The sequence below is a fragment of the Rathayibacter sp. PhB152 genome, assembly GCF_003751395.1.
Taxonomy (GTDB): domain Bacteria; phylum Actinomycetota; class Actinomycetes; order Actinomycetales; family Microbacteriaceae; genus Rathayibacter; species Rathayibacter festucae.
Map to the genome: position 1 here is coordinate 170,198 of NZ_RJUT01000001.1, position 57,671 is coordinate 227,868.

A 57,671-nucleotide genomic window follows, 5' to 3' on the forward strand; every position below is an offset into this window, starting at 1 on the left:
CCGGTGCGGGGTGGGAGAGGGGGCGCGGGGTGCTCGGTGGCGGCGTCCGCGTCGGTGTGCTGATGATGATGGCGGGGTGCGGCGGGCGGGCGCGACGGCGGCCGACGCTCGCCGTAACAGAAGGCGCGCGCGGCGCCCGATCGGCGCCGATCCGCGGCTCTTCACCGACGGGTGTCGGCGAACGAGGGGGCGGAGCGGGGCGGACTCGCGCACAACATCAGCTGAGAGCGGGTCTCATCGCTGCTCGGCGATGAGCGGGTCTCTCAGCTGATGTTGTGCACGGTGCTTCGGCCGGACGATCGCCGGTCGCGCTTGCACTCGGAGACCGCTGGAAGCGGGCGGTGGGCGGTCGCCCCGCCGTGATGGCGGCGAGAGTCGCGCACAACATCAGCTGAGAAGGGGAGGCCTCCTCTGTGGGGCGAGGCCCACCCGTCTCAGCTGATGTTGTGCGGCGGCGGCGAGTGGACGGGCTCGCCGAGGGCGCCGGTCAGCGCAGTGCGTCGAGGACGTCCCGCTCGTCCCGAGGCTCCAGACCGGACCGGCGGGGCCGGTCCAGCCCGCGGGCGCGCTCGTCGTCGAGGACGCGGCGCAGGGTCTCCACGGGCGGACGGTGGTGGCCGCCGGCGCGGAGGTACGAGGCGGTGCTGCGCCGGCTGAAGCCGACCGCCGCGGCGGGCAGCCACAGCGGGAGCGAGCGCGGGCCGGCCCAGTAGCCGACGCCGTGCGCGAGCAGGGTCTCGTCGTCGGCGCGCACGACGTCGCCGCGGAAGCCTGCGAGCTCGGCGGCGGCGGCGAGGAGGTCGCCCAGGGGCACGGCCGGGCCGACGGCGTCGACGGCTCCGGTCGCTCCCGCCGAGCCCGCCGCGTGCAGCCGGTCGGCGAGGTCGTCGACGTCGATCGCCTGCGCGAACCGGCCGTCCGTCTCGGGCGCCAGGACCGTCCCGCCGCGGGCGAAGCGGGCCGGCCAGTAGCCCAGCCGGTCGCTCGGGTCGCCGGGCCCGGCGATCAGGCCGGGGCGCGCGATCAGCAGCCGGCCGCCGAGGGCGTCGGCGGCGGCGCGCTCGGCCAGGACCTTCGCGTCGGCGTACTGCCCGGGGTCGGCCGGCTCGACCAGGGCGGCGGTCTCGTCGGCGTCGGGCTGCTCGACATCGGCGTACACGGAGACGGAGGAGACCAGCGTCCAGTGCGCGGCGGCCGGCGCGAGACGCCCGAGGGCCGGCCCGACGAGCTCGGGTGCGTGCGCGAGCTCGACGACCTCGTCCCACTCGCCGCGCAGACCGTCGTAGGCGCCCGGATCGCGCCGGTCGACGCGCAGATGCCGCGCGCCGTCCGGAACCGCCCCCGCCTCGCCGCGGGCCACGCAGGTGACCTCGTCCCCCGCCGCGACCGCCCGCTCCGCGAGACGGCGCCCCAGCCACCCGCTGCCACCCAGGATCAGGACTCTGCGCATGCCCCCACTGAACCGGATCACCGCTCCGCTCCGCAGCGCTGTCCGCCGCGAGCGCAACGATCGTCACACCGGGGTCGGCACGGGACGGGCGACGTCCCGCGCCAGGGGAGCGGGTGCCTCCTCCTCGTGTGATCGGCTCGTCTGCCGTCACGAGAACGAGGAGGACGTCCGGCATGCCCGAGGAGACGATCACGGCCCACGCGCACCGCGAGGGCCGCTGGTGGGTGTTCACCATTCCCGCGTTCACGAGCGCCGGGCCGACCGGAGCGGAGATCGTCGCGACGAGCCAGTCGCGCTCCCTCAGTGATCTCGACGGGGACGTGCGCGACGTGACCGCGCTCTGGCTCGGAGTCGAGAGCTGGAAAGGCGCGGTCGAGATCGAGATCGATCGATTCGGCGCGCAGCGGGAGGCGACGCACGAGTCGGAGGACTGACGTCCGTCGCCCCGACGCTCAGCGCGCGAGCAGCTCGCCGTGGGGCATCGAGAGCCAGCCGTCCTCGTCGGCGGCCCAGGCGCGCCAGGCGGCGCTGATCGCCTCGAGCTCGGCCTGGGTGGCGAGGCCGCGCTCGAGGGCGACGGTGGCGAAGGAGGAGGAGACCGCGCGGTCCGCCCACATCCCGCCCCACCAGGCGCGGTCCTCGGCGTTCTCGAACACCCAGAGCGAGGCGGTGACCTCGACGCTCGCGAAGCCGGCCTCCCGCGCCCAGGCCTTCAGCCGCCGGCCCGCGTCGGGCTCGCCCGCGGAGGCGCGGTGCACCCTCTGGTAGAGCGCGGCCCAGGCCTGCAGGCCCTCCGTGAAGGGGTGGATCAGCACGCCGGCGTAGTCGACGTCCCGGGCGGCGACGAGGCGGCCGACCCGGCCCCACTCGCGCAGCGCGTCGACCGGACGGGTGAGGTGCTGCAGGACCTGGTGCGCGTGCACGACGTCGAAGGAGTCGTCGGCGAACGGCAGCGCATAGGCGTCCGCGACCGCGAACTCCGCGGGGGAGTCGAGGGCCGCGGCCTGCGCGATCACCTCGGCCGACGCGTCCACGCCGAGCACCCGGCCGGGGGCGACCCGCTCGGCGAGGTCGACGGTGATCGTCCCGGGGCCGCAGCCCACGTCGAGGATCGAGACGCCGGGCGCGAGGTGCGGCAGCAGGTACGCCGCGGAGTTCTCGACAGTGCGCCAGCGGTGCGAGCGGAGGACGCTCTCGTGGTGGCCGTGCGCGTAGCGGCCGGTCGCTGCCGGGGCGTCGGCGGTCGGGCTGGTCTCGGTCGCGGCCGGGCTGTTCTCGGGGTCCATGCCCGCCATTGTGCCCGCCGGCGCGCTGCCCACGCCGCGGACGCTCCTGCTGGCGACTGCCGCGAGCGACGCCGCCACGATCACCCCCGCGCACCCCAGCAGGACGGCCCGCGTGCCGACGAGGTCGGCGAGCGGCCCGACGAGCGCCTCGCCGAGCGGCACGGCGAGGAACGAGCCGACCATGTCGTAGGAGTAGACCCGGGCCAGCGCCTCGCGCGGCACGTGGGTCTGCAGCGACTGGTCCCAGGCGATGGCGAACACCTCGAGCGCGACGCCGCCGAGCGCGAAGGCGACGATCAGGGCGGGGAGCGCGGGGACGACTCCGAGGGCCGCGACCGGGACGGCCGTCACCGCCATCAGCGCGACGCCGATGGCCAGCGCCCGCCGCGGCCGCCAGCGCAGCGCGATGACGGCGCCGATCGCGAGGCCGACGGTCTGCGCGGCGATCACCAGCCCCCAGGCCGCGCGGCCGAAGGACCCGTCGGCGATCACCGGCCCGAGCACCGTGGTCGCGCCGACGAAGGCCGCGTTCAGCACCGTGAACTGGGCCACGACGATCCAGACCCAGCGCCGGCCGGAGAACTCCCGCCAGCCCTCGCGGAGGTCGCCGAGCACGGAGCCGGGGGCGCCCGCGCGGGTCGACCCGGGCAGCCGCAGCCCGGAGTAGAGGAGAGCGGCGAGCGCGAACCCGGCGGCGTCGATCGCGAGGCCCCAGCCCGGCCCGACGAGCGCGACCACGGCCGCCCCGCCGGACGCGCCCACGATCGTCCCGGCAGTGAGGCCGAGGCGGAGCAGTGCGTTCGCGGAACGCAGTTCGCCCACGGGGACCGTCTCCGGGACGAGGGCCGAGGCGGCGGGCAGGCTCACCGCCGCGACGGCGCCGTTCAGCACGCCGAGCACGACGAGGGCGGGGATGCTCGCGGTCCCGCTGATCACCAGGGCGGCGACGACCGCCTGCGTGCCGGCGGCGGCGAGGGAGGTGCCGACCAGGATGACGGAGCGGGGCAGCCGGTCGGCGAGGACGCCGCCGATCAGCAGCACGGCGACGTTGGCGAGCGAGCGCGCGGCGACCACCAGGCCGAGGTCGGTCGGCGAGCCGGTGAGGTCGAGGACCGCGAAGGCCAGGGCGATCGGTGCGACGGCGTTGCCGAGCACCGCGGTCGTTCGGGCGGCGAGGAGCCGGCGGAACGACCGGTGCGCGAGGGGGCCGCGCGGCCGGGCCGCGGGCGGCGGGCTCCCGGGCGCGCTCACGCGCGTCCTGCTCACGGCCGCCGCAGCGGGAACAGCGCGGTCGTCATCGACACCGGCACCGTGCCCGGGCTCCGGGGCGGCCGGGCCGCCGCGTGCAGCAGCGCCGACGCCTCGCCGACGTGCCGGACGACCCGCCGCCAGGTCCCCGGATCGACCCAGAGCTCGGCGTCCGTCGACAGCTGCGGGCCGTCGGCGCGGGCCGTGGACCGCCGCCGCAGCTCCTCGATCAGCGCCTCCAGGTACAGCTGCCGGTCCTCCGCCGGCCCGGCCTCGACGGTCGCGGTCACGTCGAACGGCCGCCCGGAGGACTCGTGCCGGTAGCGCTTCGCCTCGCCGCCGCGCAGCCGCACCGTCTCGACCACCCGCACCAGCCCGGCCCGCTCGAGCACGCGGAAGTGGTAGCTCGCGGTCGCCTGGGAGAGGCCCAGCTCGCGCGCGGCCTCGGCGGCGCTCGCCGCGGCGCCGGTCACCAGGGACAGCAGCCGGAGCCGGATCGGGTGGGCGGTGGCGCGCAGCTCCTCGAGAGTGGACATGCGGCCATCGTCACGCGGCGCCCGGCGGACCGTCAAACGGGTCTTTGGGGGTCGCCGCACCCCGCGGAGCAGTGAGGGCTACTGCGAGAGCTCCCGGTCGAGCCGGTCGAGGAGCACCTCGAGCGAGATCTCGAACTCCTCGTCGCTGTGGTCCTCGCTGAGCAGGCCGCGCAGCCGCCGGACCTCGGGCGCGACGTCGAGGGAGACGTTCCCGTCGCCCTGCGGGATCGTCGCGTCGCCCTCGTCGAGCGGGAGGTCGGTCGGCGAGGTCTCGGCGCCCTGCACCACGGCCTGCAGCAGCAGCTGGCCGAGCAGGAAGCTGCTGAACGAGCGGTAGGCGCCGACGGCCTGCGCGTCGGTGAGCCCGCTGCCGGTGAGCGAGCGGAGGAAGGTGTTCACGGCCTCGATGCTGCGCAGCGGCGGGCGGAGCCACGGAGCCGCGGGGTGCCGGGTCGCGACCAGCGGGAAGGCCCTCGGATGGTCGGTCGCGATGCGCCGGACCTCGTGCGCGGCCGTCTGCAGGAACTCCTGCCAGTGCCGGCTCTCGGCCTCGTCCAGGCGCACGGTGAGCTCGCGCATCAGCAGCGCGATGACCCCCTCGAGCAGGTCCTCCTTGCCGTGCACGTAGCGGTAGAGCGACATCGCCTCGACGCCCAGCTCCTGCGCGAGGGTGCGCATGGAGAGCGCCTCGGGGCCGGTGCGGTCGATCATCGCGAGCGCGGTCTCCACGATGAGGTCCCGGCTGAGCTTGCGGGCGGGGGAGCCGCTCCGCTTCGGCTTCTCGCTGTCGGTCATGCACCGCGCCTTCCTGCAGTGCCCGCCCGCCCGGATACCAGGTGCGGTGCCGCGAAGGCAAGCACCTCCACCGTAACAACCCTTACACCGTAAGCTCCGACCAGGCTTACGCTGTAAGTGTGCCGCTGCCGGACCGTGCTCCCTGCGATCCCCGCGCCGGTCCGCCTCCCCGAGGAGCGCGCACCACCCCGCAGAACCCGCTGCGCCGGTGGCCGCGCCCCGTTTCGCCTCCGCCCCGCACCAGCGACCCCGCGGCACCGTCCCGGGAGAGAAGAGAGAGCACCATGATCGACAGCAGCAGCATCGACAGCCTGATCGGCGCCGACGTGCACGGCAGCGACGACGCCAAGATCGGCACCGTCGGCCAGGTCTACGTCGAGGACAGCACGCAGACCCCGACCTGGGTCACCGTCCGCACCGGCCTGTTCGGCTCCTCGGAGTCGTTCGCGCCCCTCGCGGACGCGAGCTACGAGGGCGGCGTCCTCCGCGTCGGCTACGAGAAGGCCTTCGTCAAGGACGCCCCGCGCATCGAGGACGACGGCCAGCTCTCCGCCGACGAGGAGCAGGCCCTCTACTCCTACTACGGGCTCGGCGGCACCGACGCGGCGCCGACCGAGGCGCCCCTCTACGACCAGGACGCCGACCGCGGCGCCGGCACGGACAGGGGCGTCGACCGCACTGCCGACAGCGCCGCCGACCGCGACCGCGGCACCGAGGGCCACGACACGTCCGGTCCGAACACCGACGACGCGATGACCCGGTCCGAGGAGCGCCTGCGCGTCGGCACCGAGCGGGTCGAGGCCGGCCGCGCCCGCCTGCGCAAGCACATCGTCACCGAGCAGGTCTCGAAGACGGTCCCGGTCAGCCACGACGAGGTCACCCTCACCCGCGAGCCGATCACCGAGGCGAACGCCGGCGACGCGCTCGCCGGACCCGACCTCAGCGAGGAGGAGCACGAGGTGATCCTCACCGAGGAGCGCGTCGTCACCGCGAAGGAGACGGTCCCCGTCGAGCGCGTGTCGCTCGGCACCGAGACCGTGACCGAGCAGCGCACCGTCGACGCCGACGTCTCGCACGAGGAGATCGAGCTCGTCGAGCCCGAGGCCACCGGCACCCGCACCTCCGCCGAGGAGACCGTCGCCGACCGCGACGCGCGCTCCTAGCGATCCCCGCGGCGGCCGGTGAGCAGCACCGCCCACCGGCCGCCGCACCAGCACCATCCCGCACGACCCCCTGCACCACCTTCACCCGTCCTGCTCCGGACCGTGCCCGAAAGGCTCCCCCATGGATCTCCCCGCCGCTCTGCAGAACGGACTGGCCGCGGTCATCGCGTTCGTCCCGCTCGCGCTGCTGTTCCTGCTCATCCTCATCGTCGGCCTGATCGTCGCCAAGCTCATCGAGAAGGGCCTCTCGCGCCTGCTCACCAAGGTCGGCTTCGACCGCGCCGTCGAGCGCGGCGGCATCAAGAAGGCGCTCGCGAACTCGACGCTGGACGCCTCCGACATCGTGTCGAAGATCATCTACTACACGCTCGTGCTCTTCGTCCTGCAGTTCGCCTTCGGGGTCTTCGGCCCCAACCCGGTCAGCGACCTGCTGCAGGGCATCATCGGCTTCCTGCCGAAGATCATCGTGGCGATCATCATCGTCGTCCTCGCCGCCGCGATCGCCGCGGGCGCCAAGGGCCTGATCCAGAACACCCTGGGCGGTCTCTCCTACGGCAAGGCCCTCGGGAACATCGTCGCGGTGTTCATCCTCTTCCTCGGGGTCACCGCGGCCCTGAACCAGATCGAGGTCGCGACGACGGTCACCACGCCGATCCTGATCGCGGTCCTCGCGATCATCGCGGGCGTCATCATCGTCGGCGCCGGCGGCGGCCTGATCAAGCCGATGCAGCAGCGCTGGGAGGCGATCCTCACGAAGGCCGAGGAGGAGGCGCCGAAGATCCAGCAGGAGGCGCAGAACGCCCCCTCCGTCACCGAGCAGGCGAAGCGCGCCGCCGATCAGGCGAAGCAGGCCGCCCCGGCGACCACCGCGCGCCGCCCTCGCTAGGCGCACGACCGCACCACCCGCATCACCCGCGGCCGGCTCCGCTCGCTCCGAGCAGGGCCGGCCGCGTCCGCAGCAGATCGAGGGGACCGCATGAGCGCGACACCGACCGAGCCGACCGCGTCCGAGCCGACCGCGTCCGAGCCGGCGCCGACCGCCGAGGTGGTCCTGCACGAGGAGCGCCTCCTCGTCGGCACGCGCAGGCACGCCACCGAGCGCGTCCGGGTCAGCCGGGTCGTCGTGACCGAGCAGCGCACGATCACGGTCGAGGTCCGCCGCGAGGAGCTGCGCGTCACCCGCGAGCCGATCGCCGACGGCCCGGCGCTGCCCGACGCGATCGCGGCGGCCCCGCAGGAGCCGATCGTCGTGATCCTGCACGAGGAGCGCATCGCCCTCACCCGGACCGTCGTCCCCGTCGAGCGCGTGACGGTGCGGGTCGAGTCCGTCGCCGGCGCCCGCGACATCACCGCGTCGCTGCGCCACGAGGTCGCCGACGTCGAGTCGGCGACGGCGCGGGAGCAGGAGAGCCCCGACCTGTTCTGATGTCGGCCCCCGCCGCTACGGTCGAGCGATGACCCCGTCCCGTCCCGACTCCCCGGTCCCCGCTGTCTCCGCCGAGGAGTGGGCCGAGCTCCGCGAGCGCGTCCGCCGGACCCGCTGGTCGCCGGAGTGGCCGGTCGAGGGCTGGTCGGCGGGGACCGACCAGGCCGAGCTGCGGCGGCTGGCCCGGCGCTGGGCGGAGGAGTTCGACTGGCCGGCGCAGGAGCGGCGGATGCGCGCGCTGCCCTGGGCGCAGGCCGACCTCGACGGGACGCCGGTGGCCTACCTCCGCTTCGAGGCGGAGACGTTCGAGGCGGAGACCTTCGAGGGGGAGACGCCCGGTCGCCTGCCGATCGTCCTGACCAATGGCTGGCCCAGCACCGCGCTCGAGCTGGTGGCGCTCGCCGAGCGGCTCGCCTCGCCGTCGCGGTTCGGCGGCGACCCGGCCGAGGCGGCCACCGTCGTCGTCCCCGCGCTGCCGGGCTTCCCCTTCTCGCCGCAGCGGCCGGGGCTGGACGAGCAGACCCACGAGCTCTGGCACCGGCTGATGACCGAGGAGCTCGGCTTCGCCCGCTACGCCGCGCACGGCGGCGACCTGGGCGCGGGGATCACCTCGCGGCTGGCCGAGAGCCACCCGGAGGCGGTGGCGGGGATCCATCTGCTCGCCGTCGCCTCGCCGCAGCACGTCGAGGACGACTCCCTCACCGCCGAGGAGCGCGAGCACGTCGAGGAGCAGCTCACCTGGTTCGCGGACGAGGGCGCCTACGAGCACCAGCAGCAGACCCGGCCGCTCACCCTGGCACCCGCGCTGTCCGATTCGCCGGTCGGCCTGCTCGCCTGGATCCTGGAGAAGCACCGGGCCTGGAGCGACTGCGGCGGCGAGGTCTCGACCCGCTTCGACGACGACTACCTGCTCACCCTCGCGTCGCTCTACTGGTTCACCGACTCGATCTCCACGTCGCTCCGGCCCTACTGGGAGTACGCGACCGGGCGGACGGCGCGGGTCGGCCGGGTCGCGGTACCCACCGCGCTCGCCGTCTTCCCCTTCGACCTCACGCACCCGCCGCGCAGCTGGGCCGAGCGCAGCTATGACGTCGTCCGCTACACGCCGATGCCCCGCGGCGGCCACTTCGCCCCGCACGAGGAGCCGGACCTGCTCGCCGCGGACATCCGCGCGCTGCTGGCGCTGGTGCAGTAGCGGAGATCTGCGACGCGACAATCGGCCAACAGGCTGTTGGCCAATTGGTCCTCGGCGGATCGGGCGGCCGTCACGCCCCACCCTTGCGGCCGCCCCCGCTCCGCGCGTACCGTCGACGCGTACCTCGTCGCGAGCCGCGACGTCGGGGCGGCCACCTCACCGGCCGGCCGATCGGCTCGCGGACACGGGGGCTCCCCGCAGGAAAGACGGTCTCGTGCGCACCAGCACCGGTACTGCGTCCACGACGCAGCAGCTGCCCTCGCACTGACGACCCCTGCTCCCGCCCGCTGAACCGGGCGGACGCGTGCCCCCGCCTCGGCGGAGCGCGGTGGTCGTCGTGCGCCGACGCGACCACCGGGAGCACCGTGCCCTCCACTTCACCGACCCCTCCGTCCCTCGTCCTCACCGACTGCTCGTTCGCCTGGCCGGACGGCTCGATCGTCCTCGACCACGTGACCGCCGCGTTCGGCCGCGGCCGCACCGCGCTCGTCGGAGCCAACGGCGCCGGCAAGTCCACACTCGTGCGGCTCGTCGCCGGCGAGCTCGCGCCGACGGGCGGGACCGTCACCGCGACCGGCGCGGTCGACCTGCTGCCGCAGCGCCTGCCGCGCGGCGCCGACGACACCGTCGCCGATCTGCTCGGGATCCGCGGCCGGCTCGACGCGCTGCACGCGATCCTGGCCGGCGACGCCCGGGCGGACCGCTTCGAGGCGCTCGCCGACGACTGGGACGTCGAGGCCCGGGCCGTCGCCGCGCTGGGCCATGCCGGACTCGACCTCGACGCCGCCGATCTGCTCCGTCCCGTCTCGATGCTCTCCGGCGGGCAGGCGGTCCTCGCGGCCGTGACGGGAGTGGCGCTGCGCGGCCGGCCGATCGCGGTGCTCGACGAGCCGACGAACGACCTCGATCGCCGCTCCCGGCAGCTGCTGCTCGCGCTCGTCGACGGCTGGCGCGGCACCCTCGTCGTCGTCAGCCACGACCGGGAGCTGCTCGAGCACGTCGACGAGATCGCGGAGCTGCGCGACGGCGATCTGCGCACCGCGGCGGGCACGTTCTCGGACTTCGAGGAGCGGCTGGCCGTCGAGCGCGCGGCGGTCGAGCGCGACGTCCGCGGCGCCGAGCAGGCGCTGCGCGCCGAGAAGCGTCAGCGGATCGAGGCGCAGACGACGATCGCCCGCCGCGCGAAGGCGGGCGAGAAGTCGGGGCGGTCGATGCCGAAGATCGTCGCGGACTACCGTCGAGGCCGTGCGGAGGGGACCGCCGGGCGGCTCCGCTCCGGCCACGCGGAGGCCGAGGCGCGCGCGAAGGAGCGGGTCGACGAGGCGTCCGGGCGGCGCCGCGACGACGACGCGGTGCGGCTCGACCTGCCCGACCCGCAGGTGCCCGCGACGCGGCGGCTCGCCGAGCTGACCGTCCGCGGCCGGACCACGGTGCTCCAGGGCCCGGAGCGCCTCGGCCTGATCGGCGCCAACGGCACCGGCAAGACGCTGCTGCTCGAGCGGCTCGTCGGCGCGGAGCCGGCCCGCCCGCATCCCGTGCCCGCCACGGACGCGCGGGCGCTCACCGACCGCATCGGCTACCTCGCCCAGCACCGCGAGGACATGCTCGACGACGACCGCACGGTGCTCGAGCACGTCGCCCGGGCCGCGCCGGACCTGCCGATCCCGGCCCTGCGCGACGCGCTCGCGCGGCTGCTGCTGCGCGGCGCGATCGTCGACAGGCCCGCGTCGACGCTCTCGGGCGGGGAGCGCTTCCGGGTGGCGCTCGCCGGAGTGGTCCTCGCGCGACCGGTGCCGCAGCTGCTCGTGCTCGACGAGCCGACGAACGACCTCGACCTGGCGACGGCCGACCACCTGGTCGAGGTGCTGCGGGCCTGGCGCGGGGGACTGCTCGTCGTCAGCCACGACGACGCGTTCCTGGATCGGCTGGAGCTGGACGGGCGGCTGGAGCTGGACGGGCGGCTGGTGCTGGACGCGCCGGGGACGGTGGACGCGCCGTGAGCTCAGCCGGTGGGGGTGCCGAGGTCGAGGGCGGCGACGACCTCGGCGACCCGGGCGCGCGCCAGTGCGTCGAGTCCGCGGATCGGGCGGGGGAGGCAACCGGGAGCGGCGAGGCCGAGCTGCTCGGCGATCGCGGCGATCACCCGGTAGCTGCCGCCGTGCTCGGCGAAGAGGTCCCAGAGCGGCCGCAGCCGAGCGGACTCGGCCGCGGCGGCGGCGCGGTCGCCGGACTGCGCGGCGCGCGCGATCGTCAGCGCGGGGCCGGGGAGCGTGCCGCCGATCACCGAGTACCAGGCGTCGCAGCCGGCGAGCAGGCCGCGGGCCGCGGACGCGTCGCCGGAGACGCCGATCGTGACGCCCGCGGGGACCCGCGCTCGGATCGCGGCCACCCGCTCGGCCGCGGCGGCCGGATCGGCGGGGACGCCGGGGATCTTGATCGAGGCGACCCGGGGCAGCCGCGCGATCGCGCCGTAGAGCGCGTCGGTCATCGTGACGTGCGTGGTGCCGGGGTTGTCGTAGACGACCAGCGGCACGGAGAGCTCCGCGGTGACGTCCTCGTAGAGGCCGAGGACGTCGTCGTCCGTCAGTGGCTGGTAGCTGACCGGAGCGAGGAGCACCGCTGCGGCGCCCGCCTCCTGCGCGTCCTCCGCGAGGGCGAGCACCTGCGAGGTCCGCAGCGCGCTGATCCCGACGACGACCGGCACGTGGCCCGCATGCCGCACCGCGAGCGCGGCGACCCGGCGGCGCTCCCCGCGGTCGAGGTAGGCGGCGGAGCCGGTCGAGCCGAGCGCCCCGATCGAGTCGACGCCGGCCGCGGCGAGGCGCTCGACGAGCGCGGCGAAGGCCGGCTCGTCGACCGCGTCGTCGCGGAGCGGGGTGAGCGGGAAGGCGCTGAGTCCGGTGAGCACGGTGATCCGTCCGAGGGGTCGTCGCGGGAGGGGGCCCGCCCAGTGTGTGTCGAGCGGGCGGGCGCCCGCGACTCCAGAAGCGCGGGCGGGCGCTGGTCCACGGCGGCGCCCGAGGGGCGGGTAGCCGCCGGGGGCGGCGTATCGAGCGGCGAAACCGCTTCGCGTCTCGGTGGTGGGGGAAAGGACGCGGCGGTGCCGCACCCATGCTGGTCGAGTGGCCCGCAGGGCGTATCGAGACCCGCCGTCGTCAGTAGGGCGTGTCTGCAGACTCGTCCTTCTGGCGCTGGTGGATCCCGATACGCCCCGCTCCACGGGCTCTTCGATCAGCGTGACGCGACTCCAGCGCCGCACAACATCAGCTGAGACGGGGTGGCGTCCGCTGACAGAGGAGGCCCACCAGTCTCAGCTGATGTTGTGCGCCACCCACCGCAGCAAGCCGGTCGAGCAATCCCGTAGGGGCGTCTCGAGACCCACCACCGTCAGCAGGGCGGGTCTGCAAACTGAGTTCTGGCGGTGGTGGATCTCGGTACGCCCGCTGCGCGGGCTGCTCGATCAGCATGAACGGCCCGCTCGATCGGCATCGTGAGAGGCCTCGCATCGTGAGCAGGCTTCGTCTCCGCCCCCTGCCGGTCTGCGCGGACTGCCGCGCCAGCACCTCCCTCTCACCGTCGAGGCCGAATAGAATAAAATAAATAAGATTCGGAGATCGCGATGGCGGAGACAGCGCCCAGCCCGTTCACCCCGGGCTACGGGAAGAAGCCTGCCGTCTTCGGCGGCCACGGGGAAGCGCTCACGGAGCTCCGAGCCGTCTTCGAGACCTTGGACTTCGGCGAGAACCACTCCGTCCTGGTCTCGGGACTGCGCGGCGCCGGCAAGACCTCCTTCCTGACCACCCTCCAGGACGACGCTCGCGCCGCCGGGTGGCTGGTGATCAGCGAGGACGCCAGTGCCGGTCTCCTCGACCGGGTGATGGACTCCACGATCCCCGCCCTGATCAACGACATGGCCCCGGGCAGCCGCGCACGACTGACCTCGCTCGGGCTGTGGGAGTTCAGCGCCGAGATCGAGTACGTCGACCGGCACCGCAGCGTGAAGCCGCAGCTGCGGTACGACCTCGTCGCTCTGTCCTCCGCGCTGGGCGGGGAGGGCGGCATCCTGATCACCATCGACGAGGTCTCCTCCGGCAAGGTCCGCCTGCGGGAGCTGAGCCGATTCGCGCTGCAGGTCTCGCACGCGCTTCAGGACGGTGCGCAGATCATGGTCGTCTTCGCCGGGGTGAAGGTCGGCCTCGACGCACTCCTCGCCGAGGAGCACACCACCTTCCTCCGGCGTTCCCGGGAGGTCGAGTTCGAGCGGCTGTCCGCGCCGGAGACCAGTCGAGTCTTCACGGAGACCGCCGGCCTCGGCGGACGGAGGATCGACGAGGAGGCGCTCGCCGTGCTCGTCTCCCTCTCGCAGGGCTATCCGTACCTGGTGCAGCTGGCCGGCGACTACGCCTGGCGGAACCGCTCCACTGCACCCACGATCAGCCTCGCCGACGCCACCGTCGCGCACGACAGGGCCATCAAGGCGGTCGAGAGTCGAGTCATCAGCCGCGTCTACGGCGATCTCTCCGATGTCGACCAGAAGTTCCTCGACGCGATGGCCGAGGACGACGACCGCACGAAGATCGCCGACATCGCGAAGCGCATGGACGTCTCCGACGCGTACGTCCAGGTCTACAAGAAGCGCCTCATCGACAGCGGCTACGTCCATGCCGCGGGTCGCGGCCATGTGCAGTTCTCTCTTCCCTATCTCGGCGCCTACATCCGCCGCAGACTCGCCGCCGAGGCCAGCGACGACGCCGGCGACGGCGGCTGGGACGCCTACCCGGCGCCGGATCTGCCTTCCTGAGCCGCGTACTCCGCGGAGGCGAGGAGGCGGAGTCCGCCGTCACGCGCCGGCCCTGCGCCGCTGGAGCCCGGTGAACGCGGAGGCATCGGGCGCTGTCGGTAGATTCGGTCGCGCCGGTGTCGATCGATGCGGGCAGCCCCTCACCCTCAGGAGCCCGGGATGACCGCCCCCACCGTCCTCTTCGTCTGCATCCACAACGCCGGTCGCTCGCAGATGGCCGCCGGCTACCTGCGCGAGCTCTCGGGCGGTGCCGTGCAGGTGCGCTCCGGCGGCTCCGAGCCGGGCGAGAGCATCAACCCGGTCGCGGTCGCGGCGATGGCGGAGGAGGGCATCGACATCTCGCAGGCGGTGCCGCAGCTGATGACCACCGAGCAGGTGCAGGCCTCGGACGTCGTGATCACGATGGGCTGCGGCGACGTCTGCCCGGTCTTCCCCGGCAAGCGCTACGAGGACTGGGACCTCGCCGACCCGAAGGGCCGCCCCCTCGAGGAGGTCCGCCCGATCCGCGACGACATCCGCGCCCGCGTGCAGGCGCTCGTGGCGGAGCTGCTGCCCACGACGCCTGCGGAGTAGCCGCCCCCGCATGGTGGTCGAGGAGGCGCCTCCGGCCGCGTATCGAGACCCACCCTGCTGACGACGGTGGATCTCGATACGCCCGCTGCGCGGGCTACTCGATCAGCATGAAACGGCGCAGCTCTGGGTGGCGCCGCCATGCTGGTCGAGTAGCCGCCGGAGGCGGCGTATCGAGACCCGGCGTGCTGGGGACGGTGGATCTCGATACGCCCGCTGCGCGGGCTACTCGATCAGCATGGGTGGGGTCCGCTCCGCGGGCTGCGCGATCAGCAGGGGTGGTTCCGCTGCGCGGGCTACTCGATCAGCATGGGAGGGCGGGCTACTCGATCAGCATGCGGGGCGGGGCCGGCTCCGGGCGGTGGACGCCGCGGGGGCGGTAGCCGAGGGCGTCGGAGGCGCCGAGGAGGTCGGCGAGGTACCAGAGGACGGCGAGCCACATCTCGGTGCCCTGGAGGCCGGCGTCGGCGGCGTGCAGGCGGAAGGCGAAGCCGCGACCGGGGCGCCACTGGCCGAGGACGTCCGCGAGCAGGGTCCTCGCCAGAGGTTCCACCTCGGCGGCGCGGTAGGTGCTGCCGAGGGTGAGCCAGAGCGGGTGGACGAGGTCGAGGGCGGCGCAGGCGTCGACGCGCTCGGGCCGGAACCAGCGGTCGTCCCGGGCGTGCCGGAGGACGGTGTCGCGGACGGCGTCGGGGTACGGGAGCGGGCGGCCGTCCTGCACGAAGGTGCCGCGGGTCGCGCGGTACGCGCCGTTCACGAGCAGGAGCAGTCCGCGGCCGGCCGACGCCTCGCCCCACATGCCGCTGCGGGGATCGGCGCGGGTGAGCAGCCAGCCGTAGAGCGCCTCCTCGAGGCCGACCGGGACGGGATCGCCGCGGCGGCGCGTCCAGTGCAGGGCCGTGCCGAGGGCGTCGACGTGGTGGCCGGCGTTCCACGGGTCGTCGCGCCAGCGCAGCCCGTCGAGCCGCGCGACGAGGCCCTCCGGAGTCTCCTCGGTCACGGCGGTCAGCGGCTGCGCGAACTCGGACCCGAGCAGGTCGAGCGCGTAGCCCGCACTGAGCACGCGGTACGCGGCCTCCGGATCGGTCCAGAGGTCCCTCCCCGGGATCGGCAGCCCGCGGAGCCGCGCGACGACCGCGGCGGGATCGATGCCGGGAGGCGGCGTGCCGAGCAGGAGGTCGGCGAGCTCGACCGCGTCGCCGAGCGCGCGGTCGGTCGGGGCGGCGCCCGGCCGGTCGCGGAAGGCATGCCCGTCGTGGAAAGCAGGCCCGTCGTGGAGAGCCGGCCCGTCCTGAGATGCCGTCCCGTCGTCCACGAGCGCACCGCGCAGGATCCCCTCGATCTCCTCGCGCGCTCGGTCCGCCAGGCGCGCGGCGTCCGAGACCTCCGCGGCGACGGGCGGGACACGCCAGCGCAGCCGCCGCGCCGGATTGCCGCCGACGACCGCACCGGGTGCCACGTCCTTCGTCACGACCGCGCCGGCGGCGAGCACCGCGTGGTCGCCCACCGTCACGCCGTCGAGCACGACCACGTGCGAGCCGATCCAGACGTCGTCGCCGATGCGGATGCCGCGCGAGCTCAGCGGCTGGCGGAACACCTCGGTGCCGGGCTCCATCGAGTGGTTGAAGCCGAGGATCGACGTGTGCGCGCCGACCCGCACGGCCGAACCGAGGACGACGCTCCCGCGCAGCACCGTGTAGGGGTTGAGCGAGCAGTCGGTGCCGATCTCGATGTCGCCCGTCAGGTACGCGCCGGCGGCGAGGTACGAGCGGTCGCCCAGCAGGAGGCGCTCGGGGTCGACCGCGGCCGACTCCGCGACGAAGCAGTCCGCGCCGATCGTCCAGCCGGGGTGCGCGGCCAGCAGCTCGCGCTGCAGCTCGAGCTGGCGGGACCGCTGCTCCGGCGCGGCCTCGGCCCAGAACGACCACGGCGAGTGCTCGTGGCGGTCGATCACCGCGCGCCGTCCGGCTGCCCGTCCGCCGGTCGTCCGGGAGCCGCCGTCGAGGCGCGGACGATCAGGCTCGGGTTGAGCTGCACGCGGTGCACGGGCCGCTCGGGGTCCTCGATCCGCTGGACGAGCAGCCGGACCGCGGCCTCGCCGACGCCGGCGCGCGGCGGGCTCACGGCGGTCAGCGCGGGGGTGAACAGCTGGGCGACCTCGTCGTCGTAGGCGATCACCGAGAGGTCGCCGGGGACGGAGATGCCGCGGTTGAGCGCGAGGTCGACGAAGGCCATCGCCTCGGGATCGGAGTGCACGAGCAGCGCGGTGACGCCGGTCTCGAGGGCCGTCTCGAGGGCCGCGTTGACCACCTCGGAGAAGTCGGCGCTGCCGCGGTCGGGGAGCGTCTCCTCGAAGTGGTCGGCGGGGGTGAGGCCGAGCGCCTCGCAGGCCGAGAGCCAGCCCGCGGCGATCTTGCGCGAGGTGGGCGAGTTCCGCGACAGGATCAGGCCGACCTTGCGGTGCCCGAGCTCGGCGAGGTGGCGGGCGGCGAGCACGGCGCCGAGCGCGTGGTCGGTGGTGACCGACTCGGCGGGCGTGCCCTCGGGCTCGAGCACGGCGTCGCGCTCGACCAGGACCGACGGGACGCCGCAGTCGGCGAGCCAGCGGAGGACGTCGCCCGAGTGCTCCGTGTCGGTGTTGGGAGCGACGATCAGCCCGCGCACGTCGCCGGAGCGCAGCAGGCGCTCGAGCACGGGGCGCTCGTCCTGCAGCTCGTAGGAGGCGCCGCGCAGGACGACGTCGTAGCCGAGGCTGCGGCCGGTCGCCTCCATCGCGTGCAGCACGCCGGGCCAGTAGTAGTTGAGCGAGGGGACCAGGACGGCGATCGAGCCGAGCTTGACCTCCTCCGGCTCCGGGGCGGGGGCCGTGTGGCCGGCCGACCCGGAGAGCACGACCGCGCCGCCGTGCACGCGGCTGAGCAGCCCCTCGCGCTCCATCTGCACCAGGTCGCGGCGGAGCGTGACCGTCGCCACGCCGAGCGCCTCGGTGAGCTGGGAGATGCGGACGGCGCCGTCGACGCCGAGGGCCGCGAGGATGTGCGCCCGCCGCTCGGCGGCGAGGGGTGGGGACTGGGTCTGGTCGCTCATCGTTGCTCTCCGATCGGTGGGTCCAGGTCTATCGCGATCCGCAGCTCCCTGCGCGCGGTGGCGTCGATCTCCAGGAGCGTCAGGCGCTCACCCCAGACGCTCGAGAGCATCGGATCGTCCAGCTCGCGGACGACGGTGCGGTGCTCGCAGGCCGGGTCCCAGACGATCCGGAGCGGCAGAGCGCCGCCGAGCGGGCGGACCCGGGCGGCTCCGCGCTCGGTCACGACGTCTCCCGCGAGGAGCAGGCGGATCGCGGTGCCGGGCTCATCGTCCTGATCGTCCCACGGGGCGAGGTCCCAGCGGTCCTCGAGGACGACCCTTGCGGACGGGCGGTCGAGGGAGACGGTGCGGCGCCAGGAGCGCAGGCCCGTCCCGGGGTAGGCGGCCGCGAGCTCCGCGGAGAACGCGGCGGACGCGTCGCTCAGCGCGACCGAGACGTCCGCCGCGGCCGCCTCCCGCCCGGGCGGCTGCCCGCGGCCGCGGACGACGGGCAGGTTGTGCCACTCGCTGCGCATCGTCCAGATGCCGTAGCGCTCCGGGCCGAAGGTGGCGGCGGTGTAGGTGGGTCGGCCGGCGTCGACGACGACGGGCACGCCGTCGCTCGCCACCTGGAACGCGCCGACGTCGTTGTGGTTGTGGTGCTCGGCGTTGTGGCCGCCCTTGGCGACGAGGGTCAGGCCCTCGGGCGATCCCTCGCTCGTGCGGGCGAGGAGCACCTGGACGGACTCGAGCCAGACCTCGCGGGGGAGCGGCGGGAGCGCCGTGGGTGCGGAGATCCAGAGCGGGTCGGTCGCTCCGCGCAGCAGGCGGCCGAGTCCCTCCTTCTCGGAGGTGGCGGGCTCGCCGGGGGAGCGCTGCGCGGCGGCGTGCGCCATCGCCGCGGTGTCGCCGACCCGGCGGCCGGCCCGGTGCACCGCGTGCCAGGGCTGGTCGCGCGACTGCAGGGCCTGGCCGTCGGCGTGCGCGACGTACCAGTCGCCGCCGAGATGCGAGCGGTGCGGGAAGGCGACGGTCGCGCGCAGGGCGGGCACGGCCGAGGCGTCCCAGGCGCCGCCGGTCGCGTGCGCCAGGACGTCGAGCGCCTCGAGGGCGCGGCAGGCGCCGTTCCACCAGTAGGCGTAGCCCTCGTCGATCGCGCCGTCCTCGGGGAGCACGGCGACGTAGCGGTCCAGGGCGGCGACCGCGCGGGTGACGACGGCGGCGCGCTCGTCCTCCTCGCCCGGAGCGTCGAGCAGGCGCAGGGCGGCGACCAGGACGTTGCCGGTGATCCAGGGACTCCAGTTGTGCACGTCGCCGTCGAGGCCCAGCCAGTGCCAGTCGTCGCGGGCGAGGAACGGGGCGAGCACGCGCTCGCGGGTCTCGCGGCGGATCCTGCGGCGCAGCCCCGGGTAGCGGTCGTCGAGGCGCTCGCCGAGGACGTGGTCGAGCCAGGCGAGCTGGCCGGCGACCTCGCCGGCACCGAGGTCGAGGAAGGGGTCGGCGACGTCGGCGAGCACCGAGCCGTGCCGGCGCAGCGCGTCGTCGTGGGCCGGCCAGCACCAGGAGCTCTGCTCGAGGAGCAGCTGCACGCCGTCGGCGACCTCGTCGAGCCAGGAGTCGGCCTCAGGTGCGCCGCTCGTGCTCGCGGCCAGCAGCACCGCGCGGCTCAGCCGCCGCTGCCGCTCGAACGCGCGCTGCTCCCAGCCGTCCCGGTTCCCGTCGCGGTGCACGCGCACGGCCTGGCTGGCGAGCGGCTGCGGCCACGGCGCGAGCAGGTCGGCGGCGGCGCGCTCGGCGACCGCGGCCAGCGTCGGCGCATCGGCCGCGGCCCAGGCCTCCCGGTCGGCGGCGGTCGGCACCGGCAGCGACTGCTCGGGAGAGAGGAGCACCCCGCGCGCCGAGAGCGGACGGTCGGGCGAGAACGCGGCCGCGAGCGGGCCGCGGAAGGACTCGATCACGCCCGGCGACGATGCCGGGGCGGGGTGCTGGGGCATGCAACTGATCATAATCAATCATTTTGCTTCAACCAAAACATTGAGGTGATCGATTTACGTATGTATAGTCCTGTTCTGTTCAGTGCCGCTCACGTCAGCGTGGGAGAGAGCGCGGACATCACGATTCAAAGGAGAACCGCCGTGGACGAGGGGAACCTCCGCGCCGACTGGACGCGCGAGCACTGGCTCGCCGTCGCGGACGCGCTCCTCGCCGCCGTGGCCCCCTTCGCCAGCGCCGGCCACGGCCGGATCACCCTCCCCGGCGCCGAGGGCGGCTACGGCCGCGCCGTCGACGGCCTCGAGGGCTTCGCCCGCACCTTCCTCCTCGCCGGCTTCCGCATCGCCGGAGCGCGCGGCGAGGGCGTCGACGACCTGATCGACTTCTACCGCCGCGGCGTCGAGACCGGCGTCGACCCCGACGCGGAGGACCGCTGGGTGCGGATCGACGAGCACGCGCAGGCCAAGGTCGAGGCGGCGTCGATCGCGCTGGTGCTCGACCTCACGCGCCCCTGGATCTGGGACCGCCTCGACGCCCGCACGCAGCAGCGGGTCGTCGACTACCTCGCCCCCGTCGTCGGCGACGACAGCTACCCGCAGACCAACTGGGTCTGGTTCCGCCTGGTCGTCGAGACCTTCCTCCGCTCGGTCGGCGGACCGTGGTCGGCGCAGGACGTCGCCGCGGACCTCGCCCGTCACGACTCCTTCGTCCGCGAGGACGGCTGGCTCGCCGACGGCTCGGAGCGCGCCTACGACCACTACGTCGGCTGGGCGCTGCACATGTATCCCGTGCTCTGGGCGCGGATGTCCGGCGCGGCCGAGCTGGCCGCCCCGCGCGCCGCCGCCGACGTCGCCCGGCTCGACCGCTACCTCTCCGACGCCCTCGCGCTGGTCGGCGGCGACGGCTCGCCGCTGCTGCAGGGCCGCAGCCTGATCTACCGCTTCGCGGCCGCCGCGCCGTTCTGGGCCGGCGTGATCGCCGAGGTGCCCTCGCACTCCCCGGGCCGGCTCCGCCGCGCCGCGAGCGCGATCGTCGGGCACTTCGCCGAGAACAGCGCTCCGGACGCGGACGGCCTGCTCTCGATGGGCTGGCACGACCCGTGGCGCGAGCTCGCGCAGTCCTACTCCGGCCCCGGCTCGCCGTACTGGGCGGTCAAGGGCATGCTCGGCATCCTGCTCCCGGCCGAGCACCCGGTCTGGTCCGCGGCCTCCGAGCCGCTCCCGGCCGACCTGCTCCCGATCGAGCAGGGCGACGACCTCCGCGCGATCGTCTCGCCCGGCTGGATCGTCTCCGGCACGCACGCCGACGGCATCGTCCGCGTCGTCAACCACGGCACCGACAAGGCGCTGCCCGGCGCGACGACCGGCGACTCCCCGCTCTACGCCCGCCTGGGCTACTCCACCGCCACCGCGCCGCTGCTCGACGAGCGCGGCTGGGCGGAGGCGCTCGAGCAGAGCGTCGCGCTGGTCGACGCCGACGGCGACGCGACCCACCGCACCGGCATGACGCTGACCGAGGTCCGCCTCGACGCGGACGGCCGAGTCGGCGTGGCCGGCTCGAGCGGGGACGCGCACTGGATCACTCCGGAGCGCAGCAGCCACCGACACGGCGAGGGCCTGCGCGGCGCCGTCCGCGTCGCCGGCCGGATCAGCGTGCACTCGCTGGTGCGCGGTCCGTGGGAGCTGCGCCTCGTCCGGATCGACGAGCTCGCCGAGGGCGTGCGGGCGGAGGAGATCGCCCTGCGCATCGGCGGCTGGCCGCTGGCCGGCGCCGAGATCGCCGCGGACACGAGCGCCGCGACGGCCGAGGCCTCGAACGGCCGCCTCACCAGCAGGCTGTCCCTTCTCCCGCACACCTCCCTCACCCCCGGCGCCGTCCCCGAGGTCGTCGCCCGCGACGGCGCGAGCCCGCTCGGCCCCGCGGTCGGCGTGCCGACGATCACCCTCCCGGCGGAGGTCGACGCCCTCGTCGTCGCGCTGGTCGGCCTCACCGGTGAAGAAGCAGCCGGAGCGGAGGCCCCTTCCGCGGGCCTCGCCGCCGTCGATGTCGCCACTGACGGCGACGCCCTGTCCGTGACGGCGACCTGGCCCGACGGCCTCGTCACCGAGCACCGACTCCCAGATTCCGGACGCGCCGCTCGGCAGCTCCGGTACCCGAGGACCCGAGGTGGAGTCCCGGACGCAGATGCAAAGGAGCAGCACGCATGAAGAGAAGATTCGCCGCAGCCGGAGTGGCCCTGGTCGCCGCCCTGTCCCTCACCGCCTGCTCGGGCGGCGGTGGCGGTGACGCCCCCGCCGCCGACGGCCCGATCACGCTCAGCCTCTCCGGCTGGAGCCTGAGCACGACGCCGGAGTTCCAGGCGCTCGCCGACGCGTTCCACGAGAAGGACCCCGACGTCACGATCGAGGTCAAGGAGTACGACGCGACCAACTACGACACCCTGATGACCGCGGACCTCGCGGCCGGCAGCGGTCCGGACATCGTCACGCAGAAGAACGTCAAGAACGTCGTCACCTACCAGGCCGGCGGCCAGCTCCTCGACGTCTCCGACATCGAGCTGCCCGACGACCTCGGCGGCGTGGAGGCCTACCAGGTCGACGACAAGCAGTGGGCGGCGCCCTACCGCCAGGACTCCTGGGTCCTCTTCTACAACAAGGCCCTCTTCGACCAGGCCGGCGTCGCCTACCCCGACGGCTCCTGGACCTGGGACGACTACGAGGCCACCGCCGAGCAGCTGACCACCGCTCTCGCCGCGGCCGGCAGCAGCGCCGTCGGCACCTACGAGCACAGCTGGCAGTCGACGGTGCAGGGCTTCGCGAGCGCGCAGACCCCGGACATCGACATCCTCGACGCCGACTACGGCTACCTCGAGCCCTACTACGAGCGCGCCCTCGCGCTCCAGGACGCGGGCGCGCAGGCGGAGTACAACACCGTCGTCGCGAACAAGCTCACCTACCAGGCCGAGTTCGGCAAGCAGAACGCCGCGATGATGCCGATGGGCACCTGGTTCGTCGCGTCGCTGATCGCCCAGCAGGCCTCCGGCGACTCGGACACCTTCGACTGGGGCTTCGCCCCGATCCCGCAGTTCGACGAGTCGACGACCGGCATGGACCAGACCCCCGTGACCTTCGGCGACCCGACCGGCTTCGGCATCAACGCCGGCATCGACTCGGGCAAGCAGGCCGCCGCGAAGGAGTTCCTCGAGTTCGCGTCGAGCGAGGAGGGCGCGGAGGTCGTCGCCTCCCTCGGCATCACCCCCGCCCTCACCAGCGACGCGGTCGCCGAGACCTACTTCGCGGTCGACAGCGCGCCGACCGACGAGGTCTCGAAGTTCGCCTGGTCCACGCACGACACCAAGCCGGAGAACCCGACCTCGGCCAAGACGGCCGCCGTCCAGAACGTGCTCCTCGACCTGCACACCGCCGTCATGTCGGGCTCGACGAGCCTCGACGACGCCGTGAAGAGCGCCGAGGACCGCGTGAAGAACGAAGTCGGCACGAACTGACTCCCCGCGGTGGCCGGTCCCGCACGGGCCGGCCACCGCCCCCTCTTCTTCCCCCCTCGGACCCTGGAGGTCTCATGACGACCCTCGCCGCCGCGGACGCCGGCCCGTCGACTCCGCCGACGCCGTCGCCCCTGCCGCCCCGACGACGACGCTCCGCGTACGCCGTCCGGAACATGCTGATCGGCTGGACCTTCATCCTCCCGAACTTCCTGGGCTTCGCCGCGCTCACGCTCGTGCCGGTGATCACCCTCTTCTACATGTCGATGACCGACTGGAACGTCTTCGGTCAGGCGAACTGGGTCGGCATCGCGAACTTCCAGCGCCTGATCGGCGACGCGAGCTTCCGCATCGCGCTGCTGAACACGCTCTACTACGCCGCGCTGCACATCCCGCTGACACTCGTCGTCTCGCTCGGGCTCGCGCTGCTGCTCAACAACAAGCTCCGCGGCGTCGCGTTCTTCCGCACCGCCGCGTTCTTCCCCTACATCACCTCGATCGTCGCGATCGCCGTGGTCTGGAACCTGCTCTTCAGCCCGGAGTACGGCCCGATCAACCAGCTGCTCGGACTGATCGGCATCTCCGACCCGCCCGGCTGGCTGACCTCGTCCGAGTGGGCGATGCCCGCGGTCGTGATCATCAGCACCTGGCGGGACATGGGCTACTACATGATCCTGTTCCTCGCCGGGCTGCAGACCGTGCCGCGCGAGCTGCACGAGGCCGCCCGCGTCGACGGCGCCTCGGTCTGGCAGCGGTTCGTGAACGTGACGATCCCGTGCCTGCGGCCGACCACCTTCTTCGTGACGGTGATGCTCACCATCAACTCGTTCAAGATCTTCGACCTGATCCTCGTGATGACGCAGGGCGGCCCGGGTCAGGCGACCCTCGTGCTCTCGCAGTTCATCTACCAGAAGGGCTTCCAGGAGAACCAGTTCGGCTACGCGTCGGCGGTCTCGGTCGTGCTCTTCCTGCTCTGCATCCTCGTGACGCTGGCCCAGTTCTTCCTCAACCGAAGGAGCGAGTCCCGATGACCGGACTTCTCATCCCCGACGGCGCCCCGACCGTCGTCGGCGTGAACGAGCCGCTGCCGCCGCGCCGCAAGGAGGCCGGGCGCACCCCGGCCCGCCGGGTCGGCCGCGTCCTCGGCTACGCGGTGATGATCATCGCCGCCGCGGCGCTGCTGCTGCCGTTCTTCTGGATGATCATGAGCTCGGTGAAGACGCCGAACGACGTGTTCTCCGTGCCGGTGAAGTGGTTCCCGGAGACCTTCGTCTGGAGCAACTACGTCGAGATCTGGACCCAGTCCGGCATGCTCACCTGGATCCGCAACACACTGCTGCTCGCGGTCGTCGTCACGATCCTGCAGGTGGTCACCGGCTCGTTCGCGGCTTACGGCTTCTCGCGGATGCGCTTCCCCGGCCGGGACGTGCTGTTCCTGGTCTACATCGGCACGATCGCGGTGCCGTGGCAGTCGTACATGATCCCGCAGTTCATCCTGCTGTCGAACCTGAAGGTCTCGAACACCCTCTGGGCGATCATCCTGATCCAGGCCTTCGGCGCCTTCGGCGTGTTCCTGATGAAGCAGTTCTACGAGACCATCCCCGAGGAGCTCTCCGAGGCCGCGCGGATCGACGGCCTGAGCGAGTACGGCATCTGGGCGCGGATCATGGTGCCGCTGTCGATCCCCGCGATCGCGAGCCTCACCCTGCTCACCTTCGTCGCCACCTGGAACGACTACCTCGGGCCGCTGATCTACCTGCGGAACCCGGACCTCTGGACGATCCAGCTGGGACTGCAGAGCTTCGTCAGCACCCTCTACGACGCCAACTACGCGCTGCTGTTCGCCGGCCTCGTGATCTCGGTGGTCCCGATCGCCGTGATCTTCCTCCTCGGCCAGAAGTACTTCGTCGAGGGCATCGCGACCAGCGGACTGAAGGGCTGATCGTGCGCCGCATCCCGAACGGCCTCTACGCCTCGCTCTTCGGCGTCGCCTACCTGATCCTGGTGACGAACGTGCTGCTCCTGGTCGCCTGCCTGCCGCTCGTGCTGCTGCTGGTGACGACGGATCCGGTGCTCTCCTGGCCGCTCCTCGCGGTGGCGCTGCCGCTCTGCGCGCCGGCGCTGATGGGCGCCGCCGCGGTCTTCGCGGCGCACTCGCGCGGCGAGACCGCGGTCGTGCGGACCTTCTGGCGGGCGTGGCGCGCGAGCTGGCGCCGCCCCGTACGGCTGCTGGCCGCCGCGACCGCGGTCGTCGTGCTGGTGCTCGTCGACGTGCGGTTCCTCGCGCCGACGCAGATCGGTGTGGTCGTCATCCCGTTCCTCGCGGTCATCGCCCTGCTCGTGGTCGGCTGCGTCCCGGTGGCGCTCGTCGCCCTCGCGGAGGCGGGTGGATCGACGCTGCGGCAGGCCGTCAAGGCGGCGGTGTTCCTCGCCGCCCGCCGCTGGCACCTGTCCGTCGTCTCGCTGCTGGTGCTCGCGTTCCAGGCGTACCTCTTCACCGCCTCGCCCGCGCTCGCCCTCGGCGTCTCGGCCGCTCCCGCCCTCTACCTGGTCTGGGCGAACGCCCGGTTCACCCTCCGCCCCGCGCTCGCCGCCGACCAGCCGGTCGCGGCCTGACCTCCCACGAAGGACTCTCCCCATGACGACCACTCCACCCACCACGGGGAGGACGACCACCGAGCAGGCCGTGGCGGACGCCCTCGAGGTCGTCCGCCGGATGATCGGGGCCTTCGGCTCCGCGTATCCCGACGACACGACCACGGACGGCCGCTACCCGATCCGCCCCGCGGCGCAGGGCTTCGCCGCCGGCGCCAACCGCGGCTGGACGACGAGCTTCTGGCCGGGCATGCAGTGGATCGCCTGGGAGGCGACCGGCGAGGACGTCTTCCTCGACGCCGCCCGCGGCCACCTGCAGGACTTCGCCCGCCGCGTGCGGGAGGGCGAGGACCTGGAGACCCACGACCTCGGCTTCCTCTACACGCTCTCCTGCGTCGCGCCCTTCCGGCTGCTCGGCGACGAGCTCGGCCGCACCGCGGCGCTCCAGGCCGCCGAGCACCTGATGACGCGCTTCCTGCCGACGGCCGGCATCGTGCAGGCCTGGGGCGACCTCCGCGACCCGAAGCAGCGCGGCCGCACGATCATCGACTCGCTGATGAACATGCCGCTGCTGACCTGGGCCGGCGAGCAGACCGGCGACCCGCGCTACGCCGAGGCCGTCGCGCGCCACATCGAGGCGCTGCGGGTGAACATCCTCCGCCCCGACTCCTCCACCTTCCACACCTTCTACTGGGACGCCGAGACCGGCGAGCCGCTGCGCGGCGGCACCGAGCAGGGCGCGTTCGACGACTCCTGCTGGGCGCGCGGGCAGGCCTGGGGCGTCTACGGCTTCGCGATGGGCTTCCGCGTGCTCGGCGACGACGCGCTGCTGGAGGCGTCGCGGGCCTGCGCCGAGTACTTCCTCGCGCACCTGCCGCGCGACCTCGTGCCCTACTGGGACCTCGTCTACGCGGAGGGCAGCGACGCGCCCCGCGACAGCTCGGCGGCGGCGATCGCGGTCTGCGGACTGCTCGAGCTGGCCCTGGTCGAGACCGACGCCGAGTGCGCCGCGCGCTGGCGCGACGCCGCGCACCGGATCCTCGCGGCGCTGATCCGGGAGTGCGCTCCCGAGAGCCCCGAGGCCGCGGACACCGTCCTGCTGCACAGCGTCTACGACCTGCCGAAGAACGTGGGCGTCGACGAGGGCACGCTCTGGGGCGACTACTTCTACCTGGAGGCGCTGATGCGCGTCTCGCGACCGGAATGGCGGCCCTACTGGTGAGACTCGTCCGATTCGAGAGCGCCGAGGGCGCTCGGACAGGGCTCGTGCTCGCCGGCGATCGCGTGCTCGACCTGGGCGCCGCGACCGTCACGGAGCTGCTCGCCGACCGCGCGCTGCTGACCGCGGCCCGGGCGGTGGGCACCTCGACCGTCCCGCTCGACTCCCTCCGCCTCCTGCCGCCGGTCGTGCCGGGGAAGATCCTCTGCATCGGCTACAACTACCGCGGGCACGTGCCCGCCGGCGGCGAGGACCGGCCCGTGCCGACGACCCCCGACGTGTTCGTCAAGACGCCGAACACCCTCGGCGCCCCCGGCGACCCGGTGACGCTGCCGCTGACGGCGACCTACGTCGACTACGAGGGCGAGATCGCGCTCGTCATCGGCCGCCGCGGGCGGGACATCCCGCTCGAGGAGGCGGCCTCGCACATCGCCGGCTACACCGTGATCAACGACGTCTCCGAGCGCAGCTGGCAGGGCCGCTCCAGCCAGTGGACGCTCGGCAAGTGCTCCGACGGCTTCGCCCCGCTCGGCCCGTGGCTCGTGACGCCCGACGAGATCGCGGACACCGGCGACCTCCGCGTCGAGGTGATCCGCGACGGCGTCGTCACCGTCTCGCAGAGCACCGCCGACCTGGTCTTCAGCATGGCGGCGCTCGTCCACCACCTCAGCGAGGGGATGACCCTCGAGCCGGGCGACGTGATCGCCACGGGCAGCCCGCAGAAGCTGCCGGAGGCGCTCGCGGCACACCGCCCGCTGGCCGACGGCGACGCGGTCACGATCCGCGTCGACGGGATCGGCTCCCTCACCACGACCTTCCGAAAGGGACGACCATGACCGCCGACGCCTTCACCCTGGACGCCTTCCGCCTCGACGGCCGCGTCGCCGCCGTCACCGGGACCAGCCGGGGCATCGGCCGGGGAGCCGCGCTGGCGCTGGCCGGGGCCGGTGCCGACATCGCGCTGATCGACCGCGGCGACGCGAGCGAGACCGCCGAGCTGGTCCGCGGGCTGGGCCGCCGGGCGCACCTCATCCGCCGCGACTTCGCGGCGGCGACGCCCGAGGAGCTGCACTCCGCGATCGACGAGGTCGTCGCCGAGCTCGGCCGGATCGATGTTCTGGTCAACAACGCCGGCACGATCAAGCGCACCCCCGCGGCCGAGCACAGCGCCGCGGACTGGGACGAGGTGCTGAAGGTGAACCTCGACTCGGTCTTCCACCTCACCCAGGCGGCCGGCCGGCGGATGATCGCGCAGGGCTCGGGGCGGATCATCACCGTCGCGTCGATGCTGTCCTTCCAGGGCGGGATCACTGTGCCCGGCTACACGGCGTCGAAGCACGCGGTCGCGGGGCTGACCAAGGCGTTCGCGAACGAGTGGGCCGCCTCCGGAGTGACCGTCAACGCGATCGCGCCCGGCTACCTCGCCACCGACAACACCGCCGCGATCCGCGCCGACGAGGCCCGCGAGGCGTCGATCGTCGCGCGCATCCCGGCCGGCCGCTGGGGCACGCCCGCCGATCTGCAGGGCGCCTTCGTGTTCCTCGCCTCGGACGCCGCCGCCTACGTCACGGGGACGATCCTCCCCGTCGACGGCGGCTGGCTCGTGCGCTGACGCCGACCGGCTCCCCGAACCCACCCGACCAGAACCGACCCGACAGGAGTCTCCCCATGGAGCAGCGCTACGCCACCAACCCCTCGCAGATCCCCGGCATGACCACCGAGGACCTGCGCCGGGAGTACCTCGTCCCGGAGGTGTTCGTCGCCGGCGAGATCCGGCTGGTCTACACGCACCACGACCGCATCGTGCTCGGCGGCGCCGTCCCCGCGGGACAGCGGCTCGAGCTGACCGGCTACGAGGAGATCCGCAGCGAGACCTTCCTCGAGCACCGCGAGCTCGGGATCGTCAACGTCGGCGGCACCGGCACGGTGACCGCGGACGGCGAGACGTACACGCTGGTGTCGGGCGCCTGCCTGTACCTGGGCCGCGGGATCGAGGCGGTGGCGTTCGAGGACGCCGACGGCTCGGGCGACGCGGGCGCGCAGTTCTACCTCTTCTCCGCCCCCGCGCACACGACCTACCCCTCGGTGCTCGTCGCGCCCGGCGAGGGCACCGTCCGCGAGCTCGGCGAGCAGGCGACGAGCAACCGCCGCACGCTCAACCAGTACATCCACGAGAACGGCGTGCGCAGCTGCCAGATCGTGATGGGCGTGACGACCCTCCACGAGGGCTCGATGTGGAACACCATGCCCGCGCACACCCACGACCGCCGCACCGAGTGCTACCTCTACTTCGACCTGCCCGAGGACGCGCGCGTGATCCACCTGCTCGGGGAGCGCCAGGAGACCCGGCACCTCGTCGTGGCCGACCGCCAGGCGATCCTCTCGCCGAGCTGGTCGCTGCACTCCGGCGTCGGTACCGCCGCGTACTCCTTCGTCTGGGCGATGGCGGGCGAGAACCAGGCGTTCGACGACATGGATGCGGCGCCGGTGAAGGACCTGGCGTGACGTCCGGATCCGCTGTCGGCGGCGTGCTGCTGGCCATGGGGGAGACCATGGCCGTGCTGGTGCCCTGCGGCGGCTCGGTCGCCGACGCGGACGACTTCCTCGTCGACGCGGGCGGTGCGGAGTCGAACGTGCTCGCGCACGCGGCGGCGCTCGGCGTCCCCGTGCGCTGGCACAGCCGGCTCGGTGCCGACGCGCTCGGCGAGCGGGTACTCCGGCAGCTCGCGGCGCGGCGGATCGACGTCTCGCGCGTCGTCCGCGACCCCGGTCATCCCACCGGCGTCTACGTGAAGGACCCCGGCCGCGGAGTCTCCTACTACCGAGCGGGATCGGCCGCCGCGTACCTCGACACCGCCGACGCCGATGCCGCCCCGTTCGACGACGTGGCGCTGCTGCACCTGTCCGGGATCACCGCGGCGCTCTCGGATCCGGCCGACCGCTTCCTCCGTCGCGCCGCTCTCCGCGCCCGCGAGCTCGGCATCCCGGTGAGCCTCGACGTCAACTACCGCGCCGCGCTCTGGAGCGTCGCCGACGCCGCGCCGGTCCTCGCCGAGCTGGTCCGGCTGGCCGACGTGGTCTTCGTCGGCCGCGACGAGGCGGAGACCCTGTGGGGCACCCGCACCGCCGAGGACGTCCGGGCGCTGTTCCCGGACGTCGCCGAGCTGGTCGTCAAGGACGGCCACATCGGCGCGACGGTGTTCTGCGCTGATGCCGGGTCCGACACTGCCGGCTGGGTCTTCGAGCCGTCGCACGAGGTGGAGGTGCTCGACGCGGTCGGCGCGGGCGACGCCTTCGCCGGCGGCTACCTGGCCGCCCTGCTCCAGGGCGCCGACCCCGGAGCACGCCTGCGCCGCGGCCACGACCGCGCCGCCCTCACCCTCGCCGTGGCGGGCGACTCCCTCGACGAGAGAACGGCACGACGATGACTGCGTTCACCACCACCACCGCGACCACCCCGACTGCGAGCCCGACCGCGAGCCCCTTCGACGAGGTCTTCGCGGGCGCCCCGCTGATGGCGATCCTGCGCGGGATGGGCGTGGAGCGCTCGATCGCCCTCGCGACGACCGCCTGGGACCTCGGCATCGACTCGGTCGAGGTGCCGCTGCAGACCGCGGAGGACGAGGTCGCCCTCCGCGAGGTCGCGCGCCTGGGTGCCGAGCGCGGCAAGACCGTCGGAGCGGGCACCATCGTCCGCCCCGAGCAGGTCGCGCTCGCCCGCGAGGCCGGCGCCGGCTACCTCGTCTCACCGGGCCTCGACCAGCGCATCCTCGCCGCCGCCGGCGCCGTCGACCTCCCGCTGCTGCCCGGAGTCGCGACCCCCTCGGAGGTGCAGCTCGCCGCCTCGCTCGGCCTCACCTGGCTGAAGGCCTTCCCCGCGACCTGGCTCGGCGCGGGCTGGTTCAAGCACATCCGCGGCCCCTTCCCCGGCATCCGCTTCGTCGCGACCGGCGGCCTCGACGCCGCCAACGTCTCCGACTTCCTCGACGCCGGCGTCCGCGTCGCCGCCGTCGGCTCCGCCCTCGAGGACCCGGCCCAGCTCGACCGCCTCGGCGCCCTGCTCGCCGCCGCCCGCGCCTGACCATGTCCGTGGTGCACGCGGACGCGCCGTGCACGCGCCTCATGCAGATCGAGTAGCCCGCCTCGCGGGCGTATCGAGATCCACCGCCGTCCGGGGGTCGGGTCTCGATACGCGCTGCGCGCTACTCGACCAGCATGAAGGCGGTCCGCGGTCCGGATGCGTGCTGCTCGGCTAGGCCGCAAGGCGCGCACTGCAGGCTGATCGAGCAGCACGGCTCGCGGGCGCACCTTGCTGATCGAGTAGCCCGCTTCGCGGGCGTATCGAGATCCCCCGTCTGCCGGACCCGGGTCTCGATACGCGCTGCGCGCTACTCGACCAGCATGAAGGCGGTGCGCGGTCCGCACGCGTGCTGCTCTGCCGGGCCGCGAAGCGCGCACTGCATGCTGATCGAGCAGCACGCTTCGCGGGCGCACCTTGCCGATCGAGCAGCACGCCTCTCGGGCACACCATGCTGATCGAGTAGCCCGCGGAGCGGGCGTATCGAGATCCACCACCGTCAGAACGGTGCGGGAACAATGTCGAAGCGGGGCCCCGGCGGCCGGTCCGGCGGCCGGCCGGGCAGAGGTGGTGGCCGGTTACTGATCCGCCGGCCGGTGGGGCTCGTCCACTCGAGCGTCCCGTCGTCGTCGATCCGGTCGTAGCTCCACTGCTCTCCGTGCCGGACGTGGTGGTGGGACGTGCAGAGCATGACGAGGTTCTCGAGGGACGTCTCGCCGCCGTTGCGCCACTCGAGGGTGTGGTCGGCCTCGCTGGTCGCGGCAGTCCGGGTGCAGCCGGGGAAGCGGCAGGTCTGATCGCGGAGTTGGAGGTGCAGGCGCATCTGCGCGGGCGGGACGCGCCAGGTGCGGCCGACAGACACGACGGCGCCGGTGTCCTGATCGGTGAGGACCCGCGTGAAGGAGGCTCCCGTTCGGAGGAGCTCGCGGGCGACGTCGGCGGGGACGGGTCCGTAGCCGTCGAGGTCCGCGGGTGCGTCGTCGAGACCTGCGGCGGTGGACGCCGCGAGGGTGAGCCGCACCTCGGCCCGCACTCCGGGGACGAAGGTCGGATCGGGCCGGTGTTCATCGTTCGGAGTCGTTCCCGCGATGTCGCCGTCGCAGAGGAGTTCGACGGCCGCGTCGGCGCTGAGCTGCTGAAGGGTGCGCGGATCGCCGTCGTCGCGGAGGGTGCGGGCGATGCGGCGCAACCGGTCGTAGGCGCCCGTCACTGCAGGTGCGGGAGCGTGAAGGCAGAGCGTGGCCATGCCATCGACGTCCGGGGTGACCCAGACGGCGCGGTCCTCCTTCGCGCGGGCGTGGCGCTCGGCGAGGGGCTGCTCGTGCAGCTCCTCGCGCCAGCGTTGCAACGCTCGGCGCAGCTGGGTCGTCGTCATCGTGAGGGCGGCGTCAGCGGCGCGCTCGTCGAGTGCCGCGCGGGAGGCCTCGGGGAGGCTGCCAGCGGTTCTGCAGATGGCCTCGCCGACCTCCCAGAGGATCCGCGCGTCGCGGAGCAGAGCGCGGGTGAGCGGCAGGTGCTCCATCAGCATCTGCGCTGTCTCGAGGCGTCGGCAGACCTCCCGCTCGGACACGCCGATCGTCACCGCGAGCTCGGCGCGGATGGAGCGCTCGGCCAGGTCGCGGGTCTCACTCCGGGACGCTCCGCGGGCGAAGCCCTCCTGCACGGTGAGCGCGAGCCGGTAGCCGCGGTGCATCCGCTCGGCCGCCCTCACGCGCGTCGGGGAGGCGGCGCGCTCGGCGGCCGCGGAGTCGTCGAAGCAGTTGCGCACCTCCGCGAGTGCTGCCGCATTCTCATCTTCTGACATACGCGTATTGAACCAGTGGCCACCGACATCGAAGCGGGGCAGGGGCCGATCGGGGGAGAGGGCAGGCGGATCGGGGGTTGGGGAGGAGGCTTGCTCCCGGATGTCTCGGTGATGGTGGGTCTCGATACGCCGCCGGAGGCGGCTACTCGACCAGCATGAATCGCCCTGCGGCTTGCGCGACCAGCAGGGAGTGCCCTGCGGGCTGCGCGACCGGCATGAGGCGGTCGGCCAGGCACCCTGGCCGCGGACTGCGCCCCCCCATGCTGATCGAGTAGCCCGCGCAGCGGGCGTATCGAGATCCACCCGGGCCGAGACCGGAGCCGACAGACCACCGAGCGGGCGGTGGTGGGTCTCGATACGCCCTTCGGGCTACTCGACCGGCATGGGCTGCCCCTGCGGGGCTGCTCGACCAGCATTTCGCGGGCATCTCCCGCGAGCAGATCCGCGTCAGCGGCGGCGGCGCAGCAGGGCGTCGACCGAGAGCCGGCCGGCGCCGGTCAGCGCGAGCGCCACCGCGCCGGCGGCCAGCACGAGGACGAACTCGATGCCGCCGGTGGCCGCGAAGAAGCCGCCCGGCAGGTGGACGACGACGAGCGCGACGAGCGCCGTGATAGCGAGGCCGGCGGCCGCGATCCGGGTCAGCAGGCCGACGATGATCGCGGCGCCGCCGAGCAGCTCGGTGAAGGCGGCGACCGGGGCGAGGACGGCCGCGAACGGGATCCCCATCGCTCCGAAGCCCTCGGTCGTCGCCGCGAGGCCGTCGACGGCGATCTTCTGCCAGCCGTGCGCGAGGAAGACGGTGCCCAGCGCGAGGCGGAGGACGAGCAGTCCGGCGGAGGCTCCCGGCAGCGCGCCGCGGCGGGCCGTGGACGAGGTGGTCGGGCGGTCGAGCGTGGTGGTCATGGCGTGCCTTCCGGTCGGAGCGGATCTCGAGGGGGAGTGCCGCACGCCGTCGTGCTCGTGCTCGACCGTAGGCGCGACCGCCGCCCGCACGAGCGTCGTGGAGTGCACACTGAGAACTCCCACAGGCGCACCCCAGGCAGCACCGCCCTCGCACACGCCGGAACCGGCGCCGCCCTCCTCACGAAGGCGACGCCGGCTCCCGCACCGGTCCTCAGCAGCTCGCGGCCGGGTACTCCTCGCTCTGCTCCCGCGTCACGTCCTCTCCGTCGACGGTGCCCGTCACGGTCAGGTCGACCGCGTCGGCCGGCACCGCCTTCGCCCGGGTGGTGAAGGAGTGGAACGCGCTCTTCCCGGGCGCGACGGCGGTGAACGCCTTCTCGCCGTAGGCCGTCGTCATGGTGATCCCCACCGGCACGTCGGCCGTGTTGACCGCGGTGACGCCCAGCTGCACCTTGCCTGCGACGCACCGGCTCTGCACCGTCACGTCCAGGTCCGGCAGCGCCGGGGCGGCGGGGGCGACCGCCGCGACTCCGAGCCACGAGATCACCGGCTTCTCGCCGCCCGCGCCCTCGTTCGTCACCCGGTACTCCACCGTGGTCGGCGCCGCGAGGGTGAAGGTCAGCGCCGCGGTCAGCGGCGTGCTCGTGCCCGACAGCGGGATGTTGCCCTTGGCCAGCTCCACGCCCCCGGCCGAGACGGTGTGGTTCATCGTCCGGCTGAGGCCCCACCACTCGGTGAACCCGCCCGTCAGCGTGTACGTCCCGGCGGCCAGCGGCAGTCGGTAGATCAGCTGCGTCGTGTCCTGGTAGAGGCCGGTCGAGAACTTGTCGTTCACGTCCGTCCCGGTCTTCACCTTCATGCCCTCGGGCGCGAAGCCCCACTGGTCGGCGGCGGTCGAGGCCCGGTCCGACACGGCGTTGAGCAGCGACGGGACGGCCGCCTGCACCGCGCCGTACTGCGGCGAGGAGGTCGCCGCGGTGCCGGAGTCGATGTAGTAGACGAGCCCCTCGGGCACGACCTCGTAGCGCGCGGTCACCTTCGCGCCGTTCGCGAGCGTCCCGCGCAGGGTCACCGGCGCGTAGTCGGTGCGGGTCTGGGCCGCGGAGTCCGCGTCCCAGGTGACGCCGGTCGAGGCGCCGCCGACCGTCACGGTGGTCGGCAGGGCGGCGCTCGCGGTGAGCGCGCCCTGGTAGCCGAGGTCGCGGGTGACGCTCTGCACGTAGACGAGCGCGAGCCGCGCGTTGTAGCCGCTCGTCCCGTCGGTCCCGAAGGACACGTCCACGACGCCCGGCGCCGCGAGGGTCACCTGCTGGCGCACCGGCGTGGCCGCCCCGGTCGAGACCGCGGTGGCCCGCTTCGACGTGCCGGCCGCGGTGACGGTCGAGACGACGTTGGTGGTCAGTCCGGCTCGCGGCGCCTGCACGGCGACGACGTCGTAGGTGCCGGCGGGCAGGGTCAGGTGCGTCACGACGGGCTTGCCGAAGTCGGCCGGCACGTACGAGGAGCTCCAGTCCGCGGGGTTGCCCGGGACGACGGCGCCGGTCGACGTGGTCGAGAAGCCCCACGTGCTCCCCGCGGAGACGCCGTCCCACTTCCGGTCGGCGGCGTCGTTGAGGACCCCCGGCTGGCTCGCCTTCACGGCCGCGTAGGCGGATCCGGCCGCCGAGCCGCTCGATCCCGAGTCGACGAAGTAGCGCAGGTCGGCGGGAGTGACGAGCAGCGGCACCGAGAAGCGCTGGAACACTCCGGTCGAGGCGACCTTCTCGGTGGTCCGGCCGGTCAGCCGCACCGTGCCGAGCTCCGCCGTCCCGGCGAGGGCCTGCGCGGCTCCCGCGTCCCAGGTCACGGCGCGGTCGGCGCCCTCGAGGGTCAGGGTCTTCGGCAGTCCGGCGGAGGCGGTCCCGGCGATCAGGCCGAGGTCGCGGACGTCGGTGCTCACGCCCTCGGGCACGAGCTCCGCGGCGGTCCGGCTGAGGCGCGCCACCAGAGCGGCGGCTCCCTCCGCGTCGAGGCCGTAGCCGGCCGGGTCGGCCAGCGCCGATCGGGCGGAACCCACGACGCTCGCGAACGGGGCCCAGGAGGAGGCGCTCCACTCCGCCTCGACGAAGGACTCGGCCGTCGCCAGCGCCGCCGCGAGGGCGGTGGTGTCGACCGCCGACGAGTCCGCATTCGCGACGACGACGCCGACCGCGTCGACGTTCAGGACGCCGTCGTTCGCCGTCTCCAGCACCACGGTGTGCGCGCCGTCCGCAAGACCGCGGAGCTGGAACGCCGTGCGCTCGCTGCCCGCGGCCCAGGTCGGCGCGTTCGTCGCCACCCGGACGCCGTCCACGGTCACGTTCAGCGTCGCCGCCCCGGTGTTGCTGCCGAGGACGTCGAGTCCGGTCCCGGTGAAGGAGTAGGTCAGCGCCGCGCCCTTCCCGGTGCTCTTCGACGCCGTGCGCTGCCACTCGAACATGCCCTGGCCGTTGACGTGCGTCCACTGCTCGTCGAACTCCAGCACCGGAGTGCTGCTGTCGCTCCAGCTGGTCTGGTGCATGCCGTCGACGACAGTGGAGTAGTAGGGAGTGAAGCCGGGCACCTGCTCGACGACGAGGTCGTCGAACTGCGTGAAGGTGAAGGCCGAGCCGAGCTGCACGCGCCCCGCGGCCTGCGGCGCCGGGTCGGTGTACGCGGCGACCTGCACGCCGTTGAGGGAGGCGGTGTACTTGTCGCCCGCCACCTGCACGGCGATCCGGTTCCACACTCCGGTGCCGGTGCGGAACGCCGTGCCGGGGGTGGCGGAGGCGGTGCCGGACGCGACGGAGGTGCCGTAGCGCAGCAGGCTCCAGGCGCCGGTCGCGTCGACCCGCAGCTCGGCCGCGGAGACGTTCTGGCCGTTGGGCGTCCCGCCCTGCTCCCGGGCGCCGAGGGTCGCGTACGGGGTGCCGCCGTTCTCGAAGAGCACGTCGACCGAGGCGCGGTAGTTCGCCCAGCGGTAGTCGCCGATCGTCGTCTTCGGGTCGCCGCCGTTCCAGGCCGAGCCGTTCATGCCCGGGCCGACCTGCTGGCGCAGCACGCGGTCGCGCGCGGCGTCGCCGGTGGCCACGGACTCGAAGGCGCCGTTGGTGTCGTTCGTGTAGCGCGGGATCGCGCCGTCGTCCTCCGGCTGGACGCCGGGGGTGCCGGCGGGCTTCGCCTTCGCGCCGCGGCTGTCGAGGAACGACTCGCCGGAGTCGCCCAGCGCCCCGGTCGCCGGGTCGTAGGAGCGGATGTCCGCGGCCTCGGCGTAGTCGAAGTCGTCCGCGTAGAGGACGGAGTCGGTGGTGACGCCGTTCACGTCGCCGCTCGCGTCGGTGTCGAGCACGTCGCGGCCGCCGTCGGCGTCGGTGTACTCGGGCGCTGTCGGCAGGGTCGAGCCGTAGCCCTCGCGCGGGGTGAGGACACCGCCGGCGCTCGCCGCGTGGTCGAGCGTCGTCGCGGTCGCCGTCGACCAGGGCTTCACCGTCACCGTGTAGACGCCGTCCACGGCGGACAGCTCCGACACGGGCACGACGTAGTTCGCGTCGTAGGCCTCGCCGGCGTCGGCCGCGCGGGTCTCCCAGACCTCCATCGTGCGGTCGTCGCCCAGGTCGAGGTCCTCCGCGGAGATCGCGTAGGTCTTCTCGAACGGGCTGTCGTTGACGATCACGGTGGAGAAGTCCGAGCCGTCGGGCGCGGCGAGCGTCGTGTACGACACTGCGCCGGTCGAGGCTCCGCTGGGCGGGTTGCCGCCGCCGAGCGCGCTGCCGGAGGCCTGCGGGATGCCGCGCCAGACTCCCGCGGTGTTGTCCTCGTTCTCCCAGCCGAGCTGGGCGAACTGCGTGTACTGCTCGACCGCGGCCAGGCCGCCGTCGTAGTACAGCCAGCCCGACCACGGGTCGCGGGCGCTGACGAGCTCCTTCGAGGAGTACTGGAAGCCGTCGTAGAAGGAGCCGATCGCCGGCTGGAAGATGTTCAGGGTCCGGAGCGACTTCGCGAAGCCGGAGGTGACCCAGTTGCTCATCTCGAGCGCGCTGTTGGTGCCGCCGAACTCCGTCCCGGTGCCGCCCTGGCCGTCGGGGTTGGTGTTGTTCGGGCGGTCGGCGGAGTTGGAGAAGGTCGCCTGGCCCTCGGAGTTCCAGATCTCCTTGTCGTAGGTCTGCGCGAACTTCTTGAGGTTCCCGTTCGCGTCGTCCGAGGTGGCGTAGTGGAAGCCGACGACGTCGACGGCGTCGCGGAGCGAGGGGTCGGTGGTCGAGTTCAGCTGGTCGCCGAAGGAGGTCGGGGGAGTGCCGACCGTGTCCGCCGCGACCGTGCGGATCGCGCGGTAGCGCTCGCCCTCGTCCGCCGAGGCGAAGCCGTTGCTCGGGTCCTGCGCGCTCGCGCCCTCGTAGCCCTTGGTGTCGGTGCGGAGCCAGGTGGAGAACTTCTTGTAGAGCGCGGCGTTCGGGCTCGTGGTCTCGTTGGTGTCCGGGTTGATCGAGTCGACCATGATCCCGTACTCGCGCTCCGCCGCCAGGACGGTGTTCTTGAACCAGATGTACTGGTCCTCGTCGCTGGTCACCCAGGTGGGGCGGCTCCAGCGCAGGATGCTGACGTGCACGTCACCCTCGGCGACCTTCTGCGCGTCCGCGGCCAGCTGGAAGCCGGGCTCGCGCTGCACGTTCGGGTACTCGTCGCGCGAGCGCATCGTCGCGACGTTCGGCCCGGTCGAGGTGTTGCGGTCGTTGCCCATCTCGATCTTGATGGTGGTCATGATCGGGTGCTCGCCGCCGAAGAGCGTCTCGATCAGCTCCCAGTACTTCTCGGGGTGCTGCGACTTGTAGTCGAGCAGCAGCGCGCTGGTCGAGTTCGCGGAGAGGATGCCGAAGCCCTTGAAGGTCAGCGCGTTCACGCTCTCCGCTGCGGCGGCGACGTCGGCCGCGGTGACGGTGACGGCCTGCACGTCCGACGGCGCGGCCTGGGCGGCCGGCACCTGGGCGAGCCCCGCCGCGAGCAGGGCGCCGAGCGCGGTCGCCGCGACGAGGGTCCGTCCCCTCCCCTCCTTCCTGCGGTGCGGCCTGCTGGGCGAGGGGGGCTCGGGCTGCGAGCCTCGAGCGTGCCGGGGAGAGCGGTTGAGCATGAGTGCGCCTCGTCGTCGAGTCGAATGGGATGAGCGATGCGCCAACTCCGATCATTTCAGAACATGAGGAGAGCGATCGCTGTGGTCACCGTATCCGAGCGGTTTCACGGGCGCAACGGCGCGAAGCGGCTTGCGAACAGGGTCTTTCCTCGCGGAGCGACCACGGGATAGTCTGCTCGGCAGCGCGGAACGCCCCTCCTCGATGATCGATTATGATCGATCAGGAGGGGCGGGATGCGCGACGACGAGTCGGCGACGAGGCCGGCCGGAGAACGGAGAACCCCCGCCATGACCACCCGCTCCACACGGATCCGCCCCCTTCTCACCCGCGGCGCCGCCGGTCTCGCCGGAGGCCTGCTTCTGCTCGGCGTCGCCGGCACCGCGTTCGCCGACGAGCAGCAGGGCGCCGACGACGTCGACGTCAACGTGCAGATCGCCCCGCTCACCACGCCCGGCTCGCTGTCGATGACCGTCGCGAGCGACGCCACCGCCCTGACCGAGAACGGCTCGACCAGCGTGGTCCGCCAGTTCACCGGCACCCTGCCGACCGTGACGGTGACCGACACCCGCGATCCGGCCGACATCCCCGCCGGTGCCGGCTGGTACGTGCTCGGAACCGCCAGCGACTTCACCTCGTCGACCGGCGACACCATCGGCGCGGAGAACCTCGGCTGGGCGCCGAACCTGATCGACGGCGGCGACTCCGGCCTCGTCGCCGAGGGCGACGTCGTCGACACCGCCATCGACGGCGGCCCGGACGGAGTCGGCCTCGTCGACCAGGAGCTCCTCGCGATCACCAACGACTCGGCCGGAGTCGCCGAGGAGGGCTCCTGGACCGCCAACGCGGCCCTGACCCTCAAGACGCCGACCACCGTCGACGCCGGCGACTACAGCTCCACGCTCACCCTCTCCCTCTTCGAGTGAGCCGACGCACGCCGGCCGAGCAGCCGCCGGCGTGCGCCTTCCATGCTGGTCGAGTAGCCGCCTCCGGCGGCGTATCGAGACCCGGCGTGCTGGACGCGGTGGATCTCGATACGCCCGCTCCGCGGGCTACTCGATCAGCATGAAGCGGGCAGGTCGATCAGCGTGAGGCGGGCCGGCCGTGCGGGCAGGCCGCTCAGCACGAGGAGAACCCGCTCCGCGGGCTGCCCGATCAGCATGCTCCGGGTCCGCCGTGCGGGAGGTCACGCGTCCGGCACATGCTGGTCGAGTAGCCGCCTCCGGCGGCGTATCGAGACCCGCCCTCCTGGGCACAGTGGATCTCGAGACGCCCGCTCCGCGGCTTACTCGATCACCACGAGTCCTCGAGTGGACCCGCGACGGGCCTCGTGTCGCGAGCAGGCCCCTGTACGCGTCCACTCGGCGCTGCCGGCTCGCGCGAGTGAACGCACGTCGGGCCCGCGCCCGGGCCGGAGCCCGTTCCGGGTCCACTCGCGCGCCCGCCTTTGCAGGCGATCGAGGGGGACTCGGTGCAGATCCTCCGCGGCGACGAGGACGCGCAGGAGCTCGCCGACCGCATCCGCGCGGGCTGACCCCGCGCGGTCAGGACGCCGGCGTCTCCTCCACGCCGAGCTGCACCGCCAGCTCCATGCAGCGCACGCGGGCGGGGGAGAAGTCATAGGGCAGGCTCCGGATGACGTCCGCCGCGCTCCTGGCGCGCGGATCGGCCGCGGGGGTGGGCGTCTCGGCGTCCTCGGGCGGGTGCCGCTCGCCCCAGGCCGCGGCGAGAGCGTCGTCCTCCTCCAGCTGACCGGACTCCGTGCAGACGCGCAGCAGCTCCGTCTCGAAGGCGTGCCGCTCGGCCGCCGCCTGCGCGACGCGGGGGTCGTCGACAGCGACGGTATCGTCCAGGGCCTCCTCGGCGGCGTCGACGCGGTCGGACGCGGCGCGCAGGTCGGGGTGCGCGGCGAGAGCGGCGAAGCGGCCTGCCTGGATGGCGGCGCCGAGCGGGCCGAACACCCGCTCGGTGACCAGCAGGACGTCCAGGTCGTCCTGGCGCAGCGAGCCCTCGGGCGCGCTCTCGAGGCGGCCGGAGACGAGGTCGTCGAGCAGGCCCAGCCGGCTGCCGAGGGAGCGCATGCGCTGCACCGACGCCCGCTGCCGCTGCAGCTCGGCCTCCTGCGCGACGAGGGTCTCCTCCAGCCGGGCGAGGACGGCGGCGACCTCGTCCTCGTCGTCCGCGACCACCGGCTCGGCGCCGGCGAAGGCGTCGCGGATGTCGTCGAGGGCGATCCCGGCGTCGGCCGTCCGGCGGATCCAGAGCAGCCGGACGATCTCCGCGTGCCCGTACCGTCGGCGCCCGTCGCCGCCCCGCTCCCGCTCGGGGAGCAGGCCGATCTGGTGGTAGTGGCGGATCGTCCGGGGCGTGACGCCGACGAACGCCGCGGCGTCGCCGATCAGGACCTCTCGGGGCGGGGTCGGGAACGGATGCATGGCTGGCCTTCCGGGTCGGGTCGGGACGTGCTTCGAGCAGACCACATGACGCTGCGGCAGGAGCAAATCGCGATGTGTCCGGCGATGGTGGATCTCGATACGCCCGCTGCGCGGGCTACTCGATCAGCATGTGAGGGTCCGGAGGGCGGTCTGCTCGATCAGCAGAGGGTGGCCGCGGAGCGGGCTGCTCGATCAGCATGTGGGGGCCAGGAGGGCGGGCTGCCCGATCCGCGGGGGAGGGGACGGTCTGCGCCGCCATGCATGCTGGTCGAGTAGCCGCCGGCGGCGGCGTATCGAGACCCGCCCCTCCGGGAGGCGTGCCTCTCTCCACGCCCGCCGCGGTCAGGCGCGCGGGCGCGGGGCCGCGGTGCTCTCGCGGAGGACGAGCTCCGGGAGCTCGGAGGAGAAGGCGGCGCCCGTGCGGCCCTCTATCGCGGGGAGGAGCAGGCCGAAGCCGCGGCGGCCGAGGCCGGCGAAGTCCTGGCGGACGGTGGTCAGGGCGGGCGTCCACATCCGGGCGAGCGGGTGGTCGTCGAAGCCGACGACGCTGATGTCCTCGGGGACGCGGAGGCCCGCCTCGGTGATGCCCTTGATGACTCCCATCGCGATCTCGTCGTTGCCGCAGAAGACGGCGGTGACGGTCGGGTCCTCGACCAGTCGCGCGGCGAGCAGCCGCCCGGACTCGGGCTCCCAGGTCGCCTCGAGCGGGGTCGGCGCCGTGGTCACTCCCGCGGCCTTCAGCGCGCGGCGCCAGCCGGTCGTCCGGCCGTCCTCGCGCCGCGACGGCGGGATGCGGATGTGGTGCACCGTCGCGTGCCCCAGCTCGAGCAGGTGCTCGGTCAGCGCCTGGGCCGCGCGGAGCTCGTCGAGCACCGCCTGCGGCCGTCGCCCGCGGACCCCCGAGAGCGCGACGACGGGCACGGTCTCCGGGATCGCCGCGAGCACGGCCACGCCGGGCGGATCGAACTTGAGGACGACGATCCCGTCGGGGCTCTGGTCGAGCACCGAGGAGAGCGCCCGCTCGACGTGCTCCGGGTCCGCCGACTCGACGACGGTGATGGTGACGGTCCAGCCGCCGGCCCGCGCCTCCTCCTCGATGCCGCGGATCGCCTCGGCGTAGCCGTACTGCGAGGTGTTGCCGGCGACGACGGCGATGGTGCGCGAGCGCCGGGTGACGAGGTTCCGGGCGACGGCGCTGGGCCGGTAGTTGAGCTCCGCGATGGCGGCGAGCACCCGCTCGCGCTTGTCGGGGGCGACCCGCGCGGCACCGGTCAGCACCCGCGACACGGTCGGCACCGAGACGCCGGCGAGGCGGGCGACGTCGGCGATGACCGGGGCCCTCGTCGACCTGTCGCGCGTCACGCCGTCCCGCTTCCGTCCTCGACCGTCCTGCAAGTGCCCGGCGAGCCACGACGGAGCGAGGGCGACCGGCTCGGTGCCGCGGGCTCCGGCGGTGGTCACTTCACCGCGCCGCTCGTGATGCCGGAGATGATCTTGCGCTGAGCGAAGACGAACACCAGGAGCAGGGGCAGGCTCATCAGGATGATATAGGAGAAGATCAGATGCCAGTTCTGCAGGTAGAGCCCGGCGCTGGCGACCTGGTAGAGGTTCAGCGGCAGGGTGTCGAGCCGGCCGCCGACCACGAAGAGCGCGTAGAAGACGTCGTTCCAGATGTAGAGGCAGATCAGGATCGTCGCGGTCGCGAGCACCGGCATCAGCAGCGGCAGGATGATCGTGAAGAACACCCGGATCGGCCGCGCGCCGTCGACGCGGGCCGCCTCCTCCAGCTCCGCGGGGATGGTGCGGACGAAGCCGGTGACGAAGAAGATCACGGTCGAGAGGTACATCCCCATGTACACGCCGACCATGCCCACGGCGGTGCCGGCGAGGCCGAGCTGGCGCAGCAACAGCACCACCGTGACGACCGCGGGCGGCAGGACGATGCCGCTGATGGCGAGCGCGTAGACGACGGCCATGCCGCGGCCGGTGCGGCGGCCGAGGATCCAGGCGGCCATCGAGCCGAGCACGAGCACGCCGAGCACCGAGGGCACCATCACGAGGACGCTGCCGAGGAACGCGGGGACCATGCGGCCGTCGGTGAAGACGGTCGCGAAGTTCTCGAGCAGCTGCCACTGCGAGGGCGCGGCGAGGTTCGGGTTCAGCGCCTCGGCCTGGGTCTTGCCCGCGGTGCTGATGATCAGCCAGAACGGCACGCCGAGCAGCAGGGCGACGCTGGCGAGGGCGGCGATCGGCTGCAGCAGCGGGCGGCGGGAGCGGCGGACCCGCGACTCCGGGGCCGCGGGAGCGGACGTGACCGGTCGCTCGATGACGGTGCTCACAGGACGTCCTCTCGACGGCGCAGGGTGCGGATGACGGGGAAGGCGAGGACGGCGACGGTGACGAAGAGGATCAGGCTCATCGTGGTCGCCTGGGCGAACAGGCCCTGGCCGAAGGTGCGGAAGATGAAGATGTTGAGCAGCTCGGTCGTGCCGCCGGGGCCGCCCTCGGTGGTGGCCTGGACGATGTCGAAGCCGTTCATCGAGCCGAGCAGCGCGGTGGCGACGTTGAAGGTCAGCGCCGGCGCGATCAGCGGGAAGCGGATGTCGCGGAAGGTCTGCCACCAGGACGAGCCGTCCAGACGCGCGGCCTCGAGCACGTCACCCGAGATCGTCTTGAGCCCGGCCAGGTAGATGAGCATCGACAGGCCCATCCACTTCCAGGAGTGGATCAGGGCGACGACGACGATCGTCCAGGTGGTGTCGCCGAGCCAGGCGATCGAGACCGGCTGCCCGGAGACGAAGGAGAGGATCCCGTTCAGCGCACCGTCGGGCTTCAGCAGCGCCTGGAACACGTAGCCGACCGCGAGGGCGGACATGATCACCGGGATGAAGAACATCACCCGGGCGAAGCGGTTGACCCGGGTGTCCTTCTCCAGCAGCAGCGCGAGGATCAGGCCGAAGACGTTCTGGAACACCGCGACGAGCACCGCGTAGACCAGCGTCACCCGCAGCGCCTGGATCAGCGTGCCGCTCTGGAAGAGGTCGACGAAGTTCGCGACGCCGACGAAGCCGATGGCGGCCTTGAAGCTGGACCAGTCGGTGAAGGCGTAGACGAAGTTGAACACCGTCGGCACGAAGAAGAAGACGATCAGGACCAGCAGGGCCGGCACGAGGAAGACCAGCGGGTGGTCGGAGCGGCGTCCGCTCGGCATGCCGCCGGTCTTCACGGCGCGGGCGAGGACCCGGGGTGGCGCGGCGGCTCGGGTGGTGGACACGCGGGGCACTGCCTTTCGAGAGAGGGGGTCGTGCGCGGGAGGGTCCGGGGCCCGCCGTCGTGGCCGGGCCCCGGTGTCGAGCGGCTAGAAGCCGGTGGCGCCCTGCGCCTTCGCGAGCTGCGCGAACTGGTCCTGCGTGGCCTGCGCGACCTGCTCCGGGGTCTTGGTGCCCTGGATCATGTCGGCGAGGTAGATGTAGAGGTCGGGGTTCGCGATGGCCTGGGCCTGCATCGAGCCGACCGAGTCGCCGACGGAGTCGCTGACCGAGACGAGGGCGGTGGGCACGGTGTCGGGCGTGGTGACCGAGGGCTGGAGCGAGATGGTGTCCTGCGCGGTGACGAAGTCCGAGTAGCCGTCGCCGAGCCAGTAGGAGAGGAACTGGCGCGAGGCCGCCTCCTTCTTCTCGTCTCCGGTCGCGAAGGCGACGAGCGCGTTCGACTGGTCCGGGATGAAGGTGCCGACGTTGCCCGAGGGCGAGATCGGGAAGAAGCCGATGGTGTCGTTGAGCGTCGCGGTGTCGGACAGCGACTGCAGCTGGCCGAAGAAGGAGTTGACCTGGACGACCATCGCCGCGTCGCCGGCGAGCAGGGCCGCGCCCTGGTCCTCGAAGGTCGCGGTCTTGATGTCCTCGTTGAACAGGCCCTCGTCGATCAGGCCCTTGTAGGTGTCGATCGTGCCCTGGATGGTCGGGTCGGTGAACTTCTCCTCGCCCGAGTTCACGCGGTCCCAGAGGCCGTCCTTCGCGGCGTCGGCGAGCTGCACCTGCACCCACCACTGAGTGGCCCAGCGGTCGGCGCCCATCTCGAAGAACGGGGTGACGCCCTTGTCCTTCAGCTGCCGGCCGAGCTCGACGAACGAGTCCCAGTCGGTCGGCGTCTCGGTGATCCCGTTCGCCTCGAAGACCTTCTTGTTGTAGTAGACGCCCTCGACCGCGGGGGTGGTGACCAGCGCGGCGTAGCGGGTGTCGTCGAGCAGGCCGGTGATGTCCTTCAGCGAGGGGTCGACGTCCTCGAGCCAGGGCGCTCCGTCGAGGCTCTGCAGGTTGGTCGAGGCGTTCAGCGCGGTGAGCTGCGAGGCGGTGGGCTGCCAGAAGGCGAGGTCGGGCTTGTCGCCGGTGGCGACCTTGGTCTGCACGCCCTGCTCGTAGGGGTCGGGGATGGTCTCGACGTCGACGCTGGCACCGGTGAGCTCCTCGAAGCCCTCGATGACCGACTCGGGGACGGTGTTGGAGTTCTGCGCGGCCCAGATGGTGAGGTCGGTGCCGGACAGGTCGGCGTCCTGGGCGGGCCAGGAGGCGGGTGCGGCGTCGCCGCCCGCGGTGCCGCCGCCGGCCCCGGGGTCGCTGCAGCCGGCGAGGAGCAGGGCGGAGGCCGCGGTGAGGACGGCCGCGCTGAGGAGTGACTTCTTCATCGAAATACTCGAGCTTTCTGTGTGTGGAGAGGGTGTGCCGGGACGGGTGGATCCGGCAGGGGTCAGGTGGTGCGGAGGGACAGGCGGAAGGTGCGGGCGGAGGGACCGGAGCCGGTGGGCCGGACGGTGAGGCGGGCGGTGCCGGGCTCCCACTCGACGGGCCAGGCCGTCAGCGCGACCGGGAACACGACCGAGACGTCGACGTCCTGCCCGCGCAGCTCCGGGACGTGCAGCACGACGTCGTCGCTGCTGCTGCGGCGCCAGACCGAGACGAGGTGCTCGTCCTCGGTCCGCAGCGCCAGGGCGACCGCGTCGTCCGTCCAGTCCGGCAGCCCGAGCGGCCAGCGCGGCGAGGAGGAGGCGATCGGCCCGCGGAGCCGCTTCGCCGCGGCGACGGCCTCGTGGACCAGGGCGAGCTGCGGCTCGGACATCCGGTTGAGGTAGCCCGAGAGGTAGAACCGGCCGAGCAGCCCGGTGACCAGGCAGAACGCGATCTCCTCGTCGTCCATGTCGGCCTGCGGGTACGCCCAGCTGGCGGCCTGCTCCGGCAGGAGCATCATCGGCGCGGCGGCCGCGATCGGCGGGTAGCGGCGGAAGTCCTGCTGGTCGGAGGTCGACTGCATCTGCAGGCGGGACATCACGGCCCAGTCCTGCCGCATCGCGCCCGAGGAGCAGCTCTCGATCACCAGGGTCGGGTGCCGGTCGAGCACGCCGTCGAGCCAGGCGAGGTAGGCGCGGTTGTGGCCGAGCAGGCCGGCGCCGATCGAGTCGGCGTCGCGGTCGGTGCCGGGGCCGGCGTCGATGTTGTAGTCGAGCTTGAAGAAGCCGATGCCGAAGTCGGCGATCAGGCGGTCGACGGTCGCGTCGAGGTGCGCGCGCGCCGCGGGGTGACGCAGGTCGAGGTGGAACCGCTCGTGCTCCTCGATCCGCGCGCCGGCCCGCTGCAGGAACGCGTCGTCCGGCAGCTCGCCGGCGAGGGGGCTGTCCACGCCGATGACCTCGGGCTCGAGCCACAGCCCCGGGACCAGGCCGCGCGCGCGGATCCGCTCGATCACCTCGCAGAGGCCGTCCGGGAAGCGGACCGTGGACGGCTGCCAGGCGCCGACGCTGCTCCACCAGCCGCCGGCGACCCCGCTGTCGTCGTACCAGCCGGCGTCGATGCAGAAGATCTCGGCGCCTGCCGCGCCCGCCGCGTCGATGAGCGGCAGCAGCTTCGCGGTGGTCGGGTCGCCGTCGAGGGTGTTCATGTAGTCGTTGAAGACGACGGGCATCGCCGCGTTGTCCGGGTGCGCGCGGCGCCGGGCCCGGCGGCTGAGGGTGAGCGCGTCCGCGGCGGCCGTCGTGTCGGCGCCGACGGCGACCGTGACGGGGACGGAGCGGAACTCCTCGCCGGGCTCGAGCACGCAGAGCCAGCCGTGGTCGAGGTCCGTCGGGCCGGAGAGGGCGATCGAGCCGCCGTCGATGTCCTCGCCGACCTCCCAGCGCCAGGCGCCGTTGTGCTCGATCTGCCAGAGGAGGGCGGCGTCGGGGGCGTGGAGGCCGGCGACCGGGAGCTGCTCTCCGGTGGACCAGCTGCCGGTCGAGACCGCGCCGACCGCGCCGCGCGGGTCGTGCTCGGTGATGTCCTCGCGGAGGGTGACCAGGCCGGCCTCGCGCAGCGGCGTGCTGCTCCAGCGGCCCTCGCCGAGCCAGTCGTTCCGGCCGCGCAGCAGGGACCAGCGGGCGAAGGACTCCTTGCCGGTGGCCGCGTCGGTGCCGGTGTCGGTGCCGGTGCGGGGGTCGGTGCCGGCGGTGGCGCCCGGGTCGCAGCTCCAGGAGGCGACGGACCGCAGCACCTGGCGCTCGACCGCGCTGACGACGACCTCGGAGGTGACGGCGGCGACGCCGGGCACCCTTCGGAGCACGGCGGTCGCGACCAGTCCCGGCGCCTCGGCCGTGACCTCCAGCACGTCGAGGCCGTCGACGACGCTCTCGCGGTGCGAGACGTAGCGCAGTGCGGTGCCGAGCTGCGAGTGGGTCAGCCGGCTGCTCGCCGGGGCGTGACCGGCGGCGACGGTGGTGATCTCGAAGAACGGAGCGGCGTGCGTCGCCCGGAGCGCGACACCGCGGGCCGTCAGCGCCACCAGCCGGAACGGAGCATCGGCGTCGCAGGCGAACGTCAGCTGCAGGGCCTCGGGGTCTCCCCAGGTCAGGTCGTTCGGCACAGGGGCTCCTCGTCGTCGTGGAGTGGGAAGGGCTCGCTCCCGGTGGAAGCTCGACTGATACTGATACCGATTTCAGCTGAGCGCAAGGGCGAGATGAAACCGTTATCGCCGAGGACGACGGACATGCGATACCGATTTCAGAATTCCCTGGCCCGCCGGGTCTGAAATCGCTATCGTGCTGGCAGCGGCGCCTCGCCGTCCCCTCCCACAGGAAGAGCATTCGATGATGAAAGCCTCCAGAGCACTGGCCTGCGCCGCCGCGATCGGCGTCGCCCTCAGCGGATTCGGCCTCGTCGCGGTCGCCGCCCCCGCGAGCGCGGCGGGCAGCTCCGAGACCCTCGCCGTGGACTTCTCGCGGTCCACCGGCGATTTCCGCGGAGGTGCCACCGGCACCCTCTACGGCTTCGGCGACGAAGGAGCGCCCACGCAGGCGCTCATCGACGGAGCGCACATCACCAACACCTCGCAGAAGGCGCCGTTCGGCACCCAGCACCCGAGCGGTGACGCCCTCAAGGTCGAGGACGGCTTCTTCGCCAAGCACGGCGAGGACATGTACATCTACACGCAGGACTACTACCCCGACTGGGCCTACAACGGCGGTCAGCGCCCGGGCGACACCCGCACCTACGACCAGGCGACCGGCACGTACACGAACACGCCGAACGGAGTGTGGGACTACCTCGAGATCGTCGAGTTCGTCACCGAGGCGGTCGCCACGAAGTCGGACCGCCCGCAGGACTACGTGCACATCCCGTTCAACGAGCCGGACGGCGGCAACTGGTACAACGACTGGGGCGCGCTGAAGGACACCTTCCTCGCCGATTGGAAGGCCTCGTACGACGTCATCCAGAAGGTCTACGCCCGCCACGGCCTGGGCACCGCGCACGTCGGCGGACCCGGCGACGCCTCCTATCACGCCGATCGCACCGCGGACTTCCTCGACTACGCGAAGTCCACCGGCACGCTCCCGCAGGTGATGATCTGGCACGAGCTCGGCATCGACAACCTCGCCACCTTCCGCTCGCACCTCGAGGACTACCGCGCCCTCGAGGACGCCCGCGGGATCGCCGACATCCCGATCAACATCACCGAGTACGGGATGCTGCGCGACATGGGCACGCCCGGCCAGCTGATCCAGTGGCTCGCGATGTTCGAGGACGAGAAGGTCGACGCGCAGGTCGCCTACTGGAACTACGCCGGCAACCTCTCCGACAACAGCGCCCGCCCGAACGCGGCGAACGCCGGCTGGTGGATGTTCAAGTGGTACGGCGACCTCGACGGCTCGAAGACCGTCGCGGTCACGCCCCCGAAGCTGAACACCGCCGACACCCTGCAGGGCATCGGCGCGGTCGACGCGGTGAACAAGCGCGCGACCGTCCTCTACGGCGGCTCGGGCGCGCAGAACGTCGCCCTCGATCTCGACGGGCTCGATCCGGCCGTCTTCGGCTCGACCGTGGACGTCGAGGTCCGCGAGGCGACCCTCTCCGGCGCGCAGGGTGTGCACGGCACGCCGCGCGTGATCGCCGCCGTCGACGGAGCGGCCCTCGCCTCCGGCTCACTCGATCTCGCGATCCCGAGCTACGACCGCTACGCCGCCTACCAGGTGGTCATCACTCCCGCCCAGGACCGCGTCGTCAGCACCACCGCGAGCTGGCAGACCAGCATCGAGGCCGAGAACACGGCGCTCACCGGCGCCCAGGCCTACACGCAGAACCCCACCGACGGCGGCGGCTGGAAGTTCCTCGCCTCCGGCGGGCGCGACGTCGGATCGTTCAACAACGCCTCCTCGAAGGCCGACTGGACCGTCACCGTCCCGCGCACCGGCAGCTACCGCTTCCAGGTGATCGGATCGACGCCCGGCGTCCCCGGGCGCCACGCCCTCTTCGTCGACGGCGCGAAGAACCGGCTCGTGCAGTACACCGCCGACCTCGCCCTGACGAACACGCAGAAGTGGCAGTACCGCGGCAGCGCCGAGGTGACCGTCGAGCTGACCGCCGGCCAGCACACCCTCTCGCTGCGCGCCAGCGAGAACGGCACGACCGCGCTCCCGAACGCCGACATCACCCTCGACAAATTCCTCCTCACCGACGTCACCGACGGCGAGAGGACCGTGTACCCGGCCTCGACCCTGCGCTACGCGGGAGGAGCGAAGGTCGTCTACGACGCGGCGGGTGCGCGCGGCTTCGCGAGCATCGCCGGCCAGCAGCGCGCCGACGTCTACGCGAACGCGTGGAAGACCGGCTACTACGACGTCGCGCTCGACTACCGCACGAGCGGAGCGTCGAGCATCGACGTGTCCGTCAACGGCCGCACGGTCAGCACCGTCAGCTCCGGATCGGCCGGACTCTGGTCCTCGACCACCCGACTGCACCTCGTCGAGGGCATCAACGAGATCGAGCTGCGCTCCGCCGCCGGCGTGCTGCTCAGCACCGTGACGACGACCCGCGCCGCCGACTCCGACTCCGCCGCGACGACGATCGAGGCCGAAAACGCGACGAAGACAGGTGCGGCGGCGAACGCCTCGCTCGCCGCGAGCACCGGCTCCAACGTGTCGGGCGGGCAGTACGTGGGCTTCGTCGGCAACGGCGCGGCCAACACCCTCGAGATCGCGCGGGCCGCGGGCTTCGACACCGCCGGCGCCTACGACCTCTCGGTGACCTACTCCAACGCCGAGCTCAGCGGCCGCCACGACTACAACCCGCAGGTCGTCGACCGCCGGATCGACGTGACGGAGAAGGGGGTCGCCGGCACCGTCGGCAGCGCCTACTTCCGCTACACGATCTCGTGGGACAGCTTCTGGGAGCGCACCATTCCCCTGACCCTGACCACCGGGACCGCGCCGATCGTCCTCGGGAACGCCACGGCGTACGCCCCGAACATCGACAAGGTCACCATCGCGCCCGTCGCCGTCGGCACGCCCACCACGGTGTCGCTCGCGCCGGCGCTGCCGACGACCGTCACCGCGTCGAGCCGCTGCGTCGCCGGCAAGATCGTCCTGACCGTCAGCGCCCGCAACGACGCGACGGTCCCGGCCGACCTGAAGGTCGAGACCAGCCACGGCACGAAGTCGTTCCCGAAGGTCGCGCCGGGCAAGTCCGCCAGCGCCGCCTTCACCGTCCGCGCGACGAGCATGCCGGCCGGAACGGCGACGGTGACCAGCACCGCCACGGTCGGCGGCACCCCCGCGACGACCACGACGACCGCCCCGTACCCGGCGGCGACCTGCTGAGGCCCCGCTGCGCGACCAGCAAGCGGAGGGCCGCTGCGCGGGCTGTGTCGCTGTCCATGCTGGTCGAGTAGCCGCCGCAGGCGGCGTATCGAGACCCGCCCTGCTGGCGACGGTGGATCTCGATACGCCCGCTGCGCGGGCTACTCGATCAGCATGTTCTGCGCGGGCTGCTCGATCAGCGTGAGCTGGGCGGGTAGCCCGATCTGTGCCGTTCCATGCTGGTCGAGTAGCCGCCGCAGGCGGCGTATCGAGACCCACCCTGCTGGAGACGGCGGATCTCGATACGCCCGCTGCGCGGGCTACTCGATCAGCAAGCGCGCTACGAGGTGTAACCCGCCTGGATGGTGTCGAGGACCTGGTCGGTGCTCGAGCCGTCGATCCAGTCGACCATGCCCTTGAAGAAGCTGTCGGAGCCGACGGCCTTGGGCATCAGGTCGGAGGCGTCGAAGCGGAACGTGGTGCCCGGGTCCTGCAGGATCGAGATGGAGCTGCGCAGCAGGTCGCTGCTCGCGTTCGCCGGGTCGAGGCCGGTGTTCGCCGAGATGACGCCGCCGAGCTTCACGCGGCTGTTCGCCCAGTCGGCGCTGGCCAGGTACTCCTGGACCTTCGCGGTGTCCGCGTCGTCCGCGAACGCGGCGACGAACTCGCCGCCACCGGTGACGGCCTGGTCGTCGTCCGCGTCGATCGGCGGGGTGAGGAACGCCCAGACGTCGCCGTCCTCGGCCACGGTCGCGTCGGCTCCGGTGAGGAAGCCCTCGAAGAAGGACGCCTGGTGGGTCAGCGCGCAGGTGCCGTTGGCCATGTTCTGCGCCACGTCACCGAAGGCCGTCGAGTTGATGGACGACACGTCGCCGTAGCCCGCGTTCACGAGCGTCGGGTCGAGCAGGATCGAGCCGACCTTGTCGAACGCTGTCTTGATCGAAGGGTCGGTGAACGGGGTGTCGCCCGCGACCCACGAGTCGTAGACGTCCGGACCGGACTCGCGGAGCACCGCGTCCTCGATCCAGTCGGTGCCCGGCCAGCCCGACGCGGCGTCGGAGGCGAAGCCGGCGCACCAGGACGGTCCGCCCGACTTCTCGGCGATGGTCTTCCCCAGCGCCTCCATCTCGTCCCAGGTCGTCGGGACCGAGACGCCCCACTCGGCGAACTTCGCCGGCGAGTACCAGACGTAGCCCTTCACGCTCGCCATCAGCGGCGCGCCGTACTGGGTGCCGTCGACCTGGCCGTACTTCTGCCAGTCCTCCGACCAGTTCTGCTTCACGTTGGCGAGGGCGCCCTCGGGCAGCTCCTTCACCTTGCCCGAGGCGACGGTGTCGGCGAGCAGTCCCGGCTGCGGGAAGATCGCGAGATCCGGGACGTCACCGCCCTGCACCTTGATGCCGATCTGCTGCTCGAAGCCCTTGTCGCCGGTGTACTTGATGTCGATGCCGGACTCCTTCTCCCAGTCCGCCCACGACTGCTCGAGCAGGGTCGCCTCGTCGCCGTTGATGGTGCCGTAGACGGTGACGGAGCCGTCGCCCGCTGCGCCGCCGGAGCTCGCGCCACCGCCGGCGTTCGGGTCGTTGGGGTCGCTGCTGCTGGAGCAGCCCGCGAGGGCGATTCCGGCGGCCGCGAGAACGGCGACCGGAAGGGTGAGACGACGGTGCAGGGATGACCGCATGGTTCCTCCTCGTTGAGTGATGGAGCGACGAGGGGGAGTAGCCCCCCAGCTGCGTCCGACCAGAGTACGTCGTGAGAGAGCGCTCTCTCGGTAACGATCCGGCGTCGGATCGGCGACGAGCGGCTTGGGATGTCCCCGCCCCGGTCACGTCGACATCGGAAGTCCGGCGCCGCACAGCGCATTACCACGAATCGTTGCCCAATCGACCCCCTGGCGCGTTCTGCTTCCGGTACCGTCGTCCTGCTCGGCATTCCCGGTCCACCCGCCCGGCGTCCCCCTCTTCCCCGATCCTGGCGGGGGAGCTGCAGGACCCTCGCGGACCCGGGCTCGGCACGTCCCCGGACGCGCCCCGTCGCCGGCTCCCGCGTACCCGACGCGGGAACGACCCCCGAAAGGCGTCCCCGATGGACCCCGCCCCCGCTCCGCGCACCCCCCTGACGCCCCGCACACCCCTCACGCCTCGCACCCCCCTGACGCCGCGGCTCCTCCCGCCGACCCGCCGGGGCCGCCTCCGCGCGTCGCTCCTCGCGATCGCCGCCGCCGCAGCCCTCGCCGTGGTCGGCCTCGTCGTCCCCACCGCGAGCGCCGACACCGCCTGCGCGCCCGGGCAGAACGCCATCGTCTGCGAGAACGCGAAGCCCGGCACCGACCCCTCCGTCTGGGACATCACCGGAGCCGGCGACCCGTCGATCCAGGGCTACTCCACCGACATCAGCGTGAACGTCGGCCAGCGGATCGACTTCAAGATCGACACCGACGCCGCGGCGTACTCCATCGACGTCTACCGCACCGGCTGGTACGCCGGGAAGGGCGCCCGCCTGATCACCTCGGTGACCCCGACCGCGGCCCTCCCGCAGGTCCAGCCCGAGTGCCTCTCCGACGTCACCACCGAGCTCTACGACTGCGGCACGTGGGCCGTCTCGGCGGGCTGGGACGTGCCGAGCACCGCCGTCTCCGGCGTCTACGTCGCCCTGCTCACCCGCGCCGACACGGGCGGCCGGAGCCAGATCACCTTCGTCGTGCGCGACACCGCCAGCACCTCGGCCGTGCTCTTCCAGACCTCCGACCCGACCTGGCAGGCCTACAACACCTACGGCGGCTCGAACTTCTACAGCGGCGGCGCCAACGGCCGCGCCTACAAGCTCAGCTACAACCGCCCCGTCACCACCCGCGGCGACAACCAGGGCCGCGACTTCTACTTCGCCAACGAGTTCCCGCTGGTGCGCTTCCTCGAGCGCAACGGCTACGACGTCAGCTACTTCAGCGGCGTCGACACCGACCGCTTCGGCTCGGCGCTGAAGCAGCACCGCAGCTTCCTCTCGGTCGGCCACGACGAGTACTGGTCCGGCGCCCAGCGCGCGAACGTCACCGCCGCGCGCGACGCCGGCGTGAACCTGCAGTTCCTCTCCGGCAACGAGAACTACTGGCGCACCCGCTACGAGCCCTCGCCGACCGCGGGTGGCCAGGACTACCGCACCGTCGTCACCTACAAGGAGACCTGGGCGAACGCCAAGACCGACCCGTCGCCCGAGTCCACCGGCACCTGGCGCGACCCGCGCTTCGCCTCGGTGGCGAACGGCGGCGGCCGGCCCGAGAACAGCCTCGCGGGCACGCTCTACATGGTGAACTACTCCGATCTGCCGGTGACGGTCAGCGCCGCGGAGGGGAAGCTGCGGCTCTGGCGCAACACCTCGCTCACCGGCCTCGCCACCGGGAGCAGCGCCGCGCTCGCCCCGCACACCATCGGCTACGAGTCCAACGAGGACGTCGACAACGGCTCGCGTCCGCCCGGCCTGATCCGCCTCTCGACGACGACCGGCGCCGTCCCCGAGTACCTGCAGGACTTCGGCACCACCGTCGCCGCGGGCACCACCCGGCACAACCTCACCCTGTACAAGGCGGCGAGCGGCGCGCTCGTCTTCTCGGCCGGCTCCGTGCAGTGGACCTGGGGCCTCGATCAGGAGCACGACGGCAACGGCGCAGCCGCCGACGTCCGGATGCAGCAGGCGCAGGTGAACCTCTTCGCCGACATGGGCGTGCAGCCCACCACGCTGATGAGCGGCCTGGTCGCCGCGACGAAGAGCACCGACACCGCGGGCCCGACCGTCTCGGTCACGAACCCGTCGGGCGCGACGAGCAAGGCCAACGGCAGCACGGTCTCGGTCTCGGGCACCGCGTCCGACGCCGCGGGCAAGGTCGCCGGCGTCGAGGTCTCGACCGACGGCGCCACCTGGCACCCGGCGACCGGCACGACGTCCTGGACCTACAGCTACGTCCAGCACGGCACCGGCACCGGCTCGATCCGGGTGCGCGCCGTCGACGACAGCGCCAACATCGGCGCCGTCACGAGCCGCGCCGTCACCATCACCGGCACGGCCACCGTCTTCGGCGCCGAGGTGCCGAAGACCGCGGACTCCGGCGACGTCGATCCGGCCACCCTGGGCCTGCGCTTCACCCCCAGCGCCGACGGCTTCATCCAGGGCGTCCGCTTCTACAAGAGCGCGGCGAACACCGGCCCGCACACCGGCGCCCTCTGGAGTGTCGACGGCCGGCAGCTGGCCACCGTCGCCTTCGCGAACGAGACGGCGAGCGGCTGGCAGACCGCCACGTTCGGCGCGCCGGTCGCCGTCACCGCCGGCACCACCTACGTCGTCTCGTACACGACCACGGCCGGGCGCTACGCGGCCGCGGACTGGTTCTGGTCGAGCACCGGCTACGCCGCCGCCCCGCTGACGGTCGCCGGCGGCTTCGGAGCGACGCCCGCCGGGGTCTACAGCACCACCGGCGGCTTCCCGACCGACAGCTACCGCGCGAACAACTACTACGTCGACGCCGTCTACAGCACGGTCGACGCCACGCCGCTGAGCGTCGGCTCGCAGGCACCGCTGGCCGGCTCCTCGAGCGTCGCGCCGTCGACGAAGGTCTCGGCCGTCTTCTCGAAGGCGGTGACGGCGAGCACGGTCGCGATGACCCTGAAGACCGCCGCCGGCGCGAGCGTCGCGGGCAGCACCGCGTACAACGCCACCACTCGCACCGCCACCTTCACGCCCACCGCCCCGCTCGCCGCGTCGACCGGGTACACCGCGACGCTCGCCGGCACCGCGAGCGGCGGCGGCACCGTCACCGCCGGCGGCAGCTGGACCTTCACCACCCAGGCGCCGGACACCGTCGCGGGAGCCTGCCCCTGCCGGCTCTTCGACGACTCGACGACCCCCGGCATCGCGCAGGTCGCCGAGGGCACCCCGGTCACCCTGGGCGTGCGCTTCGCGCCGCTCGTGAACGGCACCGTCACCTCGCTCCGCTTCTACAAGGGCCCCGGCAACACCGGCACCCACGTCGGCACGCTCTCGAACGCCGACACCGGCGCCGAGATCGGCCGGGCGACCTTCACCGCCGAGAGCACGGCCGGCTGGCAGCAGGTGACATTCGCCACCCCGGTGGCCGTGACCGGCGGCACCGACTACGTCGCCGCCTACACGACGACCACCGGCAACTACTCCGCCACGATCAACGGCTTCGGCTCCGGATCCACGCGCGGCCCGCTCGTCACCGCGAGCGACTCCGGCGCCTACACCTACTCCGGCGGCTTCGCGGGGCAGCGCTCGACCACGAACTACCTGGTCGACGTCTCGTTCACGCCGTCGGCGGCGCCCACGCCGACCCCGACGCCCACGCCGGTCACCCCGTCCGGCACGCGCCTGTTCGCCGACGCGACCCCCGCGACCGCCTCCGCCGAGGACTCGTCCTCGGTCGAGGTCGGGATGTCCTTCACCGCGTCGACCGCGGGCAGCGCCACCGGCATCGCCTTCTACAAGGGCTCCCGCAACACGGGCACCCACGTCGGCTCGCTGTGGGACGCCTCCGGCACGCGGATCGCGCAGGTGACCTTCACCGGCGAGACGGCGACCGGCTGGCAGAGCGCCGCCTTCGCGACACCGGTCGAGCTCGTGCCGGGCGCGCGCTACACGGTCTCGTACCTCGCGCCGGCGGGCTACTACGCCGCCACGGGAGCAGGGCTCGCCTCGCCGGTCACCAACGGGGCGCTGACCTCGGCCTCCGGCGACAACGGCGTCTACCGCTACGGATCCGGCGGGGTCATGCCGTCGTCGTCGTACAACTCCACGAACTACTTCGTGGACGTGTACTTCCAGGCGAAGGGGTAGGTGCGCGGCGACGGCGGGAGGGCCTCGTCACACCGCCGCCGTCGGAGAACCCGGGGGTAAAGTAGGGGTAACGATGCTCCCGAGGAGGGTGCCATGCCCACTGCAGTGACGACAGGTCAGCACGCGAGAACCGCGCGGATGGACGTCCACGAGGTCGCTGCCGTGCTCGTCCAGGGTCTGGGCCCGACGCTCGTCGCGGCGATGACCGGCTCGAAGGACCGGAAGCTGCCCAGCAAATGGGCGAAACCCGACGGCCCGCGCCCGTCCACGGACTTCACGCGCCGGCTGCAGCTCGGCCATCGCGTCTGGGTCGCGCTGTCCGAGTCGGAGTCGGAGCACGTCGCGCGCCAGTGGTTCCTCGGCGGCAACCCTGTGCTCCACGAGGACACGCCGATCACCGCCATTCGCGAGGACCGGGGCAGCGCGGTCATCGAGGCTGTCGAGTCGTTCCTCCGCGGCGATCCGGACGTCTGACGACCGTGTCGACAGCGCGAACCTGCTCAGAGACCGGTCTGCGTCTGCTCCCAGATGCCGGCGAGCAGACGTT

General features: G+C 72.9%; 41 protein-coding genes and 1 pseudogene. 23 read left to right on the forward strand and 19 right to left on the reverse strand.

Features of this window, described 5'->3' with window-relative positions; all coding sequences use genetic code 11:
* Nucleotides 1-487: 487 nt before the first annotated feature.
* Entirely contained in the window at nucleotides 488-1,450 is a 963-nt protein-coding gene (locus EDF36_RS00770) for an NAD-dependent epimerase/dehydratase family protein (RefSeq protein WP_123731495.1), read from the reverse strand.
* A gap of 173 nt (nucleotides 1,451-1,623) precedes the next feature.
* Between EDF36_RS00770 and EDF36_RS00775 the strand changes: the two genes are divergently transcribed.
* Nucleotides 1,624-1,884, forward strand: a complete 261-nt coding sequence (locus EDF36_RS00775; RefSeq protein ID WP_123731496.1) for a hypothetical protein — start codon at nucleotides 1,624-1,626, stop codon at nucleotides 1,882-1,884.
* An 18-nt stretch (nucleotides 1,885-1,902) separates the two neighbouring features.
* Here EDF36_RS00775 and EDF36_RS21495 read toward each other — a convergent pair whose 3' ends face one another.
* The 4 genes and pseudogenes from EDF36_RS21495 to EDF36_RS00790 form a co-directional block, all read right to left on the reverse strand.
* Nucleotides 1,903-2,736 (reverse strand): methyltransferase domain-containing protein, encoded by an 834-nt coding sequence (locus EDF36_RS21495; RefSeq protein ID WP_221181596.1) that lies wholly within the window; start codon nucleotides 2,734-2,736, stop codon nucleotides 1,903-1,905.
* Between the two features lie 63 nt (nucleotides 2,737-2,799).
* Nucleotides 2,800-4,002 (reverse strand): annotated as a pseudogene (locus tag EDF36_RS21500) (MFS transporter); the annotation flags it as partial.
* Nucleotides 3,999-4,520, reverse strand: coding sequence for a helix-turn-helix domain-containing protein (locus tag EDF36_RS00785; protein ID WP_123731498.1), 522 nt, complete (start codon nucleotides 4,518-4,520; stop codon nucleotides 3,999-4,001). The gene EDF36_RS00785 and the pseudogene EDF36_RS21500, both read right to left, overlap by 4 nt.
* A 78-nt stretch (nucleotides 4,521-4,598) precedes the next feature.
* Nucleotides 4,599-5,315 carry a TetR/AcrR family transcriptional regulator C-terminal domain-containing protein gene (locus EDF36_RS00790; RefSeq protein WP_123706181.1) on the reverse strand — a complete coding sequence of 239 codons (717 nt, stop codon included), beginning with the start codon at nucleotides 5,313-5,315 and terminating at the stop codon, nucleotides 4,599-4,601.
* Nucleotides 5,316-5,599: 284 nt separating this feature from the next.
* Between EDF36_RS00790 and EDF36_RS00795 the strand changes: the two genes are divergently transcribed.
* The 5 genes from EDF36_RS00795 to EDF36_RS00815 all read left to right on the forward strand — a co-directional run bounded on the left by EDF36_RS00795 (nucleotide 5,600) and on the right by EDF36_RS00815 (nucleotide 11,099).
* Nucleotides 5,600-6,478, forward strand: a complete 879-nt coding sequence (locus tag EDF36_RS00795; protein WP_123731499.1) for a DUF2382 domain-containing protein — start codon at nucleotides 5,600-5,602, stop codon at nucleotides 6,476-6,478.
* A 121-nt stretch (nucleotides 6,479-6,599) separates the two neighbouring features.
* Nucleotides 6,600-7,364, forward strand: a complete 765-nt coding sequence (locus EDF36_RS00800; protein ID WP_123447332.1) for a mechanosensitive ion channel family protein — start codon at nucleotides 6,600-6,602, stop codon at nucleotides 7,362-7,364.
* A 90-nt stretch (nucleotides 7,365-7,454) separates the two neighbouring features.
* Nucleotides 7,455-7,904 carry a YsnF/AvaK domain-containing protein gene (locus EDF36_RS00805; RefSeq protein ID WP_123731500.1) on the forward strand — a complete coding sequence of 150 codons (450 nt, stop codon included), beginning with the start codon at nucleotides 7,455-7,457 and terminating at the stop codon, nucleotides 7,902-7,904.
* A 28-nt stretch (nucleotides 7,905-7,932) separates the two neighbouring features.
* The gene (locus EDF36_RS00810; RefSeq protein WP_123731501.1) at nucleotides 7,933-9,099 is read left to right on the forward strand and encodes an epoxide hydrolase family protein; all 1,167 of its coding nucleotides are present in this window, start codon (nucleotides 7,933-7,935) and stop codon (nucleotides 9,097-9,099) included.
* 365 nt (nucleotides 9,100-9,464) lie between these two features.
* A complete protein-coding gene (locus EDF36_RS00815; protein WP_123731502.1) occupies nucleotides 9,465-11,099 on the forward strand; it encodes an ATP-binding cassette domain-containing protein in 1,635 nt (544 codons plus the stop codon).
* A gap of 2 nt (nucleotides 11,100-11,101) precedes the next feature.
* On the opposite strand, the gene EDF36_RS00820 is transcribed toward EDF36_RS00815, so the two are convergent.
* On the reverse strand, nucleotides 11,102-12,007 hold the full coding sequence (locus EDF36_RS00820; RefSeq protein ID WP_123731503.1) for a dihydrodipicolinate synthase family protein: 906 nt from the start codon (nucleotides 12,005-12,007) through the stop codon (nucleotides 11,102-11,104).
* 711 nt (nucleotides 12,008-12,718) lie between these two features.
* On the opposite strand from EDF36_RS00820, the gene EDF36_RS00825 reads away from it, so the two are divergent.
* Both EDF36_RS00825 and EDF36_RS00830 read left to right on the forward strand, forming a co-directional pair.
* Nucleotides 12,719-13,900, forward strand: a complete 1,182-nt coding sequence (locus EDF36_RS00825) for an AAA family ATPase (RefSeq protein ID WP_123731504.1) — start codon at nucleotides 12,719-12,721, stop codon at nucleotides 13,898-13,900.
* 159 nt (nucleotides 13,901-14,059) lie between these two features.
* Complete coding sequence (locus tag EDF36_RS00830) at nucleotides 14,060-14,473, forward strand: arsenate reductase ArsC (RefSeq protein WP_123706188.1); 414 nt, start codon at nucleotides 14,060-14,062, stop codon at nucleotides 14,471-14,473.
* A gap of 319 nt (nucleotides 14,474-14,792) precedes the next feature.
* Here the strand turns inward: EDF36_RS00830 and EDF36_RS21935 are convergent, their stop codons facing one another.
* The 3 genes from EDF36_RS21935 to EDF36_RS00845 are packed head-to-tail and all read right to left on the reverse strand — an operon-like array spanning nucleotide 14,793 to nucleotide 19,530.
* Nucleotides 14,793-16,424, reverse strand: a complete 1,632-nt coding sequence (locus EDF36_RS21935) for a DapH/DapD/GlmU-related protein (RefSeq protein WP_123731505.1) — start codon at nucleotides 16,422-16,424, stop codon at nucleotides 14,793-14,795.
* Nucleotides 16,421-17,557, reverse strand: a complete 1,137-nt coding sequence (locus EDF36_RS00840; RefSeq protein ID WP_123447339.1) for a substrate-binding domain-containing protein — start codon at nucleotides 17,555-17,557, stop codon at nucleotides 16,421-16,423. Before EDF36_RS00840 ends, EDF36_RS21935 begins: the two co-directional genes overlap by 4 nt.
* A complete protein-coding gene (locus tag EDF36_RS00845) occupies nucleotides 17,554-19,530 on the reverse strand; it encodes a heparinase II/III family protein (protein WP_123731506.1) in 1,977 nt (658 codons plus the stop codon). Before EDF36_RS00845 ends, EDF36_RS00840 begins: the two co-directional genes overlap by 4 nt.
* A 141-nt stretch (nucleotides 19,531-19,671) precedes the next feature.
* Between EDF36_RS00845 and EDF36_RS00850 the strand changes: the two genes are divergently transcribed.
* From EDF36_RS00850 to EDF36_RS00900, 11 genes are all read left to right on the forward strand, one after another.
* Nucleotides 19,672-21,735 carry a DUF2264 domain-containing protein gene (locus EDF36_RS00850; RefSeq protein WP_260300468.1) on the forward strand — a complete coding sequence of 688 codons (2,064 nt, stop codon included), beginning with the start codon at nucleotides 19,672-19,674 and terminating at the stop codon, nucleotides 21,733-21,735.
* Nucleotides 21,732-23,033: an extracellular solute-binding protein gene (locus EDF36_RS00855; RefSeq protein ID WP_123731508.1), complete on the forward strand. Its 1,302-nt coding sequence runs from the start codon at nucleotides 21,732-21,734 to the stop codon at nucleotides 23,031-23,033. Before EDF36_RS00850 ends, EDF36_RS00855 begins: the two co-directional genes overlap by 4 nt.
* A gap of 74 nt (nucleotides 23,034-23,107) precedes the next feature.
* Nucleotides 23,108-24,061, forward strand: coding sequence for a carbohydrate ABC transporter permease (locus EDF36_RS00860; RefSeq protein WP_123447343.1), 954 nt, complete (start codon nucleotides 23,108-23,110; stop codon nucleotides 24,059-24,061).
* Entirely contained in the window at nucleotides 24,058-24,972 is a 915-nt protein-coding gene (locus EDF36_RS00865; RefSeq protein ID WP_123731509.1) for a carbohydrate ABC transporter permease, read from the forward strand. The genes EDF36_RS00860 and EDF36_RS00865 overlap by 4 nt, the downstream gene beginning before the upstream one ends.
* A 2-nt stretch (nucleotides 24,973-24,974) precedes the next feature.
* A complete protein-coding gene (locus tag EDF36_RS00870) occupies nucleotides 24,975-25,646 on the forward strand; it encodes a ferredoxin-NADPH reductase (protein ID WP_123731510.1) in 672 nt (223 codons plus the stop codon).
* A gap of 22 nt (nucleotides 25,647-25,668) precedes the next feature.
* Nucleotides 25,669-26,847, forward strand: coding sequence for a glycoside hydrolase family 88 protein (locus EDF36_RS00875; RefSeq protein WP_123731511.1), 1,179 nt, complete (start codon nucleotides 25,669-25,671; stop codon nucleotides 26,845-26,847).
* Nucleotides 26,844-27,680, forward strand: a complete 837-nt coding sequence (locus tag EDF36_RS00880) for a fumarylacetoacetate hydrolase family protein (RefSeq protein ID WP_260300469.1) — start codon at nucleotides 26,844-26,846, stop codon at nucleotides 27,678-27,680. The genes EDF36_RS00875 and EDF36_RS00880 overlap by 4 nt, the downstream gene beginning before the upstream one ends.
* Nucleotides 27,677-28,456: a 2-dehydro-3-deoxy-D-gluconate 5-dehydrogenase KduD gene (gene kduD / locus EDF36_RS00885; RefSeq protein ID WP_123731513.1), complete on the forward strand. Its 780-nt coding sequence runs from the start codon at nucleotides 27,677-27,679 to the stop codon at nucleotides 28,454-28,456. The genes EDF36_RS00880 and kduD overlap by 4 nt, the downstream gene beginning before the upstream one ends.
* A gap of 56 nt (nucleotides 28,457-28,512) precedes the next feature.
* Complete coding sequence (gene kduI, locus EDF36_RS00890; RefSeq protein ID WP_123731514.1) at nucleotides 28,513-29,349, forward strand: 5-dehydro-4-deoxy-D-glucuronate isomerase; 837 nt, start codon at nucleotides 28,513-28,515, stop codon at nucleotides 29,347-29,349.
* Nucleotides 29,346-30,272 (forward strand): sugar kinase, encoded by a 927-nt coding sequence (locus EDF36_RS00895; RefSeq protein ID WP_260300470.1) that lies wholly within the window; start codon nucleotides 29,346-29,348, stop codon nucleotides 30,270-30,272. Before kduI ends, EDF36_RS00895 begins: the two co-directional genes overlap by 4 nt.
* Nucleotides 30,269-30,925, forward strand: coding sequence for a bifunctional 4-hydroxy-2-oxoglutarate aldolase/2-dehydro-3-deoxy-phosphogluconate aldolase (locus EDF36_RS00900; RefSeq protein ID WP_123731515.1), 657 nt, complete (start codon nucleotides 30,269-30,271; stop codon nucleotides 30,923-30,925). The genes EDF36_RS00895 and EDF36_RS00900 overlap by 4 nt, the downstream gene beginning before the upstream one ends.
* Nucleotides 30,926-31,421: 496 nt before the next feature.
* Here EDF36_RS00900 and EDF36_RS00905 read toward each other — a convergent pair whose 3' ends face one another.
* The 3 genes from EDF36_RS00905 to EDF36_RS00915 all read right to left on the reverse strand — a co-directional run bounded on the left by EDF36_RS00905 (nucleotide 31,422) and on the right by EDF36_RS00915 (nucleotide 38,751).
* Entirely contained in the window at nucleotides 31,422-32,726 is a 1,305-nt protein-coding gene (locus EDF36_RS00905) for an HNH endonuclease signature motif containing protein (RefSeq protein WP_123731516.1), read from the reverse strand.
* Between the two features lie 447 nt (nucleotides 32,727-33,173).
* Nucleotides 33,174-33,629 carry a DoxX family protein gene (locus EDF36_RS00910; protein ID WP_123731517.1) on the reverse strand — a complete coding sequence of 152 codons (456 nt, stop codon included), beginning with the start codon at nucleotides 33,627-33,629 and terminating at the stop codon, nucleotides 33,174-33,176.
* Nucleotides 33,630-33,840: 211 nt separating this feature from the next.
* On the reverse strand, nucleotides 33,841-38,751 hold the full coding sequence (locus EDF36_RS00915; protein WP_123731518.1) for a hypothetical protein: 4,911 nt from the start codon (nucleotides 38,749-38,751) through the stop codon (nucleotides 33,841-33,843).
* A 288-nt stretch (nucleotides 38,752-39,039) separates the two neighbouring features.
* Between EDF36_RS00915 and EDF36_RS00920 the strand changes: the two genes are divergently transcribed.
* Nucleotides 39,040-39,675: a hypothetical protein gene (locus EDF36_RS00920; protein ID WP_123731519.1), complete on the forward strand. Its 636-nt coding sequence runs from the start codon at nucleotides 39,040-39,042 to the stop codon at nucleotides 39,673-39,675.
* 618 nt (nucleotides 39,676-40,293) lie between these two features.
* On the opposite strand, the gene EDF36_RS00925 is transcribed toward EDF36_RS00920, so the two are convergent.
* The 6 genes from EDF36_RS00925 to EDF36_RS00950 form a co-directional block, all read right to left on the reverse strand.
* Entirely contained in the window at nucleotides 40,294-41,184 is an 891-nt protein-coding gene (locus tag EDF36_RS00925) for a MerR family transcriptional regulator (RefSeq protein ID WP_123706204.1), read from the reverse strand.
* Between the two features lie 342 nt (nucleotides 41,185-41,526).
* Complete coding sequence (locus EDF36_RS00930) at nucleotides 41,527-42,546, reverse strand: LacI family DNA-binding transcriptional regulator (protein ID WP_123731911.1); 1,020 nt, start codon at nucleotides 42,544-42,546, stop codon at nucleotides 41,527-41,529.
* Between the two features lie 95 nt (nucleotides 42,547-42,641).
* Nucleotides 42,642-43,523, reverse strand: coding sequence for a carbohydrate ABC transporter permease (locus tag EDF36_RS00935; RefSeq protein WP_260300471.1), 882 nt, complete (start codon nucleotides 43,521-43,523; stop codon nucleotides 42,642-42,644).
* Nucleotides 43,520-44,458 (reverse strand): carbohydrate ABC transporter permease, encoded by a 939-nt coding sequence (locus tag EDF36_RS00940; RefSeq protein ID WP_243599493.1) that lies wholly within the window; start codon nucleotides 44,456-44,458, stop codon nucleotides 43,520-43,522. Before EDF36_RS00940 ends, EDF36_RS00935 begins: the two co-directional genes overlap by 4 nt.
* Before the next feature lie 84 nt (nucleotides 44,459-44,542).
* Entirely contained in the window at nucleotides 44,543-45,868 is a 1,326-nt protein-coding gene (locus EDF36_RS00945) for an ABC transporter substrate-binding protein (protein WP_123731520.1), read from the reverse strand.
* Between the two features lie 62 nt (nucleotides 45,869-45,930).
* Entirely contained in the window at nucleotides 45,931-48,072 is a 2,142-nt protein-coding gene (locus EDF36_RS00950) for a glycoside hydrolase family 36 protein (protein ID WP_123731521.1), read from the reverse strand.
* A gap of 226 nt (nucleotides 48,073-48,298) precedes the next feature.
* Between EDF36_RS00950 and EDF36_RS00955 the strand changes: the two genes are divergently transcribed.
* Nucleotides 48,299-51,301, forward strand: a complete 3,003-nt coding sequence (locus EDF36_RS00955; protein ID WP_185020319.1) for a CBM35 domain-containing protein — start codon at nucleotides 48,299-48,301, stop codon at nucleotides 51,299-51,301.
* Nucleotides 51,302-51,620: 319 nt separating this feature from the next.
* Here EDF36_RS00955 and EDF36_RS00960 read toward each other — a convergent pair whose 3' ends face one another.
* Entirely contained in the window at nucleotides 51,621-52,961 is a 1,341-nt protein-coding gene (locus EDF36_RS00960; protein ID WP_123731522.1) for an ABC transporter substrate-binding protein, read from the reverse strand.
* A gap of 404 nt (nucleotides 52,962-53,365) precedes the next feature.
* Between EDF36_RS00960 and EDF36_RS00965 the strand changes: the two genes are divergently transcribed.
* Together EDF36_RS00965 and EDF36_RS00970 are read left to right on the forward strand one after the other, a co-directional pair.
* Nucleotides 53,366-57,124: a DUF4082 domain-containing protein gene (locus EDF36_RS00965; protein ID WP_123731523.1), complete on the forward strand. Its 3,759-nt coding sequence runs from the start codon at nucleotides 53,366-53,368 to the stop codon at nucleotides 57,122-57,124.
* Nucleotides 57,125-57,217: 93 nt separating this feature from the next.
* Nucleotides 57,218-57,598, forward strand: coding sequence for a hypothetical protein (locus EDF36_RS00970; protein ID WP_123731524.1), 381 nt, complete (start codon nucleotides 57,218-57,220; stop codon nucleotides 57,596-57,598).
* Nucleotides 57,599-57,671 lie beyond the last annotated feature (73 nt).

Coding starts and splice junctions, on each gene's coding strand:
- EDF36_RS00860 (WP_123447343.1), top strand. CDS start 23,108: ATGACGACCCTCGCCGCCGCGGACGCCGGCCCGTCGACTCCGCCGACG.
- EDF36_RS00910 (WP_123731517.1), bottom strand. CDS start 33,629: ATGACCACCACGCTCGACCGCCCGACCACCTCGTCCACGGCCCGCCGC.
- kduI (WP_123731514.1), top strand. CDS start 28,513: ATGGAGCAGCGCTACGCCACCAACCCCTCGCAGATCCCCGGCATGACC.
- EDF36_RS00785 (WP_123731498.1), bottom strand. CDS start 4,520: ATGTCCACTCTCGAGGAGCTGCGCGCCACCGCCCACCCGATCCGGCTC.
- EDF36_RS00925 (WP_123706204.1), bottom strand. CDS start 41,184: ATGCATCCGTTCCCGACCCCGCCCCGAGAGGTCCTGATCGGCGACGCC.
- EDF36_RS00830 (WP_123706188.1), top strand. CDS start 14,060: ATGACCGCCCCCACCGTCCTCTTCGTCTGCATCCACAACGCCGGTCGC.
- EDF36_RS00795 (WP_123731499.1), top strand. CDS start 5,600: ATGATCGACAGCAGCAGCATCGACAGCCTGATCGGCGCCGACGTGCAC.
- EDF36_RS00800 (WP_123447332.1), top strand. CDS start 6,600: ATGGATCTCCCCGCCGCTCTGCAGAACGGACTGGCCGCGGTCATCGCG.
- EDF36_RS00865 (WP_123731509.1), top strand. CDS start 24,058: ATGACCGGACTTCTCATCCCCGACGGCGCCCCGACCGTCGTCGGCGTG.
- EDF36_RS00915 (WP_123731518.1), bottom strand. CDS start 38,751: ATGCTCAACCGCTCTCCCCGGCACGCTCGAGGCTCGCAGCCCGAGCCC.
- EDF36_RS00775 (WP_123731496.1), top strand. CDS start 1,624: ATGCCCGAGGAGACGATCACGGCCCACGCGCACCGCGAGGGCCGCTGG.
- EDF36_RS00960 (WP_123731522.1), bottom strand. CDS start 52,961: ATGCGGTCATCCCTGCACCGTCGTCTCACCCTTCCGGTCGCCGTTCTC.
- EDF36_RS00840 (WP_123447339.1), bottom strand. CDS start 17,557: ATGAGCGACCAGACCCAGTCCCCACCCCTCGCCGCCGAGCGGCGGGCG.
- EDF36_RS00875 (WP_123731511.1), top strand. CDS start 25,669: ATGACGACCACTCCACCCACCACGGGGAGGACGACCACCGAGCAGGCC.
- EDF36_RS00790 (WP_123706181.1), bottom strand. CDS start 5,315: ATGACCGACAGCGAGAAGCCGAAGCGGAGCGGCTCCCCCGCCCGCAAG.
- EDF36_RS00825 (WP_123731504.1), top strand. CDS start 12,719: ATGGCGGAGACAGCGCCCAGCCCGTTCACCCCGGGCTACGGGAAGAAG.
- EDF36_RS00970 (WP_123731524.1), top strand. CDS start 57,218: ATGCCCACTGCAGTGACGACAGGTCAGCACGCGAGAACCGCGCGGATG.
- EDF36_RS00845 (WP_123731506.1), bottom strand. CDS start 19,530: ATGCCCCAGCACCCCGCCCCGGCATCGTCGCCGGGCGTGATCGAGTCC.
- EDF36_RS00900 (WP_123731515.1), top strand. CDS start 30,269: ATGACTGCGTTCACCACCACCACCGCGACCACCCCGACTGCGAGCCCG.
- EDF36_RS00905 (WP_123731516.1), bottom strand. CDS start 32,726: ATGTCAGAAGATGAGAATGCGGCAGCACTCGCGGAGGTGCGCAACTGC.
- EDF36_RS00945 (WP_123731520.1), bottom strand. CDS start 45,868: ATGAAGAAGTCACTCCTCAGCGCGGCCGTCCTCACCGCGGCCTCCGCC.
- EDF36_RS00965 (WP_123731523.1), top strand. CDS start 53,366: ATGGACCCCGCCCCCGCTCCGCGCACCCCCCTGACGCCCCGCACACCC.
- EDF36_RS00855 (WP_123731508.1), top strand. CDS start 21,732: ATGAAGAGAAGATTCGCCGCAGCCGGAGTGGCCCTGGTCGCCGCCCTG.
- EDF36_RS21495 (WP_221181596.1), bottom strand. CDS start 2,736: ATGGACCCCGAGAACAGCCCGGCCGCGACCGAGACCAGCCCGACCGCC.
- kduD (WP_123731513.1), top strand. CDS start 27,677: ATGACCGCCGACGCCTTCACCCTGGACGCCTTCCGCCTCGACGGCCGC.
- EDF36_RS00770 (WP_123731495.1), bottom strand. CDS start 1,450: ATGCGCAGAGTCCTGATCCTGGGTGGCAGCGGGTGGCTGGGGCGCCGT.
- EDF36_RS00810 (WP_123731501.1), top strand. CDS start 7,933: ATGACCCCGTCCCGTCCCGACTCCCCGGTCCCCGCTGTCTCCGCCGAG.
- EDF36_RS00805 (WP_123731500.1), top strand. CDS start 7,455: ATGAGCGCGACACCGACCGAGCCGACCGCGTCCGAGCCGACCGCGTCC.
- EDF36_RS00955 (WP_185020319.1), top strand. CDS start 48,299: ATGAAAGCCTCCAGAGCACTGGCCTGCGCCGCCGCGATCGGCGTCGCC.
- EDF36_RS00920 (WP_123731519.1), top strand. CDS start 39,040: ATGACCACCCGCTCCACACGGATCCGCCCCCTTCTCACCCGCGGCGCC.